Raw genomic sequence first — 56,563 nt, 5'->3', positions numbered from 1 at the left:
ACAACCTGTTGACCGGATACGCACCTCCGCGGCTCCAGGACGCCATCGACACTGTCACCGCTGCCGGTGCGCTTGTCATGGTTTCCCCCGTCTTCACCGCATCGGTGTCGGGTTTGTTCAAGTCCTTCATCGACGTGCTCGACCCCAAGTCGTTGGAGGACAAGCCGGTACTGCTGGCGGCAACGGGCGGAAGCCCAAGGCACAACCTCGTCATCGACTACGCCATGCGTCCGATCTTCAGCTACCTGCGTGCCTCGATCATGCCGACCAGCGTTTTTGCCTCCCCGGAAGATTGGGGTGCCGACCAGGGGCACGGTGCACTGGCGGACCGCGAACGGCTCGCCGGACGCGAACTGGCGCTGGCGATGATGGCTCGCAGCGGTGGGAGCGCGCCAGTGGTCCAGGACCTGGGCGACACCCGATCGATTGCCCCGAACGTCAGCGATACTGCCAACCCACGGGACACGATGAGTTCGCTGCCGTTTGAGCAGCTGCTGGCCAACATCCGCTCCGTCTAGACGGTTGCCTCCTCGCAGCCTGGGGGCGACCCCGGGCTGCGACCCGGAGCAATCCCGGGACGTGCGGGGTCCGCCCTAGCTGGCGAACTCCGGGTCCGTGGCGTCGAACTTGTCGCACCCGTCCACGGCGGCACCCATCCGGTGGATCATGCCGCCCAGCACGGGGCCGGGTGTGGCGAAATTGAGCCGCACGAAGCCGCTGCCGCCTTTCCCGCAAGCGCTCCCGCCCGTCAACGCAACTTGCGCCTCGGCCAGGAAGAACTGCGCGGGATTGGGCTCCAGCGCAAGACGCGAAAAATCCAGCCAGGCAAGGTAGGTTCCTTGCGGGGCTTGGTACCTGACCTGCGGAAGGTGCTCTGCGATCAGGCTTCCGAGCAGGTGGCGTGATTGGTCAAGGTACCCGACCACGCCGTCCAGCCACCCCGCCCCGGTGCGGTAGGCCGCCGTCGTGGCAGCCAGCCCCACATTCGCCGCAGCATGTTCAGGGATGTCGGCCACCGGGGCCCAGCGCGTCCGGTCGGCGTCGTTCGTCAAGACCAGCTGGGCGCATTTGAGTCCCGGCAGGTTGAACGCCTTCGTCGCGGCTATGGCGGTGATCGAATGGCCCGCGGCGGTCGGGCTGATGGACGCATACGGCACGTGCACCGAATCCGCATAGACCAGCGGCGCATGGATTTCATCGGCGAATACCCGCGAGCCGGTGGCCTCGACAAGCAACGAGATCCGTTGCAACTCGGCCCGGGAATACACTTTCCCGAGGGGGTTGTGCGGATTGACCAAAACGAGCAAGGCCCCGCCGTCCAGGGCGCGTTCAAGGGCCACCCAATCCAGCTCCCACCCGGTGTCGGTTTGGAGCATCGCCACCTGGGTGGACCGCCGGCCGAAGCGTGACGCCGCCAAGATGAACGGCATGTATGCGGGAGTGAGCAACACCAAGGGCGCATCGGGGCGGTGCATCGGTGAAAAATGCATGATTGCCGCGTCGAGTGCCGCCGAGACGCTGTTGGTGGGCCGGATCTGGTCGCTTTCAACTGTCCAACCGAAGCGTGTGCCGAGCCAGTCCGAGGTGGCCTCTTGCATCTCGCGCACCAGCGAACTCGGGGCGTATCCGGTGAGCCCGTTGGCTAAGGTCTGCTGAGCCGCCTCGATGACTCCGGGAGCGGTTCCGAAATCCATTTCCGCTACCCAGGCCCCCAAACTCCCTGGGAATTCGGTCCACTTCAATGACCCGTTGTGGCGCATCTGGTCAACGGTCAGGAGGTCGAATGGGTGGGCGGTCATTTAGCCAGCTTAGACTCGTTCGACCCCCAGCGGTACAAATCCATCCCCTTTTCTGACCCCACAAGCCAGCGGCATTCGATAGGTTGATAGTCAACACCCGAATGGAGGCAATCCGGGATCGGGCAACACTTGGACACGGGGAGGAGGAACCTATGTCGCAGGGCCGCAACGAGTCGGTGGAAGAACGGCTGGACCGGAACTGGAACGAGCTCCTGCAGGAACTTCGGGTCATGCAGACCGGAGCGCAGATCCTTGCGGCGTTCCTGGTCGTGCTGCCATTCCAATCCAGATTCACGATACTCAGCGCCGCCGACAGGGCCTTCTACATGGTGTTGTTGGTCTTCTCGGCGCTGCTGATCGTTTTGATAGTCACCCCGGTGGCCGTCCACCGGCACCTGTTCGGCCACCGGGTCAAGGTCACCACGGTGCGCATGGGCCATGCCATCTCCAAACTGGTCATCCCCGGTGTCGGAATGCTCGTCGCCGGCTGCGTGTGGTTCGTCGTGCAGGTGCTCGACGGGTGGCGCAGCGGAGCGGTGGTCGGGGGCGCGACGATGTTTGTCGTCTTCGTCCTGCTGTTCGCACTCCCGCGCATCATCAAGCCGCGCCCCTCGCTGCCCGACGCGCCGGTCGAGGACCCGGGCATCGGCTGACGCACAGGCGGCGGCTTTCGGAGGCGACCCCACGGGGCACAGGACGCCCCGCCCGGACGTCCGTAACGGGAAGCACGCGCAGGCGCCGGCTTGGACGCGCCGGACCCCGCCCCGCCACCGTGTTCCCGCCACTGGCCATGGGAGCCTAGGAACATGACAAAACTTGAGATCGCCGTCCAGGACGCGGCAGGCGCGCGGATCGCCCTGGAAAACGGTGCGGACCGCATCGAGCTGTGCGCCGCCCTGGTCACGGGCGGCATGACCCCTTCGCTGGCAACCATCGAACAGGCCGTGGCCGTGGGGATCGGCGTCCATGTGCTGATCCGCCCGCGCGGTGGCGGCTACACCTATTCCCCGGCCGAGGTCGAGCTGATGGTTGCCGACGTCGCCCACGCGGCCCGGGCGGGTGTCGCCGGTATCGTCATCGGCGCCCTGACCGAGGGGGACGCCGCGCTTGATGTTCCGGTGCTCTCGGCCATGGCCACGGCAGCGCACGCGGTGAACCCAGACATCGAAATCACCATCCACCGCTGCGTGGACGTGCTTCTGGAAAACGGGATGCCGGTCGCCGATCTTGTCTCCCAGCTGCGTGCCCTGGGCGCGCACCGGATCCTGACCTCGGGTGGAGCCCCCGGATCCGGTGCCGGCACCGGGATGCTTCACCAGTTGCATGCCGCGGCCCAGGGGAACCCGCAGATCCAGGCCGGCGGCGGCGTGAAGATCGAGGACATCCCGGCCTTGGCGGGGTTGGACGGCGTCCACCTCTCGGCACGCTCCCATGCCACCAGGGGAGCCTCCGGCCCCGGAGGCGGAGACTCGGCGTTCGACGTGACAAGCCCGGAGCTCGTGGCGGCTGCTGCAGGAGCACTGGCTGCAGCCCGGTAGCGGCATCCCTTGAGCCTGAGAGCACGCCGTCAGTGGGTGGTCAGCACCTCGGGAACCGGAAGGTCGTGGGCCGCCAACACCTCGCTGAGAGCCGTCAGCGGATAGGGGCTGGAGAGCGCGCGGTTGCCCCGCAACAGAGGGAAGATCGCGTTCGCCTCCGTGGGGTACACCTTGGCGACCCCCGCACGCTCCCAGAGCCACAGGATTTCCAGCGCCACGCGCGCCGCGGTGCCGTTCGGCTCCAGGCAAAGGGAGAACGCGCGGTGTGCGGCCTTCGGCTCGGCACCGACCTGCCTCAGCAGCAACACCGCCAGTTCCTCGATACGGACCTGTTCCGGGCCACCGGTGGCAAACGCCGCAACAAAAAGGTCGGCTGCGGCCCCGGTGCGGTTGTGGACCAGCAACGCGTAGAGGTCCTGCGCGGCGGCGAGGTCCCGCGCCGTGGTGTCCGGAACGCCGAATGGTTTCCGGTGTTGCGTACCTGGGGTCCTGTGTCGTTTCCCGATCATGGGACCCACGCTAGAAGCCGAACATTAACCGGGCATGAACCGCTCATTGACATGTAGCTGCACCGAATGTGAGTTGCGCTACCCATTGGCTACCATGATCAAGTGTGCCCCGGATTACCGACGGGGCCCGGCAGCAAATCTCCATCTCCGGAAGGGCCAAGACCAGCATGCTCAATGATGAGACCATCACCCAGATCGCCGATGAACTCGTGCAGGCGGGTCAGGACCGCGTTCCGGTCAAACGCCTCACCGCGCGATTCCCCGAGATGACGGTGGAAGACTCCTACAAGGTCCAGAACCTGTGGCGCCAGCGCTCCGAGGCCAACGGCCGCCGGCTTGCCGGCCGCAAGATCGGCCTGACCTCCCGCGCCATGCAAATGGCCACGGGAATCACCGAACCGGACTACGGCGTCATCTTCGATGACATGGTCCTGGACTCGGGCTGCACCTTCGAGTGGGACAAGTACACCCACCCGCGCGTGGAAATGGAACTCGCGTTCAAGCTCAACAAGGATGTCGAAGGCCCCAACGCCAACATCTTCGACGTGCTCAACGCCACCGAGTACGTCATTCCGGCCCTCGAAATCCTCGACTCCCGCATCGAGATGGAGGGCCGCACCATCGTCGACACCATCTCCGACAACGCGGCCATGGGCGCCATGGTCATCGGCGGCAACCCGATGAAGCCCTCGGACATCGACCTGCGCTGGGTCTCCGGCATCCTGTTCAAGAACCAGGTCGTCGAGGAAACCGGCGTTGCCGCAGGCGTCCTGAACCACCCGGCCGCCGGCGTGTACTGGCTCGCGAACAAGATCGCCGCCCACGGCGACAAGCTCAACGCGGGCGAGATCATCCTGGCCGGTTCCTTCACCCGCCCCATGTGGGTGGACAAGGGCGACACCGTCTTTGCCGACTACGGACGCATGGGGACAGTGACATGCCATTTCGCGTAGATCCCGACCCGTCCTTCAAGGACGTGCTTGCCGCAGCGGAGCGTTCGCTGGCAGGTATCTGGGTGTGCTCCGGGTCCCCGCTGGTCGCCGAGATCTGCGCCGGTGCCGGCTTCGACTGGGTCTTCATCGACGCCGAGCACTCGCCCAACGGGCTTGAGTCAATCCTGGCGCAGCTGCAGGCAGTGCGTGGCTACCCGGTGGTGCCGGTGGTCCGCCCGCCGGTCAACGACACGGTGCTCATCAAGCAGTACCTGGACCTGGGTGTGCAGTCGCTGATCGTGCCGATGGTGAACACTGCCGCGGAAGCGCTCGCTGCCGTCCAGGCCTGCCACTACCCGCCGATGGGCGTGCGCGGGGTCGGATCCGCGCTGGCCCGCTCGGCGCGCTGGAACCGCATCCCCGGCTACCTGGACCGTGCCTCCGAGTCCCTGACGCTGATCGTGCAGATCGAGTCGGCGCAGGCCGTGGAGAACGTGGAGGGGATCGTCGCGGCCGAGGGTGTCGACGGCATCTTCATCGGCCCCTCGGACCTGGCCGCCTCCATGGGGGTCATCGGGCAGCAGGACCACCCGGAGGTCGTCGCGGCCGTGGGGAAGGCCATTGCCGCGGGCAAGGCCGCCGGCAAGTTCGTGGGCGTCAACGCCTTTGCCGAGGGAACCGCCAAGCGGTACATCGAACTCGGTGCCGACTTCGTGGGGGTTGGCGCCGATGTGGCGCTGCTGGCACGCGGCTCCGAAGCACTTGCCGCGAAGTTCGTCTCGGCCGAGGCCGCAACGAACGGAACCCCGGCCAGCTACTAGGAACCGGAAGGGCGGGACGGTGGGCCACCGGCGGCGGGCCACCGTCCCGCCTTGGTGTTCCCGCCGGCCGGATCCACGGGCCGGAGCCGGCGCTGGGTGGTGAAGCCACCTGGTCCCCGCTTTGGGACCAGCGGGCACCCGTCTGCCGCGCTGTGGCGTGCCTCACCGGATCCGTGGTGGCCCGGCGAAACAGCATAGGCTCGCTTGAATGGATCTCTCGCTTATTTTTCTGGTGCTCGGCATGGTTGCCATCGGTGCCGTCGCCCAGCGCGTTGCGGGACTGGGGTTCGCGATGCTCGTCTCGCCGTTCCTGGTGCTTGCCCTCGGTGCCCACCAGGGCGTATTCCTTGTCAACATCTGCGGCGTGGTGTCCTCCGCGATCATCGTCCCGCGGGTCTGGAAGGACATCGACTGGTCGATGTTCCGGTGGCTCACCGGATTCAGCGTTTTCGGTTCGGTGGCAGGGGCGGTGTTGGCCGGCGGCCTGCCGCAGGCGCCGTTGTCGATCATCGTCGGGTCCGTGGTGCTGGCGGCGCTGCTGCTCTCGCTGGTCCTGGTCCGCGCCGACGTCACGGTGTCCGGCCAGGTGCCCAAGGCCGGCGCCGGGTTCCTTTCCGGCCTGACGAACTCGCTGGCGGGCGTCGGCGGGCCCGCCGTCAGCGCCTATGCGGTGCTGGCCCGGTGGCCGCAACGCCCCTTCGCGGCGACCCTGCAGCCCTTCTTCGTGGTGACGGGGCTTGTCACCATCGGCATGAAGTTCCTCACCGTGCCGGACCAGCTGCCGCTGCTTCCCACCTGGGCCTGGATCGGCGTTGCGGTCTTCATCTGGGGCGGGGTGCTGATTGGGGAACGGGTCCAGCGCGTGGTCAGCGACAAGCACGCCCGGTTCTTCGTCCTGTGCTGCGCCTTCGTCGGGGCCGTGACGGCGCTGGTGAGCGGGCTGCGCGCCCTCTGAGGCGGGAAGGGGCGGGCAAAGCGCCCTGCCGGGTGCGAGTCGGTGAACCGCCTGCGGGCGCATCGGTGGCACGATTGAACCAATGAACGAGAAGAAGAAAAAGCCGCCGGCCGCAGCGGCGTTGAACGCGGCGCGCGAGCGGCTGACTGCCGGCTGGCCCATGCCGCTGTTCCTCCAGGGCGCCTTCGAGCTCCTGCAGGCGGCCCTCTTCTCCGCATTCCTCGTGGTCATCCCGTGGATGGCCGTCTGGTTCAGCGGCGGCTTCGCGGACCGCAGCATCGAGTCGGTGCTGAAAATGAGCGGGCAGATGTGGCTGCTCATCCACGGCGTTCCCCTGCAATTGCTGCAGGTGGGAACGGGCGCCGACCCCTCGCACGCCCCCGCGGTGCTGAACCTCGTCCCGCTGGGACTCACGCTGATCCCGTTCTTCCTCTGCTGGCGGGCCGGACGGCGCATCGCCCGCGCCTCCTACACCGACCAGCTGTGGCAGGGCATCCTCGGCGCCCTGGGCGTCTACCTGCTCTGCGGCCTCTTCACCGGCTTCCTCGTCAACAACGACGAGGCCCGGACCACGCTGCTGATGGCCTCCACCATTCCGCTGGTCTCCGCCGGGGCCGGCGTGATCATCGGCGCCCGCCGCGAGGCGGGTTCCTGGGGCAGGCTGATCGGCTTCGATGCCGCGGCCTGGATCTCCAAGACCTCCCAGCACTCGCGCTGGGCCGGTTCCTACCTGTGGGCCGTGGTCTGCGGCGGAACCCTTGCCTACATGATGACGTTCGGGCTTGCCGCGCTGCTGCTGACAGTGAACCTCGGCCTGCACTGGGTCGACATCTCCAACGTCTACCAGCAGCTGCGCCCCGGGCCCATCGGCTCCGCGGTGCTGACCCTCGGCCAGCTCGGGGTCATGCCCAACCTGGTGCTCTGGACGCTGGCCTGGCTCACCGGCGGCGGGTTCACCTTCGGAGTGGGAAGCACCATCTCCCCGCTGGAAACCACTGTCGGTCCGCTGCCCGCGGTCCCGCTGCTGGCTGCGCTGCCCTCCGGCGACCTGACCTACGCCTGGGTGTTCATGCTGCTGCCGGTGCTCGCCGGGTTCATGGCCGGCTGGTACTTCCTGCGCGTGGGGGAGAACCACTTCGACGACTGGATCTCGCTTCGCGTCCGCTCGCGGTGGGTGTCCCTGGGCCTGTCCACCGTGGTGCTGGGCATCGCCGTGGGGGCCACCGCGGGGATCCTGTCGCTGGCCGGCAGCTGGCTGGCCAGCGGCTCGCTGGGCATCGGCCGGTTCACGGAGATCGGCCCGAACATCCTGCTGACCGCGCTGTTCCTGGCGGCCGAGGTCGCCATCGGCACGGCCATCGGCTACCTGGTCTCCCCGTTGCTGGAGCACGACCCGGTCCTTGGCGTCTAGCCGGGGGCGCCGCCGGGTTCCCCGCAACGCCCCGCCGCGCCATCCCTCCCGCTACACCCCGAGGTCGTGCAGGTGGTGCACGGCATCGTGCCAGGCGTAGCGGGCCAGCGTGGCGGCAGTGAAGACCGACCCGTTGGAACGCAGGCCCCGGCGCCCGAGCTGCTCCGGGCCCACACCCTCCAGCGTGGCGGCGAACGCCTCGGCCGTCGCCTGCAGCCGTTCGGCCACGGCCCGCGGGGACTGCGCCGCGTAGCCGAGCCGTACCGCTGCCTCGTCCTGGTCCCAGTTCGCGAACGTCGGTTCGTCCTGCCCGAGGATGAGCCCCATCCGCCGGTCCATCACCTCGTACATGTCCGCAACGTGGGCGCAGTATTCCAGTGGGCTCCACACCTGCGGGGCCGGCCGGGTTCCGGCACCGGGCAAGGACAGGGCAGCGGCGAAGCGCGGGACGCCACCACGCACCAGTCCGGCGATCGTTTGCGGGTCAAGGCCCCGGACGTCCTGGCCGCATTCGCCGCACGCGGACTCCAACACCCAGGTCCAGTCCTTGGTTTCGGGGATCGGTTGCTCGCTCATGGTTCCTTCCGGGGGGTTGCGGGTAGCAGGTTCTCCTGCAGGTTGGTGAGGCATTGCTGCTGGGAGCCCAGGGTCAGCGCGTCCTTCATGCAGCGCTGGTACTCGAGGCTCTGGCCGTAGAACAGGGCCTGGGCCCCCAATCCAGTGGCCACCAGGAGGCAGGCCAGCGTGGCGATCGGCGCCGCAAGCTTCAGGAACCCGGCACCGGGGTTCGCGAAGGCCTTGAGGCAGGTGGTGAATCCGACGACGAGGCCCGCAAGCGCGAAGGGCAGCCCGGCCAGGCGCCACGGCAGCGGGGCGACGGACGCGGCGTAGGCGACGGCCATGAGCAGGATCGATGCCCGCACCCACGCAAGCAGCGGGCGTGCGGGGTCCGCAGCGGGGGAACGCGGTCTGACGGCCATGGATCCAGACTAGCCCCGAACCCGGGGTGCTTCGACGGATGTGGCGGCACGTGCCGCGCGGCCATACCATAATGGTCTGTTGTGGCGTTGGAACAATGCGCCTGTCGGGGCAGCGCAGGCGCGCCCCGGATCCCCGATTCCGGCGGGGTGGACAGCCCCGCCCGGGACCATGCAAGACAAACGAAGGACTCTCTCCCATGCAACGTTCAACAACACGCCGCCGTGCCGGGATGCTTGGCGCACTCCTGGCCAGCGCGGTGCTTGCCCTGACAGGTTGCACGGCGGGATCCACGGGGACGCCGGGTGCGGCAAACACCAAGGACTCGCTCACCGTGGCGCTTACCGGGGAGCCGGTCAACCTCGACTTCACCACCACGGCCGGGGCCGCGATCCCGCAGGCCATGATGTCCAACGTCTACGAGGGACTTGTCACGCTCGACCAGACCGGCGCCATCAAGCCGCTGCTGGCCACGAGCTGGGTCACCGGCGCCGACAACAAGTCCTACACCTTCACCCTGCAGCAGGGCGTGAAATTCTCCAACGGCGCCGACTTCGACGCGGAGGACGTGAAGTTCTCCATCGAACGCGTCAAGTCCGATGCCTGGCTCAACGGGCTCAAATCCAAGATGGACGTCGTGGACAACGTGCAGGTGGTTTCCCCGGACACCGTCACGGTCAACCTCAAGCGCCCGTCGCAGGCCTGGCTGTACTCCATGGCCACGCTTGTCGGCGCCATGTTCGACCCCTCGGGCGTCGCGGACCTGGCCAACAAGCCCGTCGGCACCGGCCCGTACGCACTGGAATCCTGGGCGCGCGGAGATTCCATCAAGCTCGCCGGCCGCGAGGACTACTGGGGCCCGGCGCCGGGCACCAAGAACGTGACGCTGCGCTACTTCGCCGACGCCATCGCCACCACCAACGCGCTGGGCAGCGGCGACGTGGACCTTGTCTACAACATGCAGGCCCCGGAGCTGGTCGCAGGCTTCGAGTCCAAGCCGGAGTACCAGGTCATCGAGGGCACGTCCAACGGCGAGATCGTGCTCTCCATGAACAACAAGGTGGCCCCGTTCGACGACAAGCGCGTGCGCCAGGCCGTCATGTACGCCGTCGACCGCCAGGAGGTGCGCGACACCGCCTGGAACGGCCTGGGCACCTTGGTGGGCGGCCCCGTCCCGCCGACGGACCCGTACTACGAGGACCTCAACGAGCTCTACCCGCACGACCCGGCCAAGGCCCGCGAGCTGCTCAGGGAAGCCGGAGTCGAGAGCCCGAAGGTCACCTTCACCGTCCCGACCCGCCCCTACGCCAACGCCGTGGCCGAGGTCGTCTTCTCCCAGCTCAGGGACGTCGGCTTCGACGTGAAGATCCAGGGCGCCGAGTTCCCCGCGGTCTGGCTGGACCAGGTCTTCAACCGGCACGACTACCAGATGTCGGTGGTGCTGGCCGTGGAGGCCCGCGACGTGCTGACCATGTTCAACAACCCCGACTACTACATCGGGTACGACAACGCGAAGATCAAGGACGAGGCGGCGCTTGCCGACGAGTCCGACGAGGCCAACTACGTGGCCGGCATGAAGAACGTCGTCCGCACGATCGTCGAGGACGCCGCCTCCGACACGCTGTTCATCTTCCCGAACATCTCCGTGGCGAAGTCCGGGCTCAGCGGCATCGGCGCCAACTCGGTCAGCGAGGCGCTGACGCTCTCGACCATTGCCTGGTCCTAGGGTGCCGGGCCACCGAACGCCGGCCCCCGCGTCGGCTTGCCACCGGGTGAACCCCGACGGGCGCCGTCCGTGCTGATCCGCATCGCCAAGAACCTCGCACGCTTCGTCGCGACCTTCCTGGCCGCCACGCTGGCCGTGTTCGGCATCATGCGTGTGCTGCCCGGGGACCCGGCGGCCATCGCGGCGGGGGAGAACGCGACACCGGAACTTGTCGCCCGGCTGTCGAGGGAGTTCGGCACCGACAGGCCGCTGCCCGAGCAGTACTGGGACTGGTTCTCCGGCCTGCTGCGCGGGGACTTCGGCGTGTCCTACGTGACGCGCACCGACATCTCCCCGCTGGTGGCCGACAAGGTGCAGGTTTCGCTGATCCTTGTCACCCTGGCGATGGCGCTCGCACTGGCCATCGCCGTCCCGCTGGGAATTCTCGCCGCGGTGCGCCAGGGCAAGCCCAGCGGCGCGCTGGTCTCCGGCCTCAGCCAGCTGGGCATCGCGATCCCGGGGTTCCTGCTGGGCATCCTGCTGGTCTCCATCGTGTCGCTGCGCCTGGGCTGGCTGCCGGCCAACGGGTGGACGCCGCCCGGGGAGGACTTCGGCGACTTCCTGCGGCGCATCATCCTGCCGGTGGCGGCCCTGGCCGGCGTGCAGTCCGCGATCCTGACCCGCTACGTGCGCTCGGCAGTGCTGGAGACAATGCACGAGGACTACCTGCGCACGGCCCGCGCCAAGGGGCTTTCCCCCGCGCGGGCGCTGCTCAAGCACGGGATGCGCAACGCCGCGATCCCGGTGCTGACCGTGACATCGGTCCAGTTCGCCGCACTGATCATCGGGGCCGTCGTGATCGAGCGCGTCTTCGTGATCCCGGGCCTGGGCTCGATGCTGCTCACCGCGGTGGGCAACCGCGACCTGCTCACCGTCCAGTCCGTGGTCATGGTGCTCGTGACCATCACACTGGCCGTGAACCTGGTGGTTGACGTGCTGTACACCGTCCTTGACCCGCGCATCCGCGCCGCCGACTAGACGAGGGAAGCAACAGACGATGGGCGAAAACCCCGTGCCGCGGCGCAGCGCACCAGAACCCGTGCCCGCCGAAACCGCACCCGCCGAAACCGCACCCGACGAACCCGTACTGCGCCGGGACCGGCGCCGGAATGAAAGCCGTACGCGGCGCCGGAACCGGGGCGTGCGCCCGAACGCCTCACTGCTGGTCGGCGGCGTGCTGGTGGGCCTGGTGCTGTGCACCGCCGTGCTTTCCTTCTTCTGGACCCCCTACGACCCGGTGCGGATCGACCCGCCCGCCAGGCTGCAGCTGCCCAGTGCCGCACACTGGCTGGGCACCGACAACCTGGGCCGCGACATGTTCTCCCGCATCCTGGCCGGGGCCCGCATCACGCTGCTGGTCGGCGTCGTCTCGGTGGGCATCGCGGTGCTCATCGGCACCCCGCTGGGCATCTGGGCCGGCATGAAGCGCGGCGCCGTGGAGGAAATCACCATGCGCGGCGCCGACATCCTGCTGGCGTTCCCCGCCCTGCTGCTGGCCATCATGTTCGCCGCCATCTACGGCGCCTCGACCGTGAGCGCCATGGCCGCCATCGGGCTGGCCTCCGTGCCCGGGTTCGCCCGCGTGGCCCGCGCGGGAACGCTGCAGGTGATGAACGCCGAGTACGTGCTGGCGGCCCGCGCCGCCTCGCAGCGCCCGCTGCGCATCGCCCGGCGCCACGTGCTGCCCAACCTCGCCGGGATGCTGGTCATCCAGTGCTCGGTGACCTTCGCGCTGGCGGTGCTGGCCGAGGCGGCACTGTCCTTCCTGGGCCTTGGCACCCCGCCCCCGGTGCCGTCCTGGGGGCGCATGCTGCAGGATTCCCAGCAGTACTGGGGCACCTTCCCGGCCATGGCACTCTGGCCGGGGGCCGCCATCGCCGTCGCCGTGCTGGGATTCAACCTGCTGGGCGACGGGCTGCGCGACCATTTCGATCCCAAACTCGGAAGGGGCAAGGCATGAGCGGGGCACAGGGAACCACGCCGGACCCGAGGCAGGGAACGACGCCGGATGCGACGCTGCTGGAGGTCAAGGGCCTGACCATCCGTTCGGGCGCCACGGCGCTGGTGCGCAACGTGGGCTTCGCCATGGCCGCCGGCGAGCGCATCGGGCTGATCGGCGAGTCCGGCTCCGGGAAGTCGCTGACCGCAACCGCCCTGCTGGGCCTGCTGCCCGGCGAGCTCGATGTCTCCGGGGAGGCGCGGCTGCGCGGGGTCGACGCCAACCTGCTCACCGCGCCGGAGCAGGCCATGCGCCCGCTGCGCGGGGACGAGATCTCCATGGTGTTCCAGGAGCCGCTCACGGCCCTGAACCCGTTGATGCGGGTCGGGGCCCAGGTCGCCGAGGTGATGACGCAGCACCGCACCGTGCCCAACCGCCAGGCGTCGGCCCGGCGCGCCGTCGAACTGCTGGCCTCGGTGAAGATCCCGGATCCGGCGGTTGCGGCACGCGCCTACCCGCACCAGCTCTCCGGCGGGCAGCGCCAGCGCGTCATGGTGGCCATGGCGCTGGCCAACAACCCGCAGCTGCTGCTGGCCGACGAGCCGACCACCGCGCTGGATGTCACGGTGCAGCGCCAGGTGCTGGGGCTGGTGTCCGAGCAGGTGCGCGAGCGCGGCACCGGGCTGCTATTCATCACCCACGACCTGGCCGTCGTGGCGAGCATGTGCACGCGCGTGCTGGTGCTCAACCGGGGGCGGATCGTCGAGTCGGGGGAGCTGGACCGGGTCTTCTCCGCCCCGGAGCATCCCTACACGCGCGCCCTGCTGGCCGCCAGCGACCTGGAGGCGACCGACGTGCGCGGCCGGCTGTTCACCGTGGCCACCGCTGCCGGGTACGTACCGCCGGCACCGGGGGACCTGCTCGAACCGGGCGTTGTTCCGGAAGCAGGCCCTGCGGAGACCCGCGGGCAGGGCACGGGCTTGCCCGGATCCCCGGTACCGGATACCCCAGCCCGGGTTCCGGCGGCACCCCCGCTGATCAGCGTTGCCGGGTTGAACCGGACCTACCACCGTTCCCGCACCACGCTTTTCGGCCCGCGGCCGGAAGTCCGCGCCCTGAGGGACGTGTCCTTCACCGTCGCGGCCGGCGAGCGCCTGGGCATCGTGGGGGAGTCCGGTTCGGGCAAATCCACGCTGCTGCGCATCCTGGCCGGCCTCGACCAACCCACCAGCGGTTCCGCGACGGTGGCCGGGACCACGGTCGCGGGCGCCACGGAGCGCCAGCTGGCGGGGTTGCGCCGGCAACTGCAGGTCGTCTTCCAGGACCCGATGGGTTCGCTGGACCCGCGCATGCGGGTGCGCGACATCGTCGCCGAACCGCTGCTGGTGCCCGGGCAGGCGCTCGATGCGCGCCAGCGCGCGGCGAAGGTCGCCGGGCTGCTGGAGGCCGTCGGGTTGGACCCGGAGGCCGCCGACCGCTACCCCCACCAGTTCTCCGGCGGCCAGCGCCAGCGCATCTCCATCGCGCGCGCCCTGGTCTGCAAGCCCCGCGTGCTGGTGGCCGACGAACCGGTTTCGGCCCTGGATGTCTCGGTGCGCGCCCAGGTGCTGAACCTGCTGGCGGATCTTGTCGACGACTACGCGCTGACGCTGGTCTTCGTCTCCCACGATCTCGCGGTGGTGCGCCACCTGTGCGACAGCGTGCTGGTGATGAAGGACGGGGAAATCGTGGAGTCCGGCAGGACCGAGGACATCTACGGCAACCCGCAGCATCCCTACACCCGGGAACTGATCGCCAGCTCGCTGAGCCTGCGGGGGCGGATCGCCACGCCGTGAGGCAGGGCGATCCGCGCCCCGCGGCCACTACCCGGAGGCCACAGCTGCCGTGCGCGACACGGTTGCCGGTTCGTGCCGGGCGACGAACTAAACTGGATCCATGCGCATCGTAGCCCTCGTATCAGGTACCGGATCCAACCTCCAGGCAGTCATCGACGCCGTCGCCGACGGGTCGCTGCAGGACGTGGAGATCGCGGCGGTAGGCGCGGACAAGCACGGCACCGGCGGCGTGGACCGTTCCGCCGCCGCCGGCATCGAAACCTTCGTGGTGAACTTCAAGGACTACGGCGACCGCGGCGAGTGGAACCACGCACTGACCGAGAAATGCCTCTCCTACGCACCGGACTACGTCGTCTCCTCGGGCTTCATGCGCATCGTCGGCGAGGAGTTCATCAACGCCTTCGACGGCACCTACATCAACACCCACCCGGCGCTGCTGCCCTCCTTCCCCGGCGCCCACGGCGTGCGCGACGCCATGGCCTACGGCGTGAAGGTCACCGGCTGCACGGTGCACATCGCCGACGCCGGGGTGGACACCGGCCCCATCCTGCGCCAGGAGGCCGTCGCCATCCTTGACGACGACACCGAGGAAACCCTGCACGAGCGCATCAAGGTCGTCGAGCGCCGGCTGCTCATCGCGACGCTGGCGGACCTGGCCGCCAACTAGCCCGGTCGCCCAGGCGGGCTGGCACCTGTAGCACGTCCGGCCTGTAGCACGTCCGGCAGCCGCGCGGCCCCACCGAGAAGGGCTTCCCCGCACAACACGGGTGGTTTCCTCCTGGATCCCACACACCGGCAACGGTGCACCCGGAGCCCGCTGCCGGGGGCGCACACTCGGTCCATGGAAACCGGCACCCTCATCCAAGCGCTCACGGAGCACCGTGGCCACGCGGCACACCCCGTGCCACCCGAGGATGAACTGCGCCTGCTGGTCGCCGCCGCGGAATTCCTCGGCACCCTGTGCACCTCGGTGGCCGCACGCACCACCAACTCGCCCACCCGGGCCGCGCTGTTCGCCTGCGTGGTGGAGGGCGCCCACCGGGCCCTGGAATACGCACAACTCCAGGCGGCGAACACGGCCCAGCTGAACCTCGTCCACGAGCTGCCCGCCGAGGCGCTCGCCGAACTGCGCGCCATCGGCGATGCACCCGGGGCGTTCCTGCGCGGGGAAACCGCCCTGCCCGCCGATCCCCGCACGGTGCCCACCGGCAGGCTGGCATTCCGGGACACCGCCGGGTTCCTGCAGGAAACCCTGGGCATCACCCACTACGACGCCACGGCGCGGATCGACGGAGGGTTCGTGCTGCTGCCCGGAAGCGATGTCTTCGGCAACCCCCGGCCTCCCCGCTACCCGATCCTTGCCGCACAACTGCGCACGGGGGCGGCCCGGACCAGGCCCACCGTGGACGCTGCCCGCCGGCTCGAGACGTTGCGCCCCGGCATCCAGAAGCAGCCCGCCCCCGCCGAGCTGTTCACCCGCATCGAGGAACAGCTGGCAGAGTCCGTGAAGGAACCCACTGCCCGGAACACCCGGCGGCTGCTTGACGCCCTGGAGAGCGGGCTGGAGGACGCCGCGGCGAGCCCCACCCCGGAGGACGTCCGTGCCCGGACCGGTGTGTTCATCACGCGGCGCACCAGGCACTTCACCCACATGAACGTGTGCATGGTGAATGCCGACGCGGAGGTGTTCCTGTCCCACTTCGCCCAATCAGACAACCCCCGGACGCTTGCCGGGAACCGCGAGGCCATGGCGCAGGCGGCAACCGGCGGGACAAGCGGCCCGAACTGGCAGTCCCTGGGCATGTTCAACACCACGGACCCCGGCACCGACGGCCTCACACCCCCGCAGCGCCACCTGCAGACGCTGCTGAACCTCATGCGCAGCCCGAAGACCGGGGCGGGCAAGGGCGCCACGGGCCTGCCCACCGCCCAATTGGTGGTCTACGTGCACCTCGAAACCCTGCTCGGGCTGGCCCGCGGGCAGGGCTGGAGCGCCCACGGACTGGAAATCCCCGTCGGCGAGATCCGGCGACGGCTCAGCACGGACGCCGTCATCCCGATAGTGCTGGGCGGGCGAAGCGAAATACTCGACGTCGGCCGCAGCATGCGCTTCGCCCCGGACTACATGAAACGCGCCGTCCTCGCGCGCGACGGCGGCTGTATCTACCCCGGCTGCAGCGTCCCGCCCGAACACTGCGAGTTCTGCCACGTCGATGCCTGGGCCGACGGCGGCACCACGAGTGTCGAAGGCCTGGCCCCCGGTTGCACCAAGCACCACCGCATGTTCGACGCCGGCGACGCGAAACTCGTCATCCACGAGGGGCTGCCCCACGTCATCCTGCCCAGGCACCTCGATCCGGAACAGAAACCCGTCAGGAACACCTACTGGCACGGGGCCCGGGCGCTGTCCTACCAGCCACTGCTCTCCTGAGGCGTGGTTGCCCCGTGGCCTGTTTGTCCCGCGGCGCGCTTGTCCTGAACCACCTCCGACGCGAAGGGCGCCGTCACCCCCTGCATTCCCGGGGACAACGGCGCCCTGTCCGGCGCGCGCCATGCACTACAGCCGTGCCCTACTGCAGCGCACGACCCTTGGTTTCGGGTGCAAAGAACGCCATCATGAGCACGGCGACCAGCACCAGGGCACCGGCGGCAAGGAAGAGGTTGGCCAGCCCCACGATCGGCCAGAGCGAGGCGAAGACCAGCGGCCCGAACCCCGCCCCCAACCGGCTGAAGGAGGACGCCCAACCGAACCCGGATCCGCGCAGGTCCGTGGGGTACAGCTCGGACACGTAGGCGTAGAGCACCGGGATGGCCACCTGGACGACGACGCCGAAGACAAGCAGCCAGGCCAGCGCCATGCTTGGCGCATTCAGCGTCACGGCCACCATGACCAGCACGATCGCCGAGAGCGGCCCGGTGACGCCCAGCAGCCACTTGCGTCCGGTGCGCTCCACCAGCAGGGCGGCGATCGCCACGCCGACCAGGCCCATCAGCGCCATCACGGCGGTCATGAAGAACGCTGTGGACTGTGCCATGCCGGTGTCGGCGAGGATCGAGGGCATCCAGGTGAGGGCCAGGTAGTAGACCAGCAGCACGGTCAGGAACAGCGCCCACGACGTAAGCGTGATCCGGGGACTGAACCGCCAGATCTTCACCAGCTGTTCGTACCACGAGCCCGCCGAAAGCCGTGGTGCTTCCTCGGGGTCCGGCAGGGTGTACTGCTGCTCCGGTGCCCCGGTGCGCTTGACCAGGTCGTCGATGACCTTCGCCGCCTCGTCGCGCTGCCCCTGGCGCACCAGGTAGAGCGGCGACTCGGGGACGCCGCGGCGGATCCAGAAGACCAGCAGGGCAGGCAGCACCATCACGGCCAGGATCAGGCGCCAGTTGCCGGTGGTTGCCTGCACCCACCCGGAGACGAAGAAGGACAGCGCGGCGCCCACGGGCCACCAGCCGTCCATCGCGGTCAGCACGCGGCCGCGCTGCTTGGCCGGCGTGAACTCTCCGACCAGCGCGTAGTCAACGGGGATGCAACCGCCCAGCCCCACACCGGCCAGGAAGCGGCAGGCGACGAACCAGCCGAAGTTCGGGGCCAACGCACCGGCCACGGTGAAGAGCGAGAAGATCAACAGCGTCCACGTGAAGGCCTTCTTGCGCCCGATCTTGTCGGCGATGGTGCCCCACATGAACGCGCCGAGCGCCATGCCTATCAGGTTTGCGGTGCCCAGCCATGCGGCCGTGGGACGGTCAAGGCCCCACTCTGCCGAGACCAGGGGGATCAGTGCGCCGTTCAGTGTCACGTCCCAGGCGTCGAACATGAAGCCGAGCCCGCCGATGATGAAGATCTTCCCCTGGACGCCCCATTTCCAGGGCAGGTTTTGGACGACAGATTCGCCGCTGGGCAGCTTCCGGAAATTGTTCATGCGGGGCCTTCAAGGACGAGTGGGCGGGTGCTTCGACAGGGCCTCGCGCGTGTGCGGTCCGGCGCGGCCAACGGGTGCCGGCGACATCGGTCGGTCAGCACTGAACACAAGGCTACGCTGGCGGGGTGGAAAGCACAGAATGGCACTTGACTTTTTGCCGCGAATCGTGGCCTGTCCTCGCCGGATCCGGCACATCCACGGCCGCGGATCCCGCTGGCCGCCGGACTGTTCCCGAGTCGGCGACTCGGGGGTAGAGTCTGGATATGGGAGTAGATTGGACCGCTCTCGAAGAGGCGATACGGGTGTCGGCTCTTCGCCAGGCGGAAGAAATTATTGACCGTCACCCGAACGAGGTTTTCTACGCCGTGGCCCTGGACGGGGTCAGTGCCGATGAAACCGACCACCTGGATCTCCCGGTGCTCGCACTCAATTCCCTCCAGGCCCTGGCCCGCAAGCAAAAGGCCGAAGAGGCCGAGGCCGTCGTCGTTGAGGACGACTTCGACGACGAGGACGAAGGCTTCGAGGAGCGTGCGGATGCCGACGACGACGGATCCGACCGCGAGTACGACGACGATGAGGACGAAGAGGAAGACGAAGAGGACGAAGACATCGACGACGTCCTGAAGGAACTCGAGGCCATGGACTCCGTGGACGACCAAGGGTTCTATTCCTCCAAGTGGAACCCGCCGGACTGGTTCTGGTGCTCGATCGAGCTTTTCGACGACTCCGCCTCGGACCTGTGGAGCCAAGCGCTCACCAGCGTCGCCAAGCACCACGGATGGGAAGAAACCAACCGCCTCTACTACGAGATGCTGATCAGGGTCACCGACTCGCTGCGCGAGGCCCTGGCCGTCGGACGCAACGCGGACCTTGTCGCCTACCTCTCGGACGAGGAGCACGCGGACCGCATCCTGCGTCGCTGCCTGACCCAGGACCAGTTGGCCAAGCATTTCCCGGAGTTGGCGCACCAACCCTAGGGATCCACGTTCCCTTCGCACCGCTCCAACCGTGCCAACAACGCCTAGGCGTCGGCGGCACAGTGCCGACCAACTCGGCGCACCCTGCTCAGCCCTGCGCTGCCGGCCCCTCCGGCAGCGTCACCACCGCCAGCACCTTGGAATCGTTGTCGCGCAGTTGGACCGCCGCGATGTTTCCCATCGGTGTGGGGACGGCCCCGGTGAGCTTCGTCTTTCCGGTGGCCGTTGCCTGCCACGAGCCCGCCCGGTCGGCGGTGCCACCGTGGTCGACGACCCACAGCGACAAGACGCCATTGGTGGGAAGATCGGCCCCGTTGAACTCGAGCTCGGTTCCCCAGGCCTTCGCGTTCATGCCCACCCGTACCTGCGGACCGACGTCGGTTGCTACGGCGTAGCTCACATCCGGCGATGGACCTGGGCGGATCACCGGGGCCAGGAACACCCCTGCGACAAGGGAGGCGGCCACCGCGGCAAGCCCGAGCGCGCCCATCCGCATCCGCCCGGCGCGGCGCTTGGCTGCCATCCGATCCAGCAGATCGACGCATTCGGCCGAATCCTCCGGTCCGCCGGCCGGTTCCTGTCCCACGGAGCCGGCTTGCGGACTCGCCCGTAAGAGCGCCGTGGCCTCGGCCGGCTTCAAGGTGCCCAGCAGGGCCGGAAGGTCCGAAGCACGATGTAGCTCCTCCCGGCATTCGGCGCATCCCCCAAGATGCATTTCGAATTCCCGGCGCTCGTTCTCGGAAAGCCCACCTAGGACGTAGGCGCCGAGCAGTACATGGTCGTTCTCTGGTTCATTTGATGCGTTCAACGCTCAACCCCCATTTCTTCAAGAATGCTTCGTAGGGCACGCACCGCGTAGTAGGCACGTGACTTGACAGTCCCTTCGGGGATGCCCAGGAATGCGGCGGCCTGGGCGACCGTCGACCCGGCGTAATGCAGTTGCAGAACGACCTCGCGGTGTTCATCCGACAACTGCAGCAGCGCTTCCTCCATCATGACGCGGTCCAGGACCTCGTCGATGCGCCCGGAAGGGCTTGGTGGAATCTTCGTCGACTCGGTCAGCGGAGCTGCGACCACCCTGACCGAGGCCCGCCTGCTCCTGTCGATGAGCACATTGCGCGCGGTCGCGAACAAGTAGCTGCGCAGCGAACCTGTGATGCGCGGCGCCGCTTGCCAGACCTTGAGTACCGTTTCCTGCAGGACGTCTTCGGCGGTGTCCTTGTCGTTAGACACCCTCATGACGTAGCGCCGCAGCGCGGGGCCATGCTCCCGGTATATCTCAGATACCACTTGTGCATCGAACGGCACATCGGCTCCATCATCTTGGTTCGAGGACATTCTTCACCCACTTAGACGCACGCCGAGGACCAACGGTTCAACCCACGTATCGAGTATGCGCAAAAAAGTTGTGGATTTCTCTGAACCGAACGGGCAACCGCTGCGTCTTACCAGTCAGGAAGCCCGCCCCAAACCGCTTCCGGTGGCATCCTGCCACGGGAAGAACCGGGCTTTCGAGACCCCCTGCATAGGAAGTGCCACCATGAAACTGCACCACAGCAAGACCTTCGCCGGATCCGCCGCACTGATGATCGGAGCGGCAGTGCTGTTGTCGGGATGCGCCTCGAACACGGCGTCCACCAGCAGCTCCTCGGCCAGCGCCGCTCCGTCCGCCGCGGCGTCTTCCAGCGCGGCCCCTTCGAGCATGGCAGCCTCGTCGCCCGCCGTCGCCACCGCGGACCTGATGACCGGGGACTCGGAGAAGGGAACCATCGTCGTCGACGGCAAGGGCATGAGCCTGTACTACTTCCTGAAGGACACCAAAGACACGAAGGTCAGCGCCTGCACCGGTGCCTGCCTGGATGCCTGGCCCATCGCCGTGGCGAGCAGCGAAACCCCGAAGGTCGAGGGAGTCACCGGAAAGGTCGGCACGATCAAGAGCCCCGACGGCCAGCTGCAGCTCACGCTCAACGGCATGCCGCTCTACTACTTCGCGCAGGACACCAAGCCCGGTGACATCCTCGGACAGGACGTCAAGGAAGTCTGGTACCTCGCCGCCCCGGACGGATCGATGATCAAGTAGCACGTGTGACGCACATCAAGAGAGAGGTCTGGCGCACATTCCCAGCCGGTAGAATGGGGGAGCACCCCCTCATATCGCACCCTGGGAGACTCCTGTGAGCCAGACCGTCCTTGATCGCGTCCCGATTCGTCGCGCCCTGATTTCTGTTTACGACAAGACCGGGCTGGAGGAACTGGCGGCCGGCCTGCACGCAGCCGGTGTCAAGCTGGTGTCCACCGGCTCCACCGCCAAGCGCATCGCGGCAGCCGGAATCCCGGTGTCCGAGGTCGAGGAAGTCACCGGTTCCCCGGAAATGCTTGACGGTCGCGTCAAGACCCTGCACCCGCGAGTCCACGGCGGCATCCTTGCCGACCGCCGCGTCCCGGCGCACATGCAGACCCTGACCGAGATGGAGATCGAGACCTTCGACCTGGTCGTCGTGAACCTCTACCCGTTCGTGGAGACCGTGCGCTCCGGCGCCGAAGGCGACGCCGTCGTGGAGCAGATCGACATCGGCGGACCGGCCATGGTGCGTTCGGCCGCCAAGAACCACGCAGCGGTTTCCATCGTCGTTGATCCGGCAGCCTACGGCGCCGTCGTCAAGGCCGCCGCGGAGGGCGGCTTCGACCTGAAGACCCGTCAGCGCCTGGCCGCAAAGGCCTTCGCGCACACCGCGGCCTACGACACCGCCGTCGCCTCCTGGACCGCCGCGCAGTTCCTCGACGAGGACGGCGACGGCCTCATCGACTGGCCCGCATACACCGGCCTCGCGCTGGAGCGCTCCGAGGTCCTGCGCTACGGCGAGAACCCGCACCAGCAGGCAGCCCTGTACGTTGACAAGGCCGCCCCGGCCGGCATCGCCCAGGCCGACCAGCTGCACGGCAAGGCCATGAGCTACAACAACTACGTCGACGCCGATGCCGCGTTGCGCGCCGCCTTCGACTTCGAACAGCCGGCCGTCGCCGTCATCAAGCACGCCAACCCGTGCGGCGTGGCAGTGGCCTCGGCCGACGCCGTGGACCCGATCGCCGACGCCCACGCCAAGGCCCACGCCACGGACCCGCTGTCCGCCTTCGGCGGCGTCATCGCGGCAAACCGCCCGGTGACCGCGGCCATGGCCGAAACCGTCAAGGACATCTTCACCGAGGTCGTCATCGCCCCGGACTTCGAGCCCGAAGCCGTAGAGATCCTCTCCAAGAAGAAGAACATCCGCTTGCTGGCCCTGCCCGAGGGCTACGGCCGCTACCCGGCCGAGATCCGCCAGGTCTCCGGCGGCGTGCTGGTGCAGCTGAGCGACAAGGTCGACGCCGAGGGCGATGACCCGGCGAACTGGACCTTGGCCGCCGGCGCGGCCGCCGACGAGGCTACCCTCGCGGACCTCACCTTCGCCTGGACCGCGGTGCGTGCCGCGAAGTCCAACGCCATCCTGCTGGCCAACAACGGCGCCGCAGTGGGCATCGGCATGGGCCAGGTCAACCGCGTGGACTCCTGCAAGCTCGCCGTCGAGCGCGCCAACACCCTTGGCGTGAAGGTCGAATCCAAGGTCGACGCCGCGGGCGGAGCCTCCGGCACCGGCGACGCCGTCTCGGTGCAGCGCTCCCACGGCGCCGTGGCGGCATCGGACGCATTCTTCCCGTTCGCCGACGGCCTGCAGATCCTGATCGACGCCGGCGTGCGCGCCGTCGTGCAGCCCGGCGGCTCGGTCCGCGACGAAGAGGTCATTGCCGCGGCCAACGCCGCGGGCATCACCATGTACTTCACGGGCGCGCGCCACTTCTTCCACTAGGAAGCGGATCCCCGGCTGCCGCCGGTGCGCCCCGACGGGGGCTGCGCCGGCGGCAGTCGTGCGTTAAGGAGGCGCCCGGTGCTTCCGCAGCGTGCACCTCCTGGCGCTCCTGCACCTCCTGCACGGCCGAGATGTCGGGGCTCCGGACGGGTCAGTGTTCTTCGTCCGGAAGCGGAACGTCCCAGGTGCCGAGTGCGGAGAACCCGGAACGTCGCGCAAGGTCACGGGAAGCATGGTTGTCCAGCTGGCAGCGGTACTGGGGTTCGTGCCCCGCTTCAATGGCTGCCTGTGCCAGCGCCAGGACGATGCTTCGCGCATGCCCCTGCCGCCGGAAGCCCGGATGCGTCACCACGCCGATATCGGCAAGCGCGACATCGTCCGCGACCGGGTACGAGCTTCCCGCAGCCACCAGGACGTCTCCCCGGAATGCCCCGTAGGCCATCCAATGGTCGATCTCGACGGCCGCACCGTCGAGATCGGCGGCCGGGACAGCGGCTTCAAATTCGGCGAACGCCTCGGCGTCGTTCGCTGTGAGCCGACGGACTCCGTCACGTTCCGCTTCGGCCGCCAGACGCTGCTTTGCCTCGTCGGGCAGGAAGAAGAGGAAGTCCGCACCGTTGAGCTTGAGGCCTGCGGTTTCAAGGGATTTTCGGAGATCGTCCTCGCTTTCCGATTCGCGTATGCCCGGAAGCCGGCTGACGGTTTCCGTGACGAGCACGCATGTGCGGTGCCGGCGGGAGAGGATCTGGACCCGTTTCCCGTGGCTCAGGGTGTTGTTGACTGCAATCCGATACGTATCGCTTTCGTGCAAGGGTTCCCCCGATTCAAAGGGGGCCACCCAGTGTTCCGACACGAGGTTCGCAAATTCGGTCATGATTTCCTTCGTCCTTCCAATCGCCAGTGACACCGGCGTATGCCCGTTGGTGGTGGTCGTGGATGGAAGCCTCCGGGCGGCTCCGCCAGCACCCCTGCTCGCATTGGCATATGTCAATCAGTTGTCGTAGGGTTCAAATATGCCCCGTGCCGGGGCTGATGGCAACAGGGTCTCCAGTATGGGTGCCGCTGTTGGACTCTGGTAGGTGCTCCATCCCGGTGGCATCTGCAAGCGACATCGGGACAAGGAAGTGCATGACGACCCTACGTAAGGCCACGACGCAGGACCATCCCGCGCTGCTGGAAATCTGGCGGCGCTCAGTTGAAGCCACCCACAAATTCCTGACCCCTGCGGATATCGATGCCATCGAGGAAGACGTGGCCAGGTACCTGCCGCAGATGACTGATCTGCGCGTTGCCGAAGCAGCGGAGGGGCCAGCCGGATTCATCGCGATTGAGGATGGCACCGTGGAGATGTTGTTCGTTGACGCGGCCCGCCAAGGCAGGGGAATTGGGAGTGCGTTACTCGCTTCTGTTGCTGCCGGTCATGACGTTCTCCGCGTCGACGTCAATGAGCAGAACCCCACCGGTCGTGCCTTTTATGCGGCAAGGGGTTTCGCGGAGATCGGGCGCTCTGCAACCGACGGGCAGGGTCGGCCATTCCCGCTCCTGCATTTGGTGCTTGCCAACTAGCGAAAACCTGCAGCGTGAGCGTGGCCTGTCGAAGGCGGCGATTCCTCGGACCCATGGACGGTGAGTTGATCGCGCCGGCACCCGCCTGGGTGCCTATTCGCTGCGGAGCATCCCCATCATCACGATGTCCTCGTACACGCCACGCACCCAGGCGTGTTGGCGCAGGCGCCCCTCGAGTACGAACCCCGCTTTTTCGTAGGAACGGATGGCTCCCAGGTTAGAGGCGATCACCTGCAAGTGCACGCGGCGCAGGTTGCAGCGCACGAAGGCGAACTCGGCGATCTGCGAGATGGCCGTGGTGCCTATGCCCTTTCCCCGGGCTTCGGGGACCAGAGCGATTCCGACCTCCGCATGGCGGGCGAGCTCGTCGAAATCGAAGAGCGAAACGCTGCCAACGGCGGCGCCGTCCACCTCGATCACAAAACGCACGTTTTTCCCGGCCGGGTCGGCATCTGTCTGCGCCAGTCTGGCCTTGAAGGCGTCCCGGTCCAGCGGTGAAGGGGTTGCGGCGCTGCGTTCCTCCCACGTGTCCAAGTCGCCGGCGATCCGGAACAGCACCTCAAAATCTTCTTCGGAACGGGCGCGCAGGGTGATCCGTTGGGAGATGGGCATGTCTGGGATCCTACCCATCGGGCCGGGGCCGGAAAAGGGGGCCGCAGGTGTCGGAAGCGCCCGGCCGTATTCCATCAGTCAGCTTCCCGATGGCCCGCGGCTTCTCCAAGCCCAATCCAAAGGGCCGGGACAGCGGCCGTTGTGCGGGCTTGCTGCGGCAGCCGATTTTGCCCGGGCCGCGCGATCCGCCATGCGGGGAGCGCGGTGCACTGTCGGCCAGGTTCGGTCCTCATCCCCTTGGAAGCAGCGGATGCCTGGAGGGAAAGCATGATCGGCTCGGGTGAAATGGTTGCCTCATTCAAGCAGGCTCGTTTCGGGACCGCCCGGATTGCTGCCCGAGATTCATCGGGTGGCCACAGCGGGCCGGGCGCCCCGTGGTGTCTCGCCGTGCCCGGACGGCCCTGCCCTTCGGGGGGCGCGCCGGCATGGGGGTCCAAGGCAACGGAATCCCGTTGTTCAGTTATGGCCGGTTAACTTAATACCGTTGGCGCGCGAGGCCTGGAGAAGCCCGGCTTCTTGAGGCAACGGGGTGCCCGGACGCTACGGGAGCCGTGCCACAAAAAGTGTTTACGGGCAGCAATATCGGGTAAGTTAGGGATGTTGAGATCAATTCGGACCACTCATATCCGAGAAGACCGTTCAGGGAGATGCCTCACCTATGGCCAAGATTATTTATACCCACACCGACGAAGCTCCGATGTTGGCGACCCACTCGTTCCTGCCGATTGTCGAGGCCTACGCCTCGACCGCGGGTGTGGAAATCGAGACGCGCGACATCTCGTTGGCCGGCCGCATCATTTCCACGTTCGGTGACTACCTCACCGCGGAACAGCAGATTCCCGACGCACTGGCCGAGCTCGGTGCCCTGGCCAAGAGCCCGGACGCAAACATCATCAAGCTGCCGAACATCTCGGCATCCATCCCGCAGCTCAAGGCGGCCATCGCCGAACTGCAGGCCGCCGGCTACGCACTTCCGGACTACCCGGACAACCCGTCCTCCGACGAGGAAACCGACGTCCGCGCCCGCTACGACAAGATCAAGGGTTCCGCAGTGAACCCGGTGCTGCGCGAAGGCAACTCCGACCGCCGCGCGCCGTTGAGCGTCAAGAACTACGCCCGCAAGAACCCGCACACCATGGGTGCCTGGACCGCGGATTCGAAGACCAACGTCGCCACCATGGGCGAGGACGATTTCCGTTCCAACGAGAAGTCCGTGGTCATCTCCAAGGACCAGAACCTCACCATCCGTTTCGTCGGCGAAGACGGCGAAGTCAAGGTCCTGAAGAAGGCCTTCCCGGTCCTCAAGGACGAGATCATCGACGGCACCGTCATGCACGCCGCGTCGCTGGCCAAGTTCCTGAAGGAAGCCGTCGCCCGCGCCAAGGCCGACGACGTGCTCTTCTCGGCCCACCTGAAGGCCACCATGATGAAGGTCTCCGACCCGATCATCTTCGGCCACGTCGTCAAGGCGTACTTCTCCGAGCTCTTCGAGGTCTACGGCGAGCAGCTCGCCGCGGCGGGCCTGAACCCGAACAACGGCCTGGCCGCGATCCTCGGCGGGCTCGACGAGCTCTCCGACGAGGTCCGCACGGGTGTCGAGGCACTGATCGCCAAGGGCTTCGCCGAGGGCCCGGCCCTGGCGATGGTCGATTCGGACAAGGGAATCACCAACCTGCACGTCCCCTCGGACGTCATCGTCGATGCGTCGATGCCGGCCATGATCCGCTCCTCGGGCCACATGTGGGGCGCCGACGGCAAGGAAGCCGACACCCTGGCCGTCCTGCCGGATTCCTCCTACTCGGGCATCTACCAGGCCGTGATCGACGATTGCCGTGCCAACGGTGCCTACGATCCGACCACCATGGGCACCGTTCCGAACGTGGGCCTGATGGCCCAGGCCGCCGAGGAATACGGATCCCACGACAAGACCTTCGAGATCAAGGCAGCGGGCCACGTGCAGATCCTTGACGCCAGCGATGGCGTGCTGATCGAGCACCAGGTCTTCCCGGGCGACATCTGGCGCGCCTGCCAGACCAAGGACGTGCCGGTGCGCGACTGGGTCAAGCTGGCCGTCAACCGCGCCCGCGCCTCGCAGACCCCGGCCGTCTTCTGGCTGGATGCGACCCGCGCGCACGACGCCGTGCTGATCGCCAAGGTCAACGAGTACCTCAAGGACCACGACACCGAGGGCCTGGTCATCGAGATCCTCTCGCCGGTCGAAGCCACCAAGTACACCATCGAGCGCATCCGCCGCGGCGAGGACACCATCTCGGTCTCCGGCAACGTGCTGCGCGACTACCTCACCGACCTGTTCCCGATCCTCGAATTGGGCACCAGCGCCAAGATGCTCTCCATCGTGCCGCTGATCGCCGGTGGCGGCCTGTTCGAGACCGGTGCCGGCGGCTCCGCCCCGAAGCACGTCCAGCAGCTGGTGGCCGAAAACCACCTGCGCTGGGACTCGCTGGGCGAGTTCCTGGCCCTGGCCGTCTCCTTCGAGCACCTGGCCAACACGTCGGACAACAAGCGCGCGCAGATCCTGGCGGACACCCTGGATGCCGCAACCGGCACCTTCCTGCTGGAGAACAAGTCGCCCAAGCGCAAGGCCGGCGAGCTGGACAACCGCGGCAGCCACTTCTACCTGGCCAAGTACTGGGCCGAGGAACTGGCCGCGCAGACCAAGGACGCCGAGCTGGCCGCCGCCTTCGCACCGGTCGCCGCGGCCCTGGGCGGCAACGAGGAAGCCATCGTGGCCGAGCTCGCCGCCGTGCAGGGTGCCCCCGTCGAGCTGGGCGGCTACTACCGCCCGGTCGAGGAGAAGGTCGCAGCCGTCATGCGCCCGAGCGCCACGCTGAACTCGGCACTGGAACTGCTCACCAAGTAGTCCCGCACCGCACGGCAACGGCGGGCCGCCTTCCCCATGCTGGGACGGGCGGTCCGCCGTTGGCGTACCTGCGGGATCCGGTTCCAGCGGCCGCGCACCGTCGGGCGGGGGCGGGACGGTGCGCGGGGCCGGCGGTGCTGCCGGCTGCTGCTAGAGCCCCCGTCCGGCCTCCCAGAGTCCCTCGGAGGTCCCTGTCAGCAGGGCGTTGACGGACACCGCCTGCGCGTCGGTGAAGGAAGCGATGTAGTCGACGATGGCGCGGGCCCGGCCCAGCCGTTCGACCTCGCCGTGGCCCGCCTCTTCGAACAGGCCCGGCGCCTGCTTGCGCAGCAGCCGGTACTCGCCGGTGGCGGCCTCGATGGAGTCAAGCAGCCGGCGGGGGGCGCGCGCTGCGTCGTAGCGGTCCTCCAGCCAGGCGTGCAGCCCCTCGGCGAGCGAGGCGATGATGCGGGTTTGCCCGCGCTGGTACACGGCCAGGTCGGAGCGCTCCAGCACGAAGCGCGAGTGCACGAACTTGAGCACCACCACGTCGTGCCAGGCCTCGTCGGCCAGTCGGACGTGCCCGCTGCGGACGGTGGGTTCCTGTTCCACCGCGATCGAGGCCTGCAGCCTGTCGATCCAACGCCGCGTGAACCCGGTGACCGCGCGGTCGGCCTCCAGCCCGCCGTCGTAGGGGACGGCCAGCAGGCCATCGACAAGGTCGCGGCCGACCCGCTCCACCGAGGCGCGGAAGGCCTCCGCATTGGCGATCCACGGGTCCTTCGCCGCGACGTGACGCCAGGTGCGCTCCAGCGCATGCCCGGGCCTGCGGGTGTCGAGGTCGGTGTCGGGGGTCCGCGCGAGCTCCGCGCCGGAATCCAGCCAGGCCCGCAGCTCGGTGGAGACCGTGGGGTACTGCAGCACCCCGGCCCTGTAGAAATCGTCGAGGTCGTGGACGGCGTAGGCGATGTCGTCGGCGATGTCCATCACCGAGCACTCAAGGGTCTGCTGGTGCCGGGCGATGCCCGGGAACACCGAGAGCACCTCGTGCATCTCCGCGGCCTCGATGTCGTAGGCGGAAAACTTGTGCGCCCCGGCGCCGCCGGACCCGACGCCGCGTGGCAGCATCCGCGCGGGGCCGCCGGGCCGTCCCTGCCACTCGTTGCGGGTCCACGGGTACTTGAGCACCGCGGCGCGCACCGCCGCGGTGAGGTTCAGCCCGCGCGGCGTGGCCTCGCAGCTGTCCAACGCCGTGAGGATGCGGAAGCTCTGCGCATTGCCCTCGAAGCCGTCGGGAAGCCCCAGCGTGCGGCGGGCCACGCGGTCCAGTTCCTGCTCGCCCAGGTGCCCGAACGGGGGGTGCCCCAGGTCGTGGGCGGCGGCCGCGGCCTGCACCACCACGGGGTCGCAGCCGCCGAGCCCCGCCACGGTCTTGCGCGTGTGCTCGTCCGCGTTGATCAGGCCGATGGCGATGGAGCGTGCCACTGCGGAGACCTTGAGCGAATGCGTGAGCCGGTTGTGCACCATGGTGCCGGCGCCCGCCTGCGGGATGACCTGCGTGACGGCCGAGAGCCGGGAGAAGTAGGGGGAGAACCTGATGCGTTCGATGTCGATGCGGAATTCGTCCTCGCCGGCGCGCATGGCCTCGGGGATGGAGCGGCCGCGTCCGCCGCCCTGGTGGGTCTTCTGCCTGGTATCCATGGTGCGACCCAGCCTAGTTCGGTGCCGGGGCCCGGCCGCGCACCTGCCGCGGAACGCGCCGGGGGTGTCGCGGGGCATCGCGGCGTGCCGGCGGGGGAACCGGTGCCGGCTCCCCGGCACCGGGAGGCGCGGGAAGCCGGTGCGGGGAGGCGGCACGCCCGACCGTCACACTGGCTTCACACTTGGCGGCGAAAGTAACGCAATGGCGTCGGATCGCCGCAAATCCGCGGGATTCACCGAACCACCAGCGTCACAAAGGCGTCGGGCGGTGCCGCGGAGCGGGGCGGAAAACGTCATGTGAAGCGTTTTTGCCCCGCGTGACGCGGTGCGCGCCAGGCGCCTTGCACGCCGGGCGGAACCTGGAACATGATGAATGCATCAACCATCAAGAGCGGCTGAGAGATCTGGCTCGTTGACGCCGCAGCAACCATCGGTTCGATGGATTCCCCCGTGCGGGGCGTCCGTCCTCGAGGGTGCTAAGGCCAGAAGCGATGGAGCCGCTTCACAACCCGCTCACCATCGCCGCGCACCTCCGTCCCGGAGGGTCGCGGCTATTGTGGCGTACCTGGGGCCTCCCTCGTTCTGACGAGGAGAAACACATGAGCATTGCACCGTCCGCGGCCCCGCCGTCACTGTCCTACGAGCTGTACCCGCCGGTGAACCGCGACGCGACCGAGGGCGTTTTCAACAGCATCGAGGCGCTGCAGGCCTCGAGCCCCGACTATGTGTCGGTCACCTACTCCGGCACCCATGCACGCCGCCGGGCCTCGCTGGAACTCATCGAACACCTCATCCAGAACACCAGGCTGCGCCCGCTGGCGCACCTGACCTGTGTGGGGGAGAGCCGCCAGTCCCTCGAGAACCTGATCCGCCACTTCATCTCGCTCGGGGTGCGCGGGGTCCTGGCCCTGCGCGGGGACCTGCCCACCGACCCCGACGGGTGGCGCGGGGAGTTCCCGTTCGCCCGCTACCTCATCGAGCTCATCCGCGAGGTCGAGTCCGAGCACTCGGCGGCGTTGGCCGGCGGCCGGCTGGGCGTGGGTGTGGCGGCCTACCCGATCCGGCACCCCGAGTCCCCGTCGTTCGAGCACGACGTGGAGGTGCTGCTGGCCAAGGAGCGCTCCGGGGCCAACTACGCGATCACCCAGGTGTACTTCCGCCCGGAGGAGTACACCCACCTTGTCGACGCGGCACGCCGCGCCGGGGTGTCCATCCCGATCATCCCGGGGGTCATCCCGCTGAACTCGCTGAAGCGGCTGAACCGGCTGGCAGCGATGACGGGCGTCGAACCGGACCCGGTGCTGGCACACGCGCTGGAAACCGCGGGCAGCGACGCCGAACGCCACCACCTCGGGGTCACCGCCGCCGTCACGCTGGCGCGGCGCGCGTTCGACGACGGGGCCCCCGGGGTCCACCTGTACACCTTCAACGACCACCGCGGGTCACTCGATGTCATCGAACGGCTCGAACTGCCCCGCACCCGCGCCCAGGTCGTCAATTCCTGGGCGGCCCGCGCCGCCGTCTAGGCGCGCCGGGCCCGCACCAATCCCCACCGACTCTTTCCCCCACGTTCAACACCCAAGGAGAAACACCATGACGAAGCCAACCTTCCCCGCAGCATCCATCCTCGGCTACCCGCGCATCGGCCCGAACCGCGAGCTCAAGAAGGCCCTCGAGTCCCACTGGGCCAAGCGCACCGACGAGGCGGCGCTGCACACCGCGGCCCGCGACCTGCAGCAGGCAAACCTGGCCACGCTGGCCGCCCTGGGCCTGGGTGCCGCCGACGCCTCGCTGCCCGGCGACTTCGCCTACTACGACCAGGTGCTCGATGCCACCGTCGCGCTCTCCGCGCTGCCCACCCGCTTCGCGGACCTTGCCGACGCCGACGGCGCCATCAGCACGGCCGCCTCGTTCGTGCTGGCCCGCGGCGACGAGTCCCGCGCCCCGCTGGAAATGACAAAGTGGTTCGACACCAACTACCACTACCTGGTCCCGGAGATCGGCCCCGCCACCCCGATCTCCGCCAACGCCACGCCGCTCCTCGAGTCCTTCACGGCGCACGCCGCCGCCGGAAAGACCATCCGCCCCACCCTCGTGGGCCCCATCACCTACCTGCTGCTGGCCAAGGCCGAGGACGGCGCACCGGGGGGCTTCGACCCGCTGACCCGCATCGACGAGGTCGTCGCCGCCTACGCCCGGATCCTGGGCGAGCTCGCCGCCGCGGGCGCCCCGTGGATCCAGCTCGACGAGCCGGCCCTCGTCACGGACCGCGGCGCCGAGCTGGCACTGCCCGGCGGCCTGGCCGAGTCCGTCTACGCCACACTGGCCGCCGCCACCGAACGCCCGGCCCTGCTGGTGACCTTCGGCTACGGCACCGCCGGAGACACCGCCCGCCCGGGCGCCACCCAGGGCCTGCTGGCCCGCGCCGGCGTCGAGGCGGTCCACGCGGACCTGGTCCGCGGCCTGGCCCCGCGGGCCGAGTTCCTCGGCGACCTGGCCGGATCCACCCTGGTGGCAGGCATCGTCGACTCGCGCAACATCTGGCGCAACAACCTCGCCGCCTCGCTTCAGGTGCTGACGGCCCTGCGCACCGAGGTCCAGGCCGCCAACGGCACCCTGGCCGTGGGCACCGCCACCTCCCTGCAGCACGTCCCGCACGACGTCGCCCTGGAAAACAACCTGCCGGCGCACCTGCCCGAGTGGCTCGCCTTCGCCAACCAGAAGGTCGCCGAGGTCATCACGCTGGCCAAGGGCCTGGCGGAGGGCGAGGCCGCCATCGCCGCGGAGCTCGCCGCGGCCGCCGAGGCCATCGAGCACCGTGCGTCCTTCGCCGGAACCACCGTTGCCGCGGTCCGCGAACGCCTTGCCGCACTGACCGACGCCGATTTCTCGCGCTCCGCCGCCGGCGTGCGCGAGGCCGCCCAGGAGGCCGCGCTGAACCTGCCGGTGCTGCCGACCACCACCATCGGTTCCTTCCCGCAGACCGGCGAGGTCCGCACCGCCCGCGCCGCGCACCGCAACGGCAGCATCGACGACGCCGCCTACGAGGGCTTCCTCAAGGCGGAGATCGCACGCGTCGTGGAACTGCAGGAACGCCTGGGCCTTGACGTGCTGGTGCACGGCGAACCCGAGCGCAACGACATGGTCCAGTACTTCGCCGAGAACTTCGACGGCTTCTCCGAGACCGCCAACGGCTGGGTCCAGTCCTACGGCTCGCGCGCCACCCGTCCCTCGATCCTCTGGGGCGACGTCTCCCGCCCGGCGGCCTTCACCGTCCCGTGGATCTCCTACGCGGCGTCGCTGACCAGCAAGCCGTTCAAGGGCATGCTCACCGGCCCGGTCACCATCCTGGCCTGGAGCTTCATCCGCGACGACCAGCCGCTGGCGGTGTCCGCCAACCAGGTGGCGCTGGCCCTGCGCGACGAGATCGCGGACCTGCAGGACGCCGGCATCTCCATCATCCAGGTCGACGAGCCGGCACTGCGCGAGCTGCTGCCGCTGCGCAAGGCCGACCAGGCGGACTACCTGAAGTGGTCCGTCGACTCCTTCCGCCTCTCCACCGCCGGCGCCGTGGATGCCACGCAGATCCACACGCACCTGTGCTACTCGGAGTTCGGCGAGATCATCGACGCGATCGACGCGCTCGACGCCGACGTCACCTCGATCGAGGCCGCCCGCTCCCGCATGGAGGTCACCGCGGACCTGACCGGGTTCGGCTACTCCCGCGGCATCGGCCCGGGCGTGTACGACATCCACTCCCCGCGCGTCCCGTCCACCGAGGAGGTCGCCGAGCTCATCGAGATCGCCCTGGCCTCGCTGCCGGCCAAGCAGCTGTGGATCAACCCGGACTGCGGCCTGAAGACCCGCGGCTACGCGGAAACCGAGGCGTCGCTGGCCAACCTGGTCCAGGCCACGCTCGCGGCCCGCGCCGCCATCGGCGCCACCGCCGGGGCCACCGCCTAGCGCGGATCCGCCCCGCACCACCGCCGCGGGCCCGGCCCAGGGGTCCCAGCCCCGACCGGGCCCGCGGCGGCACGGGGGAGGACGCGCGCCCGGCATCGGCCCGCACCCCGGTGCCGCCCGCGCCCGTCCCTCCCCGAACCCTTCCCAGCACCACGCCCCGAAAGGCACGATCATGGCGACCAACACCTGGCAGAACGCCACCACCGAAATCCACACCGGATACAGCCCCGCCGGCCCGCACCGGCCCATGACCGTGCCGATCTACAACTCCGCAGCCTTCGAGTTCACCGACTACGCCACCGCCGCCGAGCTGTTCCGGCTGAAGAAGGCCGGCTTCACCTACTCGCGCACCGGCAACCCCACGGTCTCCGTGCTGGAGGCGCGTGCCGCGGCGCTGGAGGGCGGCATCGGTGCGCTGGCCACCGCCACCGGACAGTCGGCCGTCGCCGTGGCACTGCTGGCCCTGTTGCAGGGCCCCAACCACCTGGTGGCCTCCAACAAGCTCTACGGCGGCACCGTCGACCTGCTCACCGACACCTTCGCGGACTTCGGGATCACCGTCACCTTCGTCGACCCGGAGGACCCGGCGAACTGGGCGGCGGCCATCACCGCGAAGACCCGCGGCTTCCTGCTGGAATCCGTCTCCAACCCGCTGATCACCCTGGTGGACCTGCGCGCCATCGCGGACACCGCCCACGCCGCGGGCATCCCGTTGGTCGTGGACAACACCCTGGCCACCCCGGCGGCGTACCGCCCCATCGAGTTCGGCGCGGACATCGTGGTGCACTCGGCCACCAAGGCGCTGGCCGGCCACGGCTCGGTGCTCGGCGGGCTGGTCATCGACGCCGGCACCTTCGACTTCTCCGACGCGACCCGCTGGCCGCAGATCGCCGCGCCCAAGGCCCGCTACTACGGGGACTCGCTGCTGGAGCGCTACGGGGCCAACGCGTACCTGATGCTGGCCCGCTCCAAGTTCCTGCACGACCTGGGGCCCACGCTCGCCCCGGCCTCCGCCTCCGCGATCCTCACCGGCATCGAGACGCTCTCGCTGCGCGTGGCCAAGGCCCAGTCCAACGTGCTGGAGCTGGTGGCGGCCCTGGAGTCGCACCCGGCCGTGGCGCGGGTCCACCACCCCTCGCTGGCCACCCACCGGGACCACGGGCTGGCGCTCCGGGACTTCCCGGCCGGCACCGGCTGCGTGTTCTCCTTCGACCTGCACGACGCCTCCGCCGTGGCGCGGGTCGTCGACTCCGTGAAGCTCTTTGCGCTGGCCGCCAACATCGGCGACGCCCGCTCGCTGATCGTGCACCCCGCGGCCATGACGCACTGCCGGCTCTCCGACGCCCAGCTCGACGCCGCCGGGATCTCCGCCGGGACCCTGCGCGTCTCGGTGGGCCTGGAGGACCCGGCCGACCTGGTCGCCGATCTGACCGCCGCGCTGGATGCGCTGACCCAAGAAACCACACCACCGACCCGCGAATCCGTCGGCGTCTAGGAAGGAACGACCATGAGCAACCCCGCAGCACCAGCCCACTCCCGTGACACGCACTCCTTCAACACGCTGGCCATCCACGCAGGCCAGGCACCGGACCCGCTGACCGGGGCGGTGATCCCGCCGATCTACCAAACCAGCACTTTCGTGCAGGACGGCATCAACGTGCTGCGCAACGGCCACGAGTATTCCCGCGGCTCCAACCCGACCCGCGGCGGGTTCGAAACCCAGCTCACTGCCCTGGAGGCCGGGCATGCGGGCTTCGCCTTCGCCTCCGGGATCGCCGCCGAGGACGCGCTGCTGCGCGCGGTGCTGGAGCCCGGGGACCACATCGTGCTGGGTGCCGACGGCTACGGCGGCACCAACCGGCTCATCAACCGCCTGCACGGCAAGTGGGGGATCACCAACACCCCGGTGGACATCACCGACCTCGCTGCGGTGGCCGCCGCGGTGCAGCCCGGGAAGACCGCGCTGCTCTGGGTGGAAACCCCGTCCAACCCGCTGCTGGGCATCGCCGACGTGGCAGGCTGGGCGCGGATCGCCCGCGAGGCAGGCGCGCTGCTGGTCGTGGACAACACCTTCGCCACCCCGTTCCTGCAGCAGCCGATCACCCTCGGCGCGGACGTCGTGGTGCATTCGACAACCAAGTACATCGGCGGGCACTCGGACGTGCTCGGCGGTGCGGTGGTCGTGGCGGAGCGGATCTTCCGCGGCCAGCCGCTGTCCGAGGCCGTCGGGTTCCAGCAGTTCGCCGGGGGAGCGGTGGCCGGCCCGCAGGACTGTTTCCTGGCGGCCCGCGGGCTCAAGACCCTGGGGCTGCGCATGGAGCGCCACTGCTCCAACGCGGCGGCGATCGCCCAATGGCTGACCGGCCGCGAGGAAGTGTCGGCGGTGCTCTACCCCGGGCTCGCATCGCACCCGGGGCACGAGCTGGCCAAGGCGCAGTCCCGCGGCTTCGGCGGCATCGTCTCGCTGCGGTTCGTCGGCGGCGAGGCGGCGGCCCGCGCGTTCGCCGAATCGACCGAGCTCTTCGCTCTCTCGGTCTCCCTGGGCGGTGTCGAATCGCTGGTCTGCTACTCCTCGGAGATGACGCACGCATCCGTGATCGGCACCCCGCTGGCGGTGCCCAAGGACCTGGTCCGGCTCAGCGTCGGCATCGAACAGGTCGAGGACCTGCTGGCCGACCTTGAGTTGGGGCTGGCCGCGGCACGCCGCGCCTCCCTGGTGGCAGCCACGGCCTGAGCGGGGTTTCCCGGCGGAAACACCGGGACAAGGGGTTTGCGTTGGCCGGGCATGGGGGTCTGAGGGGGCCGAATCCCGGCCAACGCATTCAACGTTGCAGGGCCGTCGGAACACTCCGGCGGCCCTGTGCCGTGCCGCCGCCGGTTCCTGCCTCTCGCGCGGGACATGGGCGATGATGGAGGCATGGACTTCGAATTGCGCACCATTGCCGGCTGCCCGAACAGCGCCCCGGCCGGCGAGCTGTACCTGCGCGCGCTGGAGGCGGAGGGGATGGACCCTGGGAAGCTGCGGATCCGGGAACTCTCCACCAAGGAGGAAGCCCGCGAACTGGGGTTCCACGGGTCCCCGACGTTCGTGGCCGGGGGCGCCGACCTGTTTGGTTCCGCGGCCGAGCCCGCACTCAGCTGCAGGGTCTACCCGACCCCGGAGGGGCTGGCCGGGCTGCCGTCGCCCGGGGTATTGCGCGCGGCGCTACGCGCGGCGCTGCGCCTGCCCGCAGGATCCGCCTGAACGGCCGGGACAACGCGAAGGCGGCGTGTGCCGGTGGAGGACCACCGGCACACGCCGCCTTCGTTCACGCCCGGGAAAGGGCTCACCCGAACCGCCTAGCGGGTGCTGGCCAGGTCGTTGGGGTAGCGGATCCCCAGCTGGTGGCGGATGCCGTCGAAAATCGCCATGGTGCTGACCGAGTGTTCCCACGGCATGGTGGGGGACTCGTTAAGGCCCTGCTGGATGCAGCGCGTGGCTTCGCGGAACTGGTAGGTGTAGTTGTTGCCGACCGGCTCGAAGACCTCGGTGCGGCTGAGCCCCTTGGCCGGGTGGATGAACAGCTTGGTGGGGTTGTGCAGCGGTGCGTTGGTGCCGAGCCAGCCGTTGCTGCAGGCCACCCGTGCCTCGCGCGGGGGAGTGGCGGTCAGCGTCGTCATCAGCTGCGCGTGGCGCACGCCCGGGTAGCCGAGCGTGATGGCGTTCTGGATGTCCACGCCGTCCTCGTTGAGGTCGGCGCTGGCCTGGACCGAGGTCGGGAAGCCCATGGCTCCGATGGCCCAGGTGAGCGGGTAGATGGACATGTCCAGCAGGGCCCCGCCGCCGTCGGCCGGGTTGAAGAGGCGCCAGGCCGGGTCGTACTCGGCCTTGAAGCCGAGGTCGGCCTGGACCCAGGACACCTCGCCGAGCTCGCCCGATTCGAGGATCTCCAGGGCACGCGCAAACACCGGGGTGAAGCGCGACCAGACGGCCTCCATCAGGAAGAGGTCGCGTGCTCCGGCCTCGGCGACGAGCGCACGTGCCTCGTGGGCGTTGATGGTCAGCGATTTCTCGCAGACCACGTGCTTCCCGGCCTTCAGCGCGGCCATGGCGATCTCGAAGTGCTGGCCGTGCGGGGTGCCGATGTAGACGGCCTCGACCTCGGGCTCGTCGAACATCGCCTGGTAGGACCCGAAGGCCCACTCGATGTCGTGTTCCTCGGCGAAGATGCGTGCACGTTCCTCGCTGCGCGAGGACACGGCGATGACGTTTGCGTCCCCGAGGGACTGCAGGTCCCTGATCACGTGGGAGACGATCTTGCCGGTGGAAACCACACCCCAGTTCAGGGTGCGGCCCGTGGCATGCACCGGTGAAGGTGCTGAAGGGTGTGCAGTGGGTGGTGCCTGGATGTAACCGGCCATCGCTGTGAACTCCCCTTTGTGGGTCTCTACCGTGGCGCGTTGGCGTCACGGTGCTTGGCTGCCAGCACCAAATAGTGGGCAGCGTTTTCCTTCAGGCCCTCGACTTCTTCATCGGTCAGTTCGCGCCTGACCTTGGCCGGTACCCCGGCAACCAGCGAGCGCGGGGGGACGATCGTTCCCTCGAGCACCAGGGCGCCCGCCGCGACCAAGGAGTTCTCCCCGATGACGGACCCGTTCATGATGGTTGCGCTCATGCCGATCAGGCAGTCGTTTCCCACGGTGGCCCCGTGGACGACGGCCGAGTGGCCCACCGAAACTCGGTCCCCGATGGTGCAGGGGACTCCGGTGTCTGCATGCAGCACCACGTTGTCCTGCAGGTTCGTGCCCGTCCCGACCTTGATCGCGGCCGAATCGCCGCGTGCCGAAACGCCGTAGAAGGCACTGGCCTGCGCCCCCAAGGTGACCTCGCCGGAGAGCGTCGCGGTGGGTGCCACGAAGCAGGTCGGATCGACGGAGGGGGTCTTGGAGTCAATGGTGATGATGTGAGCCATGGCACCACTCTAGCCGGTGCCCGTCGAACGCCCGGGGAGCTCGGCGCGAGGCCACTTCGAGTCGTCTCACCGGTCCTGTCGCCCGAGCTCAACAGGACCGCGCCTCGGGTGCCGGGTGGCAACTATCCGGGGCCACCGGATAGTCTGGGGGATTGACTCCGCGCCTTGAATCGGCGGGACTTGGATCGGTGTTTGACGCCGAAGAACGGGAGCAGCCGGGACGATGTGGCCACAGCACAAGGTTGAGGTTTACGAGCGCATGGTCGCGGAGCTGCGGTCCACGCTGGGGGACCGGGCGACGGAGATCCCGCCGCGGATCCTGGCCGAGCTGCAAGGGACCATCGCATCCGCCGTGCACGCGATCGACACCGGGGCCGAGATCGTGGCGATAGGGCTTCCGGAGCTTGAACCGGAAGCAGGCCCCGGCCCGGAACTGGCAACGGTGGACGAACCTTTGCTTGCCGGATCTGAGCCAGAGCCGGTACCGGTGCCGGCACCTGCCAAACCGGCCATAGACCCGTTCCGCCACGGCACCAAGGCAGAGGCCAACAGGCAGCAAAAGGCCAAGGAGCTGGCACGCTGGCTCTGGGACCGGAACATCTCCGGCGAACAGGTCCTCTCGTACACCAACAAATGGCGCAACAAGATCGCCAGGGCGGCCGGGGTCAACCCGCCCTCGACCCTTGAAACCTGGACCGTAGCCGCAGAACTCATGGAACGCATGGCGCAACTTGCCGAATCGGGTTCCCGGCCAGGGGCCAGCGATCGCCACCACCTTGACGAACACGAGCAGTGGGCCATCGAAAGGTAGCCGGCGCCACCGCTGCCGGAAGGCTTCCGACACACTGGTGGCATGATGGTTCCATGAGCGAAAACGAAGATCCCACGCTGCGTTCCGTCGAATTGAACCGGACGGCAACGGGGCGCTATATCGCCCGCAATGCCACGGGCGCAGAAATCGAATTTGGCCAGGGCGAGGGGCTATTGAGCCCGGTGGAGTTGCTGCTGGCGGCGATCGCCGGCTGTTCGTCGATCGACGTCGACACCGTGACGGCGCGCAGCGCCGAGCCCACGGAGTTCCGGGTCGCCGCCACCGGCCACAAGGTGGTCGAAGACGGTGCCAATCGGATGGACGGATTGCACCTGTCCTTTGGCTTGGCTTTCCCCGACACCGCAGAAGGCAGGAAGGCTGCTGGCCTGGTGGAACGCCTGGTCGACCTCTCGCACGAAAAGTACTGCACGGTGTCGCGGACCGTGGAGCTCGGCACGCCTGTCACGAGCGAGGTCCACGTGGCGCTCGAGGGCACCCGGGACTGAACCGGGACCACCCGGATGCTCCTCGACGCGGCGACGGCATCTTCCCATCCTCATTTCAGTGCGGTTGGATTTCCCCGGCGGACCGGAACGCGCTGCGGGATGGAGAGGGCTAGGCTTCAGTCATGGATGTCGATGGTACCGCGGTCAGGGTCGCCACGGTTGAGGATACTGCCGGTCTCTATGGCCTTACGAGTAAATTCACTCCCGGACTCGCGATGGGCATGGGGGAGTTCGAGGCACACTTTCGGTCCTTGCTGGGGGAACCCAGCTGGCTGGTGGCCGTTGCGGAGGGCCAGTGCCGCTTGACTGGATACGTTGCGATTCAGGACTATGGGCGTGGATTGCGGGGTGCTTTTGCGGTGGGCAGGATCCACGACCTTTTTGTCGATCCGCATGCTCGCCGAAGCGGAATCGGTCGTTCATTGGTGCAGTTCGCATTCGAATGGGCCCGGGTTCGTCCTTCACCGATGATCCTGGACTGGCAGGCAACGCCTGAATCAGTATCTTTCTATGAATCGTTGGGATTCGAAGCCGACTACGTCGGCGATTTCCCGGAGTGTCCCGGATTCACCTTGGACCTACGTTCAGAGCGATAAAGTGCCTTTCGTCAACCGTCCAGATGTGCGATCCTCGCGCTTGGTTGTCTCATTCGCAAACGATGGGAGTAGTGGGTACGCCAACCACAAGTGAATGCTCAGGCTGAAAACATTCGCCGGATTTTGCCAACCCATGTAGTTGCAGCCAAGGTGGAACGAACGGATTTTTGACTTCGGAAGGGGCGACAATGCGAGACGGCGAGTCCACCCGCATGCAACATCTGCGGACCCTCGAAAAAGCAGTCCCCGAGATTGGCTGGAAGCCTACCTACGCAGCCCTAATAGACGGACGCAGGGAATTCGCGGGGTTGGTGGAATCCGGTGTTTGGCGCGGGCACGAAATTCTCATCTTGGTTTATGGTCCCGCTGAGCCCACTTTTGCGTCGATACGCAGGTTCTTCCGCCCGAAGAAACGTGCGGCAGACCGCCCGTTCAAGGAATCCGACTATCTATTCAGCGCAGACTACTGGCAGTTGGATCCTCAGGCACACGGTGGCGAGGAACCAGACATGAGTTTCAGTTCTCTTACCGACTTGGAACAATGGATCGGCCCCGGTGGAATCACATGGTACAGCCCCTTGGAATCTGTCGATGCAGTCGGGAAGATGCTGGTTTAGGGGCAATCAGGTTTTCTGACACATGGGCAGGAAGGGGCCGATCCGAGCTATCGGAATCCGCCCGGGCAAGCCAGAGCCCGGGGCGATCGAATTCCCCGATAGGGTCGTTGAGTGAGACTCTGGCGGCCTTCCACTCAAGCGATGTGTTTGGCCGTAGGAATGGATTCGCTGCGGCTGGTTCCTCGCACCATTGTTTGCGGTGAGAGCTGCTTGACCATTTCCAGTTCTTTTTTGGTGGGATCGAGATTGTAGGCGACTGTGTGGCCGGTGGCCGTGAACCCTCGACGTTCGTAGTACGCCCTGGCGCGGACGTTGTCTTCGTGCACGTGGAGGGTTAGCTGGCTACTCTCAGTGTGCGCCCAGTTTTCTATTGCCTCCAACAAGCGATCGGTCAGCCCGATCTGGCGCCCACGGAATTCCGGAGCCACGTATACGCCTACAAGAAGGGGGCCGGCTTCCGGATTTGGCACGAATGCACCCATCGTCCCTATCCAGCGCCCGGTGTTGGAAATTGCCGCAATCGCGATGCCGTGCTCGGCGGTGCCGCGTTCCCCGCGCATCCTCCACTCGGCTTCGTCATGGGCCAATGCGTCCCCGAGTGTTTCGGCGTAGGCAGTCGGGGTATCGCGGATCATTTCCAAGCGCAGTTCGCGGATTTCACTCCAGTCGGCGCCAACGGTTCGTCGTATTGAAAACTTGTGTGTGCTCACCCGCGAAAGCCTACTTGACGACGCTTCCGTAACCGCAGAGGTGCAGCCACCCGGACCAATGAAAGTATTTGGTAGGACCGCGAGGTTGCGTGTTCCGCGACCGAGCCCATGGGACAAGGACGGTTCGTCGCCATTGAGTGGTGCGGCCCGGGTCGCACCCAAGGTTCTGGAAAGCCAATGATGGACGCCTGGGGAAACTGTGGGATGCGAGACCTTGGGCAGTTTAGACCGGCTACTTGCGGAGCCCTTCGGTTCCATGGTGTTCGTCCTGATCCGCCAGTCAAGGTTCCGGGAGGCGCCGCGCTGCTCCTATCGCTGCGGGAGCTCGGGGTTTTGTGCATGATTCAGAGCCTTGGTGGTGAAGTATGCAACTTCCCCGGTGGCGTCCTCGACACCGAATATGAACTGCCCCGATGGTGTCGCACAGATGTCGATGATGGTTCCCCTGGAACGGGGTGTCACAACCTCATCGCCGGGCTTAAAAGTCACTTTGGCCATAGTCGGATCGTACACACCGTTTAGCAGTTGGTTCACCGGAGAAAGCCGCAAATCTGCCGCCCGTCCGCCACCTGTCGGTTTCGCTTCACGGACTCCCTGTTGTGCCACGCGGCTGGTTCCAGCCATGCCGCAGTCATCGACTTCTTATGATTCGGAACCACTAATGGGTCCGCTTTCTTGCCCGGCGCCTGCATCGGGACCCAGGGTGCCGGCTCTGCACCGGGCCGTCATGCAAGTCGACAGGGAAACGGACAGTGTTCGTATCAGCCCAGAATGGGCGTGCCGCAGGCTTGGCCCTTGGCCTTGCGCCAGCCAAACGGTTCGTCGCGCGGGCAGACTCGGTGGCTGCCCGTGCGGCCAGTACCGGTTCGTACTGGCCGCGCAGCGAAGGTTGAGGCTCTGTACTTCGCCCTGTCCGGCAGCGCCGGAGGGGATCAACGCCCGGGAATCCACGCGGCTTCCCTCAGGCTGCCCACCCGCGGGAGACGGCGTCCAGGGCTGCACTGTATATGGCACTCCAGTCCGCGTCCGGCATGCCCGCCTGTGCCAGCTCCAGGCTGACGAGCCCGTGGACCTGCCCCCAGATGGCGGTGGCCACCTCGTTGACGGGCCCCTGCCGTAGATGACCGGATGCCTGCGCGGAAGCAACTGCTTCCCTCAGGGGTGCCATGGCGTCGGCGGCGACTTCCGGGTTCGGCTGGCAATCGACGTAGGATGCCAGCGCTCCTCCGAACATCAGGCGGTAGAGGGTCCGATGCTCCAGTGCCCAAACGCGGTAGGCGATCCCGAGCCCCTGAAGGCCGTCTGGCGCCGCGGCAGCCTGCGAGTCGTGGAATGACCTGAATCCGTCGTCGACGACGGCTGTCAGAAGCTGGGCTTTTCCCCCGAACAGCGAGTAGACAGCTGTGGTGGACGTCCCGGCTGCCGCTGCCACGTCACGCAGCGTGACCCGTGCAGGGCCGTCCCGGTCCAAGAGCTCGGCCGTGACGGCGAGGAGCTCTTGCCTTAGGGAATGGTTGTGAACAATGGGTCTTGCCATGGAGCCAATCGTTTCATAATCTTGTTTTATAACGGTGTTATGAAACGAGATTGCGGAACCTAGACCTAAGGGGAATGTCATGGTGCAGAAAGTGTTTCCGGGTAGGTACACCGCTGACCCGAACCGTGAGTCGGTGACAGTCTTCCTGATCGGTATGCGGGCGAACCGTTGGTGGAAGATCAAGCGTGTTGGCAAAGTGGCAGCAGCCATGCCACGGATGCTCCAGCATCTGGCTACCAAACCCGAGGCCGGCATGCTCGGATTCGAGCAGTGGTTCGGCCGCACTACCGTGTTGCTTAGCTATTGGGAGAGCCCGGAGCACCTGCGGAAGTTCGCGGCAGATAGGGAATCGCCGCATCTGAAACCGTGGCGGAGTTTCATGAAGGAACTCTCTGGTACGGGCGATATCGGAGTCTGGCATGAGACGTACCAGGTGCCGGCCAGTGGAATCGAGGTTGTTTACAACGGGATGCCTGAGTTTGGGCTTGCCAAGGCGACATCGCATGTTCCCGTCGGCGCGGGGACCAACACTGCGAAGCAACGGATGGGCCGTCATCCGGGGCAGTGACAGAAGCCAAAGGGAACTGGAACAGTCCCCTGCAATAGCCGGCGATGCACCTGCCCGGAAATGGACGTGCAGGCAAGTGGACGGAATCGGTGGCGAATGCGCAGCCAACGCCAGGGGGAATTGCGGCGCGTCCCTTCGGCGCCGAGTTTCCGTAGCCGGAAGGGCATTGACGCTGGAGCCTTCGTATGTACGCCGCGCTTGGCATCTGAATCGTCCCAAAAGGTCCCGAATCGGGCCGCAAGTCCCCGTAGATCGCGCGGGTGTGCTTACACGTAAGAACAACTCCCGATCGATGCTGCGGACAAGGCGGACCCGATCCCATGGGGCATGTTCTCGAGTGTTTGGCCACGCCATGATCTGGCGGTTCGCCCTGAGTGGCAGCGGGTGTCAAATGTGGAACGACGCAACGGCACGGACTGCTATCGTGCCGCAGAAACAGTCGCTGGGCTGTAGCGGGCCTTCTGTCGGATTGCTGGTTTCAAGGTGACGACGAAGGGGTGGTTCCATGGCGAAGCCCATGGGAGGGCTGCTGTTCCTGGTTCTTGCCGCGGTTCTCACGCGCTGTGGTGAGAGCCAAAGCCAACAGACGGGATCCAGCGCGGTTTCCTCGCCGCCGGCCCCGTCAGGCTGTCTTCCTTCCACGGGCGGTGAGCACTTCTATGCCGACCGTTTTGAGTGCAAGAGCTTTGTCTCGGCCGGGTGCAGTGCACCCGGCCGAGACTTGTTCTGGGACGGTTCCACGCCGCTTCTTGTGGACTTTGGCCGAATGAACGGATCGCTGGCCATCGTGGTTCGGATGCCCCTGCGGCGTGCTCAACGTCCCCGTGTCAGTTGGCGCCGACGCCATCATCCCCGATTCCGGGGCCATGATCGAATCCGCGGACGGCTGTTCCGGTTCGGCAGCCGATCACCGGGCATGGATGAGGACCCTCACCGGGTCGCCCATTGCGTACTCCCTGGAAAACGGGTCTCTGGTGCTCACCAACGATATAGGTCGGACCGTTTTCAAGGGCACGCGCACCTACTTGTCCCGCATCCTTGTGAACCGGTTGCGAAGTCGATCAAGCCATCCTGCGGCTTCTGGCATGGCCCGGGACCAGCCTGCTTGAGTGATGAACCGCTCCGTGTCGGCCAGGGCGGCGTCGTACTCGGTGCGGCTGAACACCAATACTTGCGGAAAGAGCGATTCTGGATCGTCGGCATCGGGCTCGTCGTCTTCATCGCCGTCGTCATCGAGGATTCCGGCCCAGTGGGGTTGTTTCCAAACGACTGTTTCGACTGTCCGCTCGACAATCACTGCAAGATTGCCGCAACCCAGATCGCCGCATGCCCGGCAGACAGCGATCTCAAGTTCGGTCTTCGAAAGCCTCTCATCGCGGGCTCCGAACACCCCGCGGTACTCGGCCAGTGCCTGTAGCACCGCTTCGCGCACGAAGCGGCGTGCAAACGGAGAGATTCCCCATTGCTTCCGAGGGTCAACGATGTCGATGACAGCACGCCCATCGATGACAAGATCCACTGTCTGATCAGTCGGGTTCCACCGAGCTGCGATGGATGCGATCGGCGTGCTCGTTGATTCCATCCGGTCAGTATGGCACAGCCAGCATGGGGCAGGCCCGACCATTGGGCGCTGCCTATGGACCGAACATCGTCCTGAAATGCTTCGGCCAGGGCCCCTTCGAGGCGTTTCTTCCTGCCGCACCCTGAGGCGCATGCTCAACTTCGAGGCCGGCCACCCCGGCGCAGGAAGGTCGTGCAAACCACTGCCATAGCGGCGATGATCAGGGCAAGGGTCCCCAACCCTGCGGCAAGGCTCGCGGCCGTGGCGACCGCGCCGACAATGAGCGGTCCGCCCGCGTCTCCAGCCTCCCGGCCAAGCTCCGCGGACCCCATGGTGCGGCCGATTCGCTCCGGTGGCGTCGTAGCGGCGAGGTGGGCAAAGCCAAGGGGCGTGGTCAACCCGATGCCGCAGCCGATCACGAGCGCCGCTGCGTATAGCGTGAGCGGTGTCGGAACCACGGCGAGGGCGCCGATGCCCACTGCGACAAGTGCCAGTCCCCAGCCCATGCCGGAGCGGGACGAGATCCTGCCGTGGTCCCGCAACCGGCCGACGACGGGCTGCGTGAGGGAAGACGCCAGGGCCAGGATTGCCACCAGAGCCATACTGGCCCCCACAGACAATTGCAGTTCCGTGCCAAGCATAGGCAGGAATCCCACTGCGGACCCGAGTGCCGCAGTGGCAGCCGCAAGGGCCATCGTGGGGACGAGGAATGATCGTTCGGTGCTTTGGCGGAGCAGATCCGCGATCGTGTAGCGGGGTCGCGCTAACACAGGGAGATTGGGCATTGCGATCCAGATCCAGATCGCGGCCGCTGCCGATACAACGGCCATGGCCATGAACACTGCTGGGAAGCCTCCGAACCAGATCAGGACTGCTCCGAGCAGCGGCCCCAAGACATAGCCCATACCCTTCCAGGATCCGTATTTTCCGAAGTAGCTTCCGACGGCCGGTCCCGCGAGTCGGGCCACGGCAGCCGAGGACGCGGGGGAGAATGCGGAGGCGGCCGCGCCTTGACCCAGCCGAGCGATCCCCAGGATGAGCGGGGTGGTGCCCAGTGTGCCGACCAGGGAAGCCAGGGTGAAAGCAGCCAAGCCGGCCACGATGACCGGCTTGGCCCCGATCCTGTCGCTGAGGGACCCGAAGATCGGTTTGAGGATGACCTCGGAGACGTCGTAGAGGGCCAGAAGAATGCCGAAGGTGAGCAGACCGATGCCGATTCCGCCGCTCTCTGCGCCCAGGCCGGCTGCGATGCTGTGGGCCCCGAACGCCGTGGTGAAACCCGCAGCATACAGAGGGGCCAGTGCCCAGCCCGAAGGCCCGTCGGACGGGGCCGGAACGGCGAGCTTTCCGGAACTGGGGGAATCATCGGCTCGCCTCATTGGGCCGTTGCCTCGGCTTGCCCGAGTTCTCGGGATCGATCGGATGCTTCGTGCAGAGGAGCGCCGTGGGCTCGCTGGTAGACCTGTTCCGCGTATTCATCCAGGAGGGCAGTACAGGTGCGCAACCGTTGGTTTGCGGTTTCCGCTTCCGCCAGCTCCAGAACGTCACGTTTCTTCAGGTCCCGGTACCAGCGACGAAGTCGTTCGAGGCTTTGTTCCTCTTCCTCGAGCTCCGCGAAAGTGAATTTCTGTTTCCGGACTTCCTTGGCGATTTCCGCTTCGAACTTGCCGCAGTCGGCGATGAATTCGGCCCACTCATCGAGGCGCACTGCTTCGTAGGCATCCCGGATGAGAGAGGTGGATTCCTTGTCACGGGGGGACGCATCAATGATGGCCAAGGTGCCGCCGCCGTTGTGGCACAGTTCCCGGGCCCTTTCCAGGTCGGCTTGGAACACCGGTCCCGCCGGTACGGCCCATGCGCCGGAGGACACCGCGACCGCCCCGGCTTTGCGCAGCTGGCGCCACACGGCGACCCTGTGGCGGGAAGGCTCTGACGGGACTTGTGGGAGAACGATGATCCATTCAATATCTCTTGTCACACCACTGATAGTAACAATCGTTACATGAAAAGATGTGCATATCGTGGTGTCGGCTTTCGAGGTTCTTGCCGCCTTCCCCATGGTTGCTTCCAGCGTAGAGCGGTGTGGAACCAAGAACGAGACACCTTGCAAATGCAGGGATCTGGCTCGAAGAGGGAACCAAGGATGAAGGGAGCCGGTGTGGCCTGGCGATATTCACGCGGTGCCCGTGACCTGGATGCATTCGGGTTTCGGCACACGCATGTGGGTCGTGGGATTTCGGAAGGCTCGGGGGAGACGGCCTCATCGTTGAGAGCGCAATCAGCAGGGTGACACCAACGGAAATTCTGTCAGCATAGAGGCGATCGTATGGGGTCCACGCTGAGCACTACCGAGGCAATGCGAAACCTACCCGGGCCGTGGCGGTTGCCGACGACGGGAAACACGATATGGAAGTTTCCCACAAGGACCGTGAGGATCGTGAAAACCGGAGACCCGTGGACCTGTCCTCCAATGCCGACTGCTGCTTGAAATTCCGATTGTCGTCTTGGGGAAAGAAGCTGACCGGCGGAGCATTGGTGGCGAACATCGCAGGGCCTGACTCCATTGGCGGTTGCGTTGCAGTGATGTGTCGGCAGGTGGCACCGGACCCACTTCTCCCAAGCACCGGGGCCATGCAGGGTGGATGAACAACCCGCCGGACAACTGTTCCCTGAAGTAGGCGCCGGGGCACCAACTGGGCCTTCATATGGAGATACGCTGTCACGATGACCAACTACAGTGCCCTGCCGGTTTGTGAGTTCGCATTCCCCGGCCCGCTCCGGGATCGGCTGGTGGCCGCCGTTCTGGATGGCTCCAAGACCTCAACGACTGCCACGCTCATTGAATACGAGATTGAGCAGGAAGTTCTGCCCGTGGCTGGCTTACAGGAAGTGGTCATCGACTCCGCCGGGAATCCAGTGGCCGTCATTGAGATAACGGAAGTACGCCAGGTCCGTCTGGCCGACGTGGATTTGCAGCATGCCCTCGATGAGGGTGAGGGATTCACTACGGTCGCCCAGTGGCGGGCCGGCCACGAGGAGTTCTGGAATTCGATGGAGATGCGCGAGGCCATGAACGACCCGCATTTCTCCGTTGGTGACGATACGGTGCTGGTTCTCCAGCGGTTCAAGGTCGCTGCGCGACTGGCCTAACCGGCATTTCACTCCACTGCGACCGCGCCAAGCCAAATGGCGTCTGAACCGTGTCGGCTCGAGGAGCCCGTCGCTGGATGATCACGGAGTCCTTGCGGCGGCGATAAAACTGATATTGACCACTAGATACTGGAGTATGCCCACAATTTCTCCTAGGTTGGGGTGAGGACGCTGTACCAGCTTCCAATGGCATGGTCGGAGGAACAACGGATATGACTGCTCGAACCCGCATGATCGGGTTGGTCGTGCTCACAATGCTGACGTTCAGTGCGTGTTCAGCCGATACCGGCGCCGACGCGACGACTTCGGCTGCCGGGGGCGCCATCGAGCTGGCGGTAGCCGAGTCGTGCACCGAGGGGAACGACCCGGCGTGCGTTGCTGTCCAGGGTGAGCATGTTGTGCTCCCCCTTGCCTTCGAACGAGCTGCAGTTGAGGACGCCACTGTCGACGAAGACCACGGACCGAATACTGTAGACGTCACCTTCACCAAAGATGGGGCAACTGTCCTCCAGAAGCTGACGGAGAACGCCGCCCGAGCCGGGAACTCTGCACGACTGGTCATCAAGGTCGGTGGGGAAATCCAAGCTGTCGTCACGGTCATGGAAGCAGTGGACAACGGGCGTGTACAGATCGAATTGCCGTCGGACGAAGGCACCGCGAAAGTTGTCGAGCTAATTCAGGGTGGCTAGGACGTGTCGTCGGCTGCCGAAAACGGACCTCTATGCGGCTTGCCCGTGGCGAGAACGGGACGGTCTTGGGAGCCTGTGTCGACCATTAGGCCCGATCATGCCGGAACCCACCCTTTGCAGCGCGGACCACGGTGGCGATAATGAGGTGGGATCGGACGTTGCTGGGGAACAGCTCCGTTCATGGCCCGGTATCGGTCCGATGAGGCGCGCCGCGCGCATCGAGGGAAGGCGACGGGGTGAGACCACTTCGATATTCCATCAACGTCACACTCGATGGTTGCTGCCATCACGAGGCGGGCCTTCCCCCGGACGAGGAATCGATGGCCTACTGGACCGCCGAGATGGCACGGGCGGATGCACTGTTATTCGGTCGTACGACCTACGAAATGATGGAGTCGGCATGGCGGAAACCTGCCACCGGTACCTGGCCGGATTGGATGGATACGTGGGAGATCCCGTTCGCTGAGGCCATCGACCATGCGAAGAAGTACGTCGTGTCGAGCACGCTGGGCGATGTCGATTGGAACGCCGAGTTGCTGAAGGGCGAGCTGGGGCAGGCGGTGGAGCGGCTGAAGCAGGTACCGGGTAAGGGGCTCTTCGTGGGCGGGGTGACGCTCCCGCTGGCGTTGGCCGACCTGGGTCTGATCGACGAATACGTGTTCCTTGTCCAGCCTGTCATTGCGGGGCATGGGCCTTCGTTGCTCCACGGTTTGCGCGAGCGAATTCGTCTTGAGCTCGTGGATCGCCGTGGCTTCCGGTCGGGGGTGGTCGCACTGCGCTTCCGGCCCATACGAGTGGCAGACCGACCGGGGTTGCCCTGAGGTTCCTGCCGCATGGAGACCCTGGGCCAAACCGAACCAGACAGGTTCCCCGACAGCACCGGTGACGACCATTTGAGATCACGTCATCGAAGATGCCGGAATCCCGAGACGGCGACGTCCGTCGCCATTTAGAGGCTGACGCCCGAATACCTCTTGATCCCCATGCCAAAAGCAAGACCGTCCGCGGCCGCGGAACTTTCATCCACCCGGGATGGGAACAGGGGCATCGTGGTGGACCAAACCTAAGAATCCCCAAGATTCCGCCGGCACCCATGACCCAAGAGCCAGCGGGCGCGGATTCGGGTTGAAGGCCGAACTGGTCGCAGTGATCTGCGTCTGGTTTCACGGCAGCAATCGTCGCCGCTGGAACAACCGGCCAAGGTCCAGCCTCCGGATAGCCCCTCACAGCAAAGGCACAGGCGGGCGCTATGTAGGCGGCCATCCATCCCGCCCTAGACTGTGCCCAAGGGCGTCGAAGACGCGGACTTGGGAGAGATCACATGCGACGTGCAGCTTCAGTTCCGAAGTGTTTCCACATCAATCCACATCATCCCACCCGACTGTGGTCCGTTGCGCTGTGTGCGGTGATGGCTGGCGGTCTTGCCGCGTGTTCGGGCGCGCCACGGCCGCCTGTGCGGGTGGATGCACCGCCGGACCTTTCCTTCGTTCAGGAAGTGGTGGATCCCAGTTCACTGACCCGGCACCTGGAGGCTCTCCAGAATGCGGCGGACACCACCGGTGGAAACCGGGCCGATGCCACAGCGGGCTACGAGGCGTCCGCGGCATACGTCGAGGAGCAGCTGCGCGCGGCGGGGTACGAGCCGCGGCGCCAGGAGTTCAGCTACGGCCGGCGCAACCCTGTGGAAACGTTCAACATCCTGGCTGACACCGGCAGCAGTTCCGGCGGCCTGCTGGTACTCGGTGCCCACCTGGACTCGGTCGAGGATGGACCCGGGCTCAACGACAACGGCAGCGGAGTCGCAGCGGTGCTCGAGGTCGCACTGCGGCTCGCGGAGAAGGGCGCCGTGTCGCGGGAGCGGATCCGGTTCGCCTTCTGGGGCGGAGAGGAGGACGGTATGCATGGTTCGGAACACTACGTCGAGCAACTCTCCCGCAATGAAGCCGCCGCGCACGTCGCGTACCTGAATGTCGACGTCGTGGGCTCGCCGAACGCAGTGGTCTTCGTGTACGACGGCGACGGCTCGGACAGCAGGGGGGATGCCGGGCCCGAGGGGTCTGGCACCATCGAACGGGTTCTCCAGGACATCTTGCAGGCCGGGGGGCTCCAGTCTCTGCCGTTCGGGTTCATCGAGGACTCGGACTACGATGCGTTTGTGAAGGCCGGCATCCCGACTGGTGGCCTGTTCACCGGCGACGGGGGGACCAAGAGCAAGGCCGAGGCGCGCATGTTCGGCGGGCAGGCCGGGGAGCAGTACGACGAGTGCTACCACCAGGCCTGCGATACCATCCAAAACGTCGACATGGCCATGCTGGAGCGGATGACCGAAGCGCTCATGAGCGCGACGGTTTCACTCGGCAGCATCGAGGGCGGGATGGCCGAGGGCGCGGCAGCGGAGAAGGGCGCTGGCTGAGACGCAGGAACTCGGGCCTTCACGAGGGCCACTGGCTTACTGCGGGCGGAAGCACCCGGGCGGTGCCGCTGGCTGCTTGTCGTGCTTCGGCTCGTTCATACGACGCCGCGGACATGAAGCCCAGAAAATCGTTCCATGCAGTGCTGACCCGGAAGTACCTTGGGGATCGGAATGCCCGAACCGCAGGGTGCTGTATCGACGGGTGCCAGACTGCGGACACCGGTTCCAGTGCGCGAAATTCGCGCCGGCAACACTCGCCGTCGCGATTCGCAACCAGCGGACCACCATCCGGGGCGGGGCTTTTCGACCAGGGCATGCAGCGAGATTGTGCAGCAGACCTCTGACATTTCGTGCAGTCGCTTTCCGAAATTGCCAGGAATTTGCGTGTTTGTTTGTCAACGTCAGATTACCCAACGCCAAACCGAAAGGCCCTCGGTTCGCATTGTTCCGCAGGGGAGAGCCTTGGCGGGCCTGCCAAAGCCAGGTTGTTGGTCCCGAGTGAAACGCGGCCAGCTGTTGTGCGCCGCAACTGCCCATCGGGTCGCGGAACCGACTGACCGGGATGGTCCCACTGCAGCGTTCCATCCACGACGCAGTTGTGCGGCGGTTCCCGTTCGCATGGTTGGACCAAAGAATGCCGTCTTCCGTTGGCTGGCGTATCGCCGTGGGCCGGGCCCTCCGTCAGCGATCAACTTGGCGGCCACGTAGTATAGGACTCATGCTTAAATCCGGTCCAGAGTCCATGATCCTGCTCGGTATTGGGCTTCCGATTGCACTACTTTTCGCCTACCTCATCGGACAAATCACCCGCTGGCTGGTTCGTCGCCGCGTGTCGGTGAGCACCTCAACCACTCTCGTCCTTGCCGTCATTGGCTTGTCCTTGGGGTTCGTGCTCAGCAGCCTGATCTTCCGCAATTCCGAACCCTGGAGCCTTGAGGTCTTGTTGCTCTCAATCGGTTGCACTGCAGTGCTTCTGACGCTCTTTGCCCTCGTGGCACGGCGCTTCCAGCCACCCCAGCCGCGAATTTCGATTCTGGAAGTCGCGCGCCGCGGCGAGTCGCAACTCGTCGAGTTCAAGTCATCGGCCCGGTGGAACATGCACACCCAGCAACGTGACGAGCGAATGGAACTCGTCATAGCCAAATCGGTCGCCGCCTTTCTCAATGCCGACGGCGGGACGCTCCTCATAGGCGTCGCGGACGACGGGCGGATCCTTGGTTTGGAACCGGACTTCAGCCTCGTCAAACGACCCGACACCGATCGCTACGAGCTGTGGCTGCGCGACCTACTATCTTCCACGCTTGGGCAGAACGCGGCAGCCTTGCCGATGATTGACTTTGCCCCGGTCGAGGTTGACGGCACCCCAACATTCATCTGCAGGATCTCATGCCCAAACTCTCCCCGCCCGGTCTTCCTTGACCCGGGGAGGAACGAGCGCTCCGAGTTCTGGGTGCGCAGCGGCAACTCCACACGCCAACTGACGCTCGAAAACGCCACGGACTACATCATGGTCCAATGGCCACTTGGCGTTGGCCAAACGATGGCGGCGCAACTACGCTCGTCCTTCCGGGGATCTCGCGCGGGGTGATCCGGCAGCGCGGACCATCGGCACAGGCGTTGGTGCGATGTCCGTGATCGGGGGCCCTGGCGGTGAGCATTGGCCAGATCGACCACCATGCAAGCGTCGCCGTCTACATAACCGAAATGTTCGGTTCCCTCATGCAGGATGCGTTCGCCACGCAGTACGACAGCACCCGCGACAAAGAGGATCCCGCGATAGCAGCCCAAATGGTGCAGTCGAGCTATTGTCTCGTGGCGTTTCACCTGGCAACCCTCCGCGGGACAACGTCGTGTTGGGAAGTTGCCCATGCTCGCTCATCTTCGCAGGCCATGGGGAAGCTGTCCGATGCATCCCGTTGTTGATAGCTAAGCCAGAATTACCGGTCTTAACACCCTGCCTGGGTGTGGAAGGAGCGGAATGCGGAGAAGAACTCCGCAGCCCCGGATGACCCGCAGCTGCTGGCAATTAGGTATACGTAGCTGGCAATGGCTACAGCGAATCCGACAATGGCAATGGCGAGCAAGATCCAAGTAGCCTGATTTCGGCCAATACGTGTGGTCACATTGTCTCCGCTGATCGGTGGTTCAGATTCTTTCCAAGGTTCTTTACGGTAGCAGCACGCCTATGTGGTGTTCTCGAAGTCGCTTGGATATCCATCTGCGTCCAAATCGAAATTGGCAATAAACGGTGCGGGTTGAGTGAAGCCATCGTTCTTGGCGCGCTTGACGTGTCCGGAAGCGGACCGGTCAACGGGAAAATCCTAGGACCCATTAGGTCCTTTGATCTTGCTTATTGCCCATGAGGTGTCTCAGCGGGGACGGTGGCGACCGAGGCCGGCACGGTGGGCGGGCCGCCTTTGGTGCTTGGCCGCCAGGTAGGTGCCTGCCGTGGCAAGGGCCGGAAGGCTCAGAAAGGTAAGGAGCGCGCCTCCGCCGCTACCGGGTCCCCCAACATTTATGTAGGCGAATATCCCGACCCACCACAGCTGAAGAGCAAGGAAGCCACCGAGCAGGGCAAGGGAACCACTGAATTCGCTGCGTCCAATCGCCGGCGCATGATCTGCTTGGTTTGCCACGCTAGCTCCGCCGTCCGTAATTTGGTCCATTGCCTGTCACTAGCACAGCACGGATCGTCATGTTTGGCGAGACTTCCCGGTGCGTACGTCGCGCGGTGTGCACCGCGACTGACGCAGGAGTCGACGTGGCGACCGGCCTTGCCGGTGTGTTCGGGGTTGGCCCTCGTCGAGCTCCCGGCGGAAGTTTGCGCAACCCTCTCCACGGCCACAAAGATCGTGCTTTCCAAGAAATAGGGCCATCTCGCGCCGCCGCTGACAACGGCCGCCGGGCAGCTCATCACCGGCGGTTTCACCCTCATGACGGTTATGCTCGCGTGCGAGGGAGTCCCTCCGGCTGCACCGACGCGCTCGAACCTTGGCGGCTAAGATTACCTTTCCCTCCTCGGCGCCGCGTTTGCATACGTCATGTGGTGCTTGCGGCGTCGCCGCGGGCACCACGGCCTTCCTTGGACTACTCAGTCCCGTCGTGGCGATACTGATTGGGGGCGCAGGGGAAAGCACCACCCCGATGAAAATACTGGGAGTCCTCATCGTCGGGGGGACCCACCACTGCCGCAATCGCCACCAGGAGCGCAAGACCTCCCGGCGATTCCGAAGTGCTCGCCGGGATGCGTTCCTGATGGCCGTTACTTAGCTTGTCGGATAGAAATGCTCTGACAAGCCCGGTACGCCATGTCCTCTACCGAGCAGCAACCAGGTGAGCCCAAGTGCCCAACCGTATGCGGGAATCTCGCGACCGTTCCGTGGCGAGTGCATTCGTCGCACCGGTCTTCATGGTCGTGGGGCGAGAGGAGAACCTGGCGGCAACGGCAATTCCTCACTGATCGGCTCCTGCCCCCGCAGCCTGCACATTCCGGTTCCGCCTTCATGTCGGTATTCAACCCAGAGCACGGCTTGGCGGCCGTCCTTGTTGGCTTCGGCCCACGCCAGGACGTCGTCCACGCCTGCTGCATTTTCGAGCCGATGCTCGATGCTGTCACCGTTCTCATTCCAGAAATCCACGCGGTACACAGGAACGAGGTCTTCTTCGCTGACATAGCGCGGATCAACGAGAGACATCTTGATGCTTCCCACACTCATGGTGACAATCTATCCCGTTCACGGTGAATCATGCCTGAATTCTCAAACTGTCCCGCTACATGATCGGCGGCCGGACGTTGAACCTGTTATTCCCAGACGCAATCAGTCAATGTTGTTTTCTCCCACATAGAAACACTCTGCGGGTCGGGAATCTTCGTAACCAGCCTATGCTGGGACTGCATCCGGTTGGGCAAACGCTCGGCCGCAAATACGCTGGCGACACCTTCTTATGCAACACTGGCTCAATGGCACCGATTGCAGTCTCAACTTCCTCAGCCATCTCCGATGCCGAGATCCTTTCGCTATACAATTCGGTTGGCTGGTCGGCCTACACCAACAGCCCGGACGTCCTCTTTCAAGCGATCAAAAGTTCGTCATTTGTCGTCTCTGCCTGGAGCGAGGATGGCAAGCTAGTTGGTCTCGCTCGGACGATTTCAGATGATGCAACAATCTGCTATCTCCAAGACATTCTGGTTCATCCGGACTTTCACAGAACAGGCGTAGGACGATCTCTCGTCGAGCAAGTATTGGAGAGATACCACCACGTGCGTCAGACGGTGCTCATCACCGACGACGAGCCGCAGCAACGTGCCTTCTACGAGTCCATGGGGCTGACTGAAGGAGCTGACTTCCCCGTTGGTCCTGTGCGCGTCTTCGCCAAATTTCGCTAATGTCAGGTTGATCCATCGCTGAATCCTCTGCTGGCTGAGGTGCGCCGATGGTGCGCAGTCGGCCCGTATTGAGGATCGGCCTGGGGGCGGACCGGCTCAAATACCGACGCTTCTGTACCTGGTGTTGTGTTCCGTTGTGA

The 56,563-nt window shown here is 66.4% G+C and carries 53 protein-coding genes and 1 riboswitch (1 of these 54 running past the window's edge); of the genes, 34 read left to right on the top strand and 19 right to left on the bottom strand.

Going from position 1 to position 56,563, the window contains the following annotated elements:
• Positions 1–518 carry the 3' portion of a CE1759 family FMN reductase gene (locus ACSYDW_RS09975; RefSeq protein WP_438338576.1) on the top strand. The gene continues 166 nt to the left of window position 1, outside the view, so only the last 518 of its 684 coding nucleotides appear in the window; its start codon lies off the left edge, out of view; the stop codon is at positions 516–518.
• A gap of 75 nt (positions 519–593) precedes the next feature.
• On the opposite strand, the gene ACSYDW_RS09970 is transcribed toward ACSYDW_RS09975, so the two are convergent.
• Positions 594–1,694: a MalY/PatB family protein gene (locus ACSYDW_RS09970; RefSeq protein ID WP_438338575.1), complete on the bottom strand. Its 1,101-nt coding sequence runs from the start codon at positions 1,692–1,694 to the stop codon at positions 594–596.
• 257 nt (positions 1,695–1,951) lie between these two features.
• On the opposite strand from ACSYDW_RS09970, the gene ACSYDW_RS09965 reads away from it, so the two are divergent.
• Positions 1,952–2,452 (top strand): DUF6328 family protein, encoded by a 501-nt coding sequence (locus ACSYDW_RS09965; RefSeq protein WP_438338574.1) that lies wholly within the window; start codon positions 1,952–1,954, stop codon positions 2,450–2,452.
• Between the two features lie 153 nt (positions 2,453–2,605).
• On the top strand, positions 2,606–3,337 hold the full coding sequence (locus tag ACSYDW_RS09960) for a copper homeostasis protein CutC (RefSeq protein WP_438338573.1): 732 nt from the start codon (positions 2,606–2,608) through the stop codon (positions 3,335–3,337).
• A gap of 29 nt (positions 3,338–3,366) precedes the next feature.
• Here the strand turns inward: ACSYDW_RS09960 and ACSYDW_RS09955 are convergent, their stop codons facing one another.
• Positions 3,367–3,846 (bottom strand): hypothetical protein, encoded by a 480-nt coding sequence (locus ACSYDW_RS09955; protein ID WP_438338572.1) that lies wholly within the window; start codon positions 3,844–3,846, stop codon positions 3,367–3,369.
• A 167-nt stretch (positions 3,847–4,013) separates the two neighbouring features.
• Between ACSYDW_RS09955 and hpaH the strand changes: the two genes are divergently transcribed.
• From hpaH to ACSYDW_RS09935, 4 genes are all read left to right on the top strand, one after another.
• Positions 4,014–4,799: a 2-oxo-hept-4-ene-1,7-dioate hydratase gene (gene hpaH, locus ACSYDW_RS09950; RefSeq protein WP_438338571.1), complete on the top strand. Its 786-nt coding sequence runs from the start codon at positions 4,014–4,016 to the stop codon at positions 4,797–4,799.
• A complete protein-coding gene (locus ACSYDW_RS09945) occupies positions 4,784–5,599 on the top strand; it encodes an aldolase/citrate lyase family protein (RefSeq protein WP_438338570.1) in 816 nt (271 codons plus the stop codon). The genes hpaH and ACSYDW_RS09945 overlap by 16 nt, the downstream gene beginning before the upstream one ends.
• Positions 5,600–5,807: 208 nt before the next feature.
• Complete coding sequence (locus ACSYDW_RS09940; RefSeq protein WP_438338569.1) at positions 5,808–6,554, top strand: TSUP family transporter; 747 nt, start codon at positions 5,808–5,810, stop codon at positions 6,552–6,554.
• A gap of 82 nt (positions 6,555–6,636) precedes the next feature.
• Positions 6,637–7,965, top strand: coding sequence for a cell division protein PerM (locus ACSYDW_RS09935; protein WP_438338568.1), 1,329 nt, complete (start codon positions 6,637–6,639; stop codon positions 7,963–7,965).
• Between the two features lie 51 nt (positions 7,966–8,016).
• Here ACSYDW_RS09935 and ACSYDW_RS09930 read toward each other — a convergent pair whose 3' ends face one another.
• Entirely contained in the window at positions 8,017–8,541 is a 525-nt protein-coding gene (locus tag ACSYDW_RS09930) for a DinB family protein (RefSeq protein ID WP_438338567.1), read from the bottom strand.
• Positions 8,538–8,945, bottom strand: coding sequence for a hypothetical protein (locus tag ACSYDW_RS09925; protein WP_438338566.1), 408 nt, complete (start codon positions 8,943–8,945; stop codon positions 8,538–8,540). Before ACSYDW_RS09925 ends, ACSYDW_RS09930 begins: the two co-directional genes overlap by 4 nt.
• 197 nt (positions 8,946–9,142) lie before the next feature.
• On the opposite strand from ACSYDW_RS09925, the gene ACSYDW_RS09920 reads away from it, so the two are divergent.
• The 6 genes from ACSYDW_RS09920 (at position 9,143) to ACSYDW_RS09895 (ending at position 16,913) form a co-directional block, all read left to right on the top strand.
• A complete protein-coding gene (locus ACSYDW_RS09920) occupies positions 9,143–10,669 on the top strand; it encodes an ABC transporter substrate-binding protein (RefSeq protein WP_438338565.1) in 1,527 nt (508 codons plus the stop codon).
• 69 nt (positions 10,670–10,738) lie between these two features.
• A complete protein-coding gene (locus ACSYDW_RS09915) occupies positions 10,739–11,686 on the top strand; it encodes an ABC transporter permease (protein ID WP_438338564.1) in 948 nt (315 codons plus the stop codon).
• A gap of 19 nt (positions 11,687–11,705) precedes the next feature.
• Positions 11,706–12,668: an ABC transporter permease gene (locus tag ACSYDW_RS09910; protein WP_438338563.1), complete on the top strand. Its 963-nt coding sequence runs from the start codon at positions 11,706–11,708 to the stop codon at positions 12,666–12,668.
• Positions 12,665–14,482: a dipeptide ABC transporter ATP-binding protein gene (locus tag ACSYDW_RS09905; RefSeq protein ID WP_438338562.1), complete on the top strand. Its 1,818-nt coding sequence runs from the start codon at positions 12,665–12,667 to the stop codon at positions 14,480–14,482. The genes ACSYDW_RS09910 and ACSYDW_RS09905 overlap by 4 nt, the downstream gene beginning before the upstream one ends.
• 100 nt (positions 14,483–14,582) lie before the next feature.
• Positions 14,583–15,149, top strand: a complete 567-nt coding sequence (purN, locus tag ACSYDW_RS09900; RefSeq protein ID WP_438338561.1) for a phosphoribosylglycinamide formyltransferase — start codon at positions 14,583–14,585, stop codon at positions 15,147–15,149.
• A gap of 174 nt (positions 15,150–15,323) precedes the next feature.
• A complete protein-coding gene (locus tag ACSYDW_RS09895; RefSeq protein ID WP_438338560.1) occupies positions 15,324–16,913 on the top strand; it encodes an HNH endonuclease signature motif containing protein in 1,590 nt (529 codons plus the stop codon).
• A 139-nt stretch (positions 16,914–17,052) separates the two neighbouring features.
• Here the strand turns inward: ACSYDW_RS09895 and ACSYDW_RS09890 are convergent, their stop codons facing one another.
• A complete protein-coding gene (locus ACSYDW_RS09890) occupies positions 17,053–18,402 on the bottom strand; it encodes an MFS transporter (RefSeq protein ID WP_438338559.1) in 1,350 nt (449 codons plus the stop codon).
• Between the two features lie 302 nt (positions 18,403–18,704).
• Between ACSYDW_RS09890 and ACSYDW_RS09885 the strand changes: the two genes are divergently transcribed.
• Positions 18,705–19,379, top strand: coding sequence for a DUF4303 domain-containing protein (locus ACSYDW_RS09885; RefSeq protein WP_438338558.1), 675 nt, complete (start codon positions 18,705–18,707; stop codon positions 19,377–19,379).
• Positions 19,380–19,467: 88 nt separating this feature from the next.
• Here ACSYDW_RS09885 and ACSYDW_RS09880 read toward each other — a convergent pair whose 3' ends face one another.
• Both ACSYDW_RS09880 and ACSYDW_RS09875 read right to left on the bottom strand, forming a co-directional pair.
• Positions 19,468–20,187: a zf-HC2 domain-containing protein gene (locus ACSYDW_RS09880; protein ID WP_438338557.1), complete on the bottom strand. Its 720-nt coding sequence runs from the start codon at positions 20,185–20,187 to the stop codon at positions 19,468–19,470.
• A complete protein-coding gene (locus ACSYDW_RS09875; RefSeq protein WP_438338661.1) occupies positions 20,184–20,687 on the bottom strand; it encodes a sigma-70 family RNA polymerase sigma factor in 504 nt (167 codons plus the stop codon). Before ACSYDW_RS09875 ends, ACSYDW_RS09880 begins: the two co-directional genes overlap by 4 nt.
• 232 nt (positions 20,688–20,919) lie before the next feature.
• On the opposite strand from ACSYDW_RS09875, the gene ACSYDW_RS09870 reads away from it, so the two are divergent.
• Positions 20,920–21,459 carry a COG4315 family predicted lipoprotein gene (locus tag ACSYDW_RS09870; RefSeq protein WP_438338556.1) on the top strand — a complete coding sequence of 180 codons (540 nt, stop codon included), beginning with the start codon at positions 20,920–20,922 and terminating at the stop codon, positions 21,457–21,459.
• A 94-nt stretch (positions 21,460–21,553) separates the two neighbouring features.
• Positions 21,554–23,224, top strand: coding sequence for a bifunctional phosphoribosylaminoimidazolecarboxamide formyltransferase/IMP cyclohydrolase (purH, locus tag ACSYDW_RS09865; RefSeq protein WP_438338555.1), 1,671 nt, complete (start codon positions 21,554–21,556; stop codon positions 23,222–23,224).
• Positions 23,225–23,375: 151 nt separating this feature from the next.
• Here the strand turns inward: purH and ACSYDW_RS09860 are convergent, their stop codons facing one another.
• Positions 23,376–24,098 (bottom strand): GNAT family N-acetyltransferase, encoded by a 723-nt coding sequence (locus ACSYDW_RS09860; protein WP_438338554.1) that lies wholly within the window; start codon positions 24,096–24,098, stop codon positions 23,376–23,378.
• A gap of 254 nt (positions 24,099–24,352) precedes the next feature.
• Between ACSYDW_RS09860 and ACSYDW_RS09855 the strand changes: the two genes are divergently transcribed.
• Entirely contained in the window at positions 24,353–24,790 is a 438-nt protein-coding gene (locus ACSYDW_RS09855) for an acetyltransferase (RefSeq protein ID WP_438338553.1), read from the top strand.
• A gap of 93 nt (positions 24,791–24,883) precedes the next feature.
• Here the strand turns inward: ACSYDW_RS09855 and ACSYDW_RS09850 are convergent, their stop codons facing one another.
• Positions 24,884–25,402, bottom strand: coding sequence for a GNAT family N-acetyltransferase (locus ACSYDW_RS09850; RefSeq protein WP_438338552.1), 519 nt, complete (start codon positions 25,400–25,402; stop codon positions 24,884–24,886).
• A 658-nt stretch (positions 25,403–26,060) separates the two neighbouring features.
• On the opposite strand from ACSYDW_RS09850, the gene ACSYDW_RS09845 reads away from it, so the two are divergent.
• Complete coding sequence (locus ACSYDW_RS09845) at positions 26,061–28,283, top strand: NADP-dependent isocitrate dehydrogenase (RefSeq protein WP_438338551.1); 2,223 nt, start codon at positions 26,061–26,063, stop codon at positions 28,281–28,283.
• A gap of 150 nt (positions 28,284–28,433) precedes the next feature.
• Here the strand turns inward: ACSYDW_RS09845 and ACSYDW_RS09840 are convergent, their stop codons facing one another.
• On the bottom strand, positions 28,434–29,963 hold the full coding sequence (locus ACSYDW_RS09840; protein ID WP_438338550.1) for a deoxyguanosinetriphosphate triphosphohydrolase family protein: 1,530 nt from the start codon (positions 29,961–29,963) through the stop codon (positions 28,434–28,436).
• Between the two features lie 379 nt (positions 29,964–30,342).
• A riboswitch (SAM riboswitch) is annotated at positions 30,343–30,461 on the top strand.
• A 101-nt stretch (positions 30,462–30,562) separates the two neighbouring features.
• On the opposite strand from ACSYDW_RS09840, the gene ACSYDW_RS09835 reads away from it, so the two are divergent.
• From ACSYDW_RS09835 to ACSYDW_RS09815, 5 genes are all read left to right on the top strand, one after another.
• A complete protein-coding gene (locus tag ACSYDW_RS09835) occupies positions 30,563–31,489 on the top strand; it encodes a methylenetetrahydrofolate reductase (RefSeq protein WP_438338549.1) in 927 nt (308 codons plus the stop codon).
• Between the two features lie 67 nt (positions 31,490–31,556).
• Complete coding sequence (gene metE, locus ACSYDW_RS09830; RefSeq protein WP_438338548.1) at positions 31,557–33,926, top strand: 5-methyltetrahydropteroyltriglutamate--homocysteine S-methyltransferase; 2,370 nt, start codon at positions 31,557–31,559, stop codon at positions 33,924–33,926.
• A 172-nt stretch (positions 33,927–34,098) separates the two neighbouring features.
• Entirely contained in the window at positions 34,099–35,421 is a 1,323-nt protein-coding gene (locus ACSYDW_RS09825; RefSeq protein WP_438338547.1) for an O-acetylhomoserine aminocarboxypropyltransferase/cysteine synthase family protein, read from the top strand.
• A 12-nt stretch (positions 35,422–35,433) separates the two neighbouring features.
• Positions 35,434–36,660 carry a cystathionine gamma-synthase gene (locus ACSYDW_RS09820; protein WP_438338546.1) on the top strand — a complete coding sequence of 409 codons (1,227 nt, stop codon included), beginning with the start codon at positions 35,434–35,436 and terminating at the stop codon, positions 36,658–36,660.
• Between the two features lie 183 nt (positions 36,661–36,843).
• The gene (locus ACSYDW_RS09815) at positions 36,844–37,170 is read left to right on the top strand and encodes a hypothetical protein (protein WP_438338545.1); all 327 of its coding nucleotides are present in this window, start codon (positions 36,844–36,846) and stop codon (positions 37,168–37,170) included.
• A 95-nt stretch (positions 37,171–37,265) separates the two neighbouring features.
• Here the strand turns inward: ACSYDW_RS09815 and ACSYDW_RS09810 are convergent, their stop codons facing one another.
• Positions 37,266–38,327, bottom strand: coding sequence for a Gfo/Idh/MocA family protein (locus ACSYDW_RS09810; protein WP_438338544.1), 1,062 nt, complete (start codon positions 38,325–38,327; stop codon positions 37,266–37,268).
• A gap of 26 nt (positions 38,328–38,353) precedes the next feature.
• Entirely contained in the window at positions 38,354–38,878 is a 525-nt protein-coding gene (locus ACSYDW_RS09805; protein ID WP_438338543.1) for a gamma carbonic anhydrase family protein, read from the bottom strand.
• Between the two features lie 223 nt (positions 38,879–39,101).
• Here ACSYDW_RS09805 and ACSYDW_RS09800 point away from each other — a divergent pair, with 223 nt between their 5' ends.
• The 4 genes from ACSYDW_RS09800 (at position 39,102) to ACSYDW_RS09785 (ending at position 41,408) form a co-directional block, all read left to right on the top strand.
• The gene (locus ACSYDW_RS09800; protein WP_438338542.1) at positions 39,102–39,689 is read left to right on the top strand and encodes a hypothetical protein; all 588 of its coding nucleotides are present in this window, start codon (positions 39,102–39,104) and stop codon (positions 39,687–39,689) included.
• A 53-nt stretch (positions 39,690–39,742) separates the two neighbouring features.
• Positions 39,743–40,195, top strand: a complete 453-nt coding sequence (locus ACSYDW_RS09795) for an OsmC family protein (protein ID WP_438338541.1) — start codon at positions 39,743–39,745, stop codon at positions 40,193–40,195.
• Between the two features lie 122 nt (positions 40,196–40,317).
• Positions 40,318–40,791: a GNAT family N-acetyltransferase gene (locus ACSYDW_RS09790; RefSeq protein ID WP_438338540.1), complete on the top strand. Its 474-nt coding sequence runs from the start codon at positions 40,318–40,320 to the stop codon at positions 40,789–40,791.
• Positions 40,792–40,979: 188 nt separating this feature from the next.
• Positions 40,980–41,408 (top strand): hypothetical protein, encoded by a 429-nt coding sequence (locus ACSYDW_RS09785; RefSeq protein ID WP_438338539.1) that lies wholly within the window; start codon positions 40,980–40,982, stop codon positions 41,406–41,408.
• A gap of 134 nt (positions 41,409–41,542) precedes the next feature.
• Here the strand turns inward: ACSYDW_RS09785 and ACSYDW_RS09780 are convergent, their stop codons facing one another.
• From ACSYDW_RS09780 to ACSYDW_RS09770, 3 genes are all read right to left on the bottom strand, one after another.
• Entirely contained in the window at positions 41,543–42,118 is a 576-nt protein-coding gene (locus tag ACSYDW_RS09780; RefSeq protein WP_438338538.1) for a GNAT family N-acetyltransferase, read from the bottom strand.
• 309 nt (positions 42,119–42,427) lie between these two features.
• On the bottom strand, positions 42,428–42,742 hold the full coding sequence (locus ACSYDW_RS09775; protein WP_438338537.1) for a hypothetical protein: 315 nt from the start codon (positions 42,740–42,742) through the stop codon (positions 42,428–42,430).
• Between the two features lie 337 nt (positions 42,743–43,079).
• Positions 43,080–43,655, bottom strand: a complete 576-nt coding sequence (locus tag ACSYDW_RS09770; RefSeq protein WP_438338536.1) for a TetR-like C-terminal domain-containing protein — start codon at positions 43,653–43,655, stop codon at positions 43,080–43,082.
• A 79-nt stretch (positions 43,656–43,734) separates the two neighbouring features.
• Here ACSYDW_RS09770 and ACSYDW_RS09765 point away from each other — a divergent pair, with 79 nt between their 5' ends.
• Positions 43,735–44,223: a DUF4188 domain-containing protein gene (locus tag ACSYDW_RS09765; RefSeq protein WP_438338535.1), complete on the top strand. Its 489-nt coding sequence runs from the start codon at positions 43,735–43,737 to the stop codon at positions 44,221–44,223.
• A gap of 1,021 nt (positions 44,224–45,244) precedes the next feature.
• On the opposite strand, the gene ACSYDW_RS09760 is transcribed toward ACSYDW_RS09765, so the two are convergent.
• From ACSYDW_RS09760 to ACSYDW_RS09750, 3 genes are all read right to left on the bottom strand, one after another.
• On the bottom strand, positions 45,245–45,742 hold the full coding sequence (locus ACSYDW_RS09760) for a hypothetical protein (protein ID WP_438338534.1): 498 nt from the start codon (positions 45,740–45,742) through the stop codon (positions 45,245–45,247).
• A gap of 197 nt (positions 45,743–45,939) precedes the next feature.
• A complete protein-coding gene (locus ACSYDW_RS09755; protein WP_438338533.1) occupies positions 45,940–47,163 on the bottom strand; it encodes an MFS transporter in 1,224 nt (407 codons plus the stop codon).
• Positions 47,160–47,843, bottom strand: a complete 684-nt coding sequence (locus ACSYDW_RS09750; protein ID WP_438338532.1) for a Chromate resistance protein ChrB — start codon at positions 47,841–47,843, stop codon at positions 47,160–47,162. Before ACSYDW_RS09750 ends, ACSYDW_RS09755 begins: the two co-directional genes overlap by 4 nt.
• A gap of 665 nt (positions 47,844–48,508) precedes the next feature.
• Between ACSYDW_RS09750 and ACSYDW_RS09745 the strand changes: the two genes are divergently transcribed.
• The 5 genes from ACSYDW_RS09745 to ACSYDW_RS09725 all read left to right on the top strand — a co-directional run bounded on the left by ACSYDW_RS09745 (position 48,509) and on the right by ACSYDW_RS09725 (position 53,624).
• The gene (locus ACSYDW_RS09745) at positions 48,509–48,934 is read left to right on the top strand and encodes an ASCH domain-containing protein (RefSeq protein ID WP_438338531.1); all 426 of its coding nucleotides are present in this window, start codon (positions 48,509–48,511) and stop codon (positions 48,932–48,934) included.
• Positions 48,935–49,146: 212 nt separating this feature from the next.
• Positions 49,147–49,623: a hypothetical protein gene (locus ACSYDW_RS09740; protein ID WP_438338530.1), complete on the top strand. Its 477-nt coding sequence runs from the start codon at positions 49,147–49,149 to the stop codon at positions 49,621–49,623.
• A gap of 236 nt (positions 49,624–49,859) precedes the next feature.
• Entirely contained in the window at positions 49,860–50,444 is a 585-nt protein-coding gene (locus ACSYDW_RS09735; protein ID WP_438338529.1) for a dihydrofolate reductase family protein, read from the top strand.
• Between the two features lie 677 nt (positions 50,445–51,121).
• Positions 51,122–52,036, top strand: a complete 915-nt coding sequence (locus ACSYDW_RS09730; protein ID WP_438338528.1) for a M20/M25/M40 family metallo-hydrolase — start codon at positions 51,122–51,124, stop codon at positions 52,034–52,036.
• 718 nt (positions 52,037–52,754) lie between these two features.
• A complete protein-coding gene (locus ACSYDW_RS09725) occupies positions 52,755–53,624 on the top strand; it encodes an AlbA family DNA-binding domain-containing protein (protein WP_438338527.1) in 870 nt (289 codons plus the stop codon).
• 1,819 nt (positions 53,625–55,443) lie between these two features.
• On the opposite strand, the gene ACSYDW_RS09720 is transcribed toward ACSYDW_RS09725, so the two are convergent.
• A complete protein-coding gene (locus ACSYDW_RS09720) occupies positions 55,444–55,752 on the bottom strand; it encodes a hypothetical protein (RefSeq protein ID WP_438338526.1) in 309 nt (102 codons plus the stop codon).
• Positions 55,753–55,997: 245 nt separating this feature from the next.
• On the opposite strand from ACSYDW_RS09720, the gene ACSYDW_RS09715 reads away from it, so the two are divergent.
• Entirely contained in the window at positions 55,998–56,423 is a 426-nt protein-coding gene (locus ACSYDW_RS09715) for a GNAT family N-acetyltransferase (RefSeq protein ID WP_438338525.1), read from the top strand.
• Positions 56,424–56,563: the final 140 nt, after the last annotated feature.

It is taken from the genome of Paeniglutamicibacter selenitireducens (assembly GCF_051550675.1).
In the GTDB taxonomy this organism is placed as follows: domain Bacteria; phylum Actinomycetota; class Actinomycetes; order Actinomycetales; family Micrococcaceae; genus Paeniglutamicibacter.
Note: the sequence above shows the minus strand (reverse complement) of the source record. Positions and strands in the feature narration are given on the sequence as shown.

Coding starts and splice junctions, on each gene's coding strand:
- ACSYDW_RS09970 (WP_438338575.1), bottom strand. CDS start 1,694: ATGGATTTCGGAACCGCTCCCGGAGTCATCGAGGCGGCTCAGCAGACC.
- ACSYDW_RS09965 (WP_438338574.1), top strand. CDS start 1,952: ATGTCGCAGGGCCGCAACGAGTCGGTGGAAGAACGGCTGGACCGGAAC.
- ACSYDW_RS09960 (WP_438338573.1), top strand. CDS start 2,606: ATGACAAAACTTGAGATCGCCGTCCAGGACGCGGCAGGCGCGCGGATC.
- ACSYDW_RS09955 (WP_438338572.1), bottom strand. CDS start 3,846: ATGATCGGGAAACGACACAGGACCCCAGGTACGCAACACCGGAAACCA.
- hpaH (WP_438338571.1), top strand. CDS start 4,014: ATGCTCAATGATGAGACCATCACCCAGATCGCCGATGAACTCGTGCAG.
- ACSYDW_RS09945 (WP_438338570.1), top strand. CDS start 4,784: ATGCCATTTCGCGTAGATCCCGACCCGTCCTTCAAGGACGTGCTTGCC.
- ACSYDW_RS09940 (WP_438338569.1), top strand. CDS start 5,808: ATGGATCTCTCGCTTATTTTTCTGGTGCTCGGCATGGTTGCCATCGGT.
- ACSYDW_RS09935 (WP_438338568.1), top strand. CDS start 6,637: ATGAACGAGAAGAAGAAAAAGCCGCCGGCCGCAGCGGCGTTGAACGCG.
- ACSYDW_RS09930 (WP_438338567.1), bottom strand. CDS start 8,541: ATGAGCGAGCAACCGATCCCCGAAACCAAGGACTGGACCTGGGTGTTG.
- ACSYDW_RS09925 (WP_438338566.1), bottom strand. CDS start 8,945: ATGGCCGTCAGACCGCGTTCCCCCGCTGCGGACCCCGCACGCCCGCTG.
- ACSYDW_RS09920 (WP_438338565.1), top strand. CDS start 9,143: ATGCAACGTTCAACAACACGCCGCCGTGCCGGGATGCTTGGCGCACTC.
- ACSYDW_RS09910 (WP_438338563.1), top strand. CDS start 11,706: ATGGGCGAAAACCCCGTGCCGCGGCGCAGCGCACCAGAACCCGTGCCC.
- ACSYDW_RS09905 (WP_438338562.1), top strand. CDS start 12,665: ATGAGCGGGGCACAGGGAACCACGCCGGACCCGAGGCAGGGAACGACG.
- purN (WP_438338561.1), top strand. CDS start 14,583: ATGCGCATCGTAGCCCTCGTATCAGGTACCGGATCCAACCTCCAGGCA.
- ACSYDW_RS09895 (WP_438338560.1), top strand. CDS start 15,324: ATGGAAACCGGCACCCTCATCCAAGCGCTCACGGAGCACCGTGGCCAC.
- ACSYDW_RS09890 (WP_438338559.1), bottom strand. CDS start 18,402: ATGAACAATTTCCGGAAGCTGCCCAGCGGCGAATCTGTCGTCCAAAAC.
- ACSYDW_RS09870 (WP_438338556.1), top strand. CDS start 20,920: ATGAAACTGCACCACAGCAAGACCTTCGCCGGATCCGCCGCACTGATG.
- ACSYDW_RS09860 (WP_438338554.1), bottom strand. CDS start 24,098: ATGACCGAATTTGCGAACCTCGTGTCGGAACACTGGGTGGCCCCCTTT.
- ACSYDW_RS09855 (WP_438338553.1), top strand. CDS start 24,353: ATGACGACCCTACGTAAGGCCACGACGCAGGACCATCCCGCGCTGCTG.
- ACSYDW_RS09850 (WP_438338552.1), bottom strand. CDS start 25,402: ATGCCCATCTCCCAACGGATCACCCTGCGCGCCCGTTCCGAAGAAGAT.
- ACSYDW_RS09845 (WP_438338551.1), top strand. CDS start 26,061: ATGGCCAAGATTATTTATACCCACACCGACGAAGCTCCGATGTTGGCG.
- ACSYDW_RS09840 (WP_438338550.1), bottom strand. CDS start 29,963: ATGGATACCAGGCAGAAGACCCACCAGGGCGGCGGACGCGGCCGCTCC.
- ACSYDW_RS09835 (WP_438338549.1), top strand. CDS start 30,563: ATGAGCATTGCACCGTCCGCGGCCCCGCCGTCACTGTCCTACGAGCTG.
- metE (WP_438338548.1), top strand. CDS start 31,557: ATGACGAAGCCAACCTTCCCCGCAGCATCCATCCTCGGCTACCCGCGC.
- ACSYDW_RS09825 (WP_438338547.1), top strand. CDS start 34,099: ATGGCGACCAACACCTGGCAGAACGCCACCACCGAAATCCACACCGGA.
- ACSYDW_RS09820 (WP_438338546.1), top strand. CDS start 35,434: ATGAGCAACCCCGCAGCACCAGCCCACTCCCGTGACACGCACTCCTTC.
- ACSYDW_RS09815 (WP_438338545.1), top strand. CDS start 36,844: ATGGACTTCGAATTGCGCACCATTGCCGGCTGCCCGAACAGCGCCCCG.
- ACSYDW_RS09810 (WP_438338544.1), bottom strand. CDS start 38,327: ATGGCCGGTTACATCCAGGCACCACCCACTGCACACCCTTCAGCACCT.
- ACSYDW_RS09805 (WP_438338543.1), bottom strand. CDS start 38,878: ATGGCTCACATCATCACCATTGACTCCAAGACCCCCTCCGTCGATCCG.
- ACSYDW_RS09800 (WP_438338542.1), top strand. CDS start 39,102: ATGTGGCCACAGCACAAGGTTGAGGTTTACGAGCGCATGGTCGCGGAG.
- ACSYDW_RS09795 (WP_438338541.1), top strand. CDS start 39,743: ATGAGCGAAAACGAAGATCCCACGCTGCGTTCCGTCGAATTGAACCGG.
- ACSYDW_RS09790 (WP_438338540.1), top strand. CDS start 40,318: ATGGATGTCGATGGTACCGCGGTCAGGGTCGCCACGGTTGAGGATACT.
- ACSYDW_RS09785 (WP_438338539.1), top strand. CDS start 40,980: ATGCGAGACGGCGAGTCCACCCGCATGCAACATCTGCGGACCCTCGAA.
- ACSYDW_RS09775 (WP_438338537.1), bottom strand. CDS start 42,742: ATGGCTGGAACCAGCCGCGTGGCACAACAGGGAGTCCGTGAAGCGAAA.
- ACSYDW_RS09770 (WP_438338536.1), bottom strand. CDS start 43,655: ATGGCAAGACCCATTGTTCACAACCATTCCCTAAGGCAAGAGCTCCTC.
- ACSYDW_RS09765 (WP_438338535.1), top strand. CDS start 43,735: ATGGTGCAGAAAGTGTTTCCGGGTAGGTACACCGCTGACCCGAACCGT.
- ACSYDW_RS09755 (WP_438338533.1), bottom strand. CDS start 47,163: ATGAGGCGAGCCGATGATTCCCCCAGTTCCGGAAAGCTCGCCGTTCCG.
- ACSYDW_RS09750 (WP_438338532.1), bottom strand. CDS start 47,843: ATGGGGAAGGCGGCAAGAACCTCGAAAGCCGACACCACGATATGCACA.
- ACSYDW_RS09745 (WP_438338531.1), top strand. CDS start 48,509: ATGACCAACTACAGTGCCCTGCCGGTTTGTGAGTTCGCATTCCCCGGC.
- ACSYDW_RS09740 (WP_438338530.1), top strand. CDS start 49,147: ATGACTGCTCGAACCCGCATGATCGGGTTGGTCGTGCTCACAATGCTG.
- ACSYDW_RS09725 (WP_438338527.1), top strand. CDS start 52,755: ATGCTTAAATCCGGTCCAGAGTCCATGATCCTGCTCGGTATTGGGCTT.
- ACSYDW_RS09720 (WP_438338526.1), bottom strand. CDS start 55,752: ATGAGTGTGGGAAGCATCAAGATGTCTCTCGTTGATCCGCGCTATGTC.
- ACSYDW_RS09715 (WP_438338525.1), top strand. CDS start 55,998: ATGGCACCGATTGCAGTCTCAACTTCCTCAGCCATCTCCGATGCCGAG.